We start from the raw sequence: 57,321 nt of genomic DNA, 5'->3' as shown, positions 1-57,321 counted from the left end.
AGCACGTCCGCGCCCTGGCGGTGCCGGACACCGGTGACCAGCCGCGCAAGTTCTTCGACGGCCTCGGCGACTACGCCGTCTCCCTCGGCGCCAAGGGCCTGGCCTGGGTCCGCGTCGGCGAGGGCAACGCGCTGACCGGCCCGATCGCCAAGTTCCTCACCGAGGAGAACGTCAAGGTCCTCACCGAGCGCCTCGGCCTGGAGCCCGGCCACGCCGTGTTCTTCGGCGCGGGCGAGTTCGACGAGGTCTCCAAGATCATGGGCCCGGTCCGGGTCGAGGCCGCCAAGCGCGCCGGCCGGTTCGAGGAGAACGTCTTCCGCTTCGCGTGGATCGTGGACTTCCCGATGTACGAGAAGGACGAGGAGACCGGCAAGATCGACTTCTCGCACAACCCCTTCTCGATGCCGCAGGGCGGCCTGGAGGCCCTGGAGACCCAGGACCCGCTGGACATCCTCGGCTGGCAGTACGACATCGTCTGCAACGGCATCGAGCTGTCCTCGGGCGCCATCCGGAACCACGAGCCGGACATCATGTTCAAGGCGTTCGAGATCGCCGGCTACTCCCGCGAAACCGTCGAGACCGAGTTCGCCGGCATGCTCCGCGCCTTCCAGTACGGCGCCCCGCCGCACGGCGGCATCGCCCCGGGCGTCGACCGCATCGTGATGCTCCTCGCCGACGAGCCCAACATCCGCGAGACGATCGCCTTCCCGCTCAACGGCAACGCCCAGGACCTGATGATGGGCGCGCCGACCGAGCTGGAGGAGGCCCGCCTGCGCGAGCTGAACATCCAGCTGCGCAAGCCGGTCGCGGACAAGTAGGCCCCGCTTCTCCGCAAGGGCCCGGGATCTTCGGATCCCGGGCCCTTCGGCATGTCACAGCCCGCCCGCGCACGCCCCGCAGGTGCCTGGCTCCGGGCCGCGGAAGGCGCGGTCGCAGACGTCGCAGTTCTGGAGCGGGTGCCGGACGGCCGGCGGTCCGTCCGGTGCCCGGAACGGCGGCAGGGGCGGCAGCTGGGCGGTGAGGCGGTGGGCGAGCAGGGCCGCCGGGCGGTGCAGCGGCTCCCTCGGCAGCCCGCTGGTCAGGGCGCGCTGGACCTCCTCGGGCGTCAGGTCGCGCTCCAGCCACGCGGCGACGCCCGGGACCAGGTGCTCGGCGTCCGTGGCGGAGAGCAGCAGGCGGGGATCGTCGCGGCGGAGGCCGGAGAGCACCCCGAGGGCGGTCCGGAGGAGGTCGGGAGCGGGGTACGCGGGCGACGGGACGGCGGGCAGCGCGCGGCGGCGTACGGGCTTGTCGGCGCCGCCCCGGGGCCGGGGCCTCGGCTCCTCCGGAGCCCCGCTCCGGCCGGGCTGGTTGCACGACACCGTGCGGGTGACCATGTGCCCCCCGGCGGTACGCACCCGGGTGCGGCGCAGATAACCGTGCGCCTCCAGCTCACGCAGGGCGGCCGCGATCCGGATCCTCCCCTCGGGGAAGCGGGCGGCCAGGGTGTCGATGTCGACCTTGGCGCCGCTGCGCAGCGACTGGATGTGAACGGCCAGGCCGATCGCGAGCAGCGACAGCTCGCTGTGCTGGGCGAGGTGGTTGCCGATCACCGTGAAGCGGGTGGTGTGGCGGGAGTTGTCGTGAACGACGCCCCCGCCCGCGGCGGCGCGGGTCCCCCGGGAGGGGTGGTTTTTCCCGCCGGTACGGGACTGGGCGTGCGGTCGCGCGCTAGGGTCTTGGTTATCCATCGGGAAGGGGCTTACTTCCTTTGATGGTCAGGCCCCCGCACTGGGATTCGCACTCCCGGCGGGGGCCGACGCATGTCAGCGGTGAGGTGGTCTGTCGCGCTGAGCGTAGATCAAGCAACCCGCCCCAAAGCCAGCCGAGTTGGTGTTTTTCACCCGCGAGAGTGATCGCCACGCCGAGCCGGGGGAGGAGGGGTGGGGCTTGGCCCGGTTCCTTTATCTCTCACATTCCTTATGGGGACGGTCACCCCCACCGAACCCCCGCTTCCGGTAAGCCGGTTCACGGCCCCGCGCCGGGGCTGGGCGGTGCACCGGACCTCGCGCGTGGTCACTCCCGCGCGGCGAGATAGGAACGCATCCGAAGTACGCATGCCTGTGCCGCCACGAGATCGAGGCGCGAACTCGCCGACACGACAGACACCCTGACACCCTCCGCACAACGGCTCAGAGCGATCTCCGCGTCCCGGACGGTCCAGTCCCAGCCGCTGATGCGGAGGTCTGCCACGCCGGAGAACTTCAGGAAGAACTCCACGGTGTTGTAGTCCGTTCCAGCCCATTCGGCAGGAGGGTTCGAAGGAAGAACCGACGTCTCGCACGACAGCGTCAATGAAGCATCTCTTTCATCGATCTGAGCATAGACGATCGTGCATTCGCTCAGAGGGGGCGGTGACTCGTATGCATCGACCAGAACCTCGGCCGAACTGAAGAACACCGTCCAGTCAGATGCGCCCATAGAAAGTCCTCTCCTCGGTGCTCGGGATGGACTCGTGGCGCATCCTGTCGAGCCGTCGCACAAACAAGTGGCGCCCCTCGTCACTTCCGTCGGGGCCGATCTTGAAGGCGCTGACATGCCCCACCTTGACGGCTTCGGTACTGGTGAAATCGAGGGCTACCCGTGCTCCAGTCACTCGCACGTGGATTCGGCGGTCTGCCGTATCAAGAGCCTGTGCCCGGAGAGAAGCGGAGCGGACGGGGGGCTCCCACAGCGCCAGGGAAAAGTCCTCCACCGCGAGAAACTGCAAGTGGCACTGGATCGTGTCGACATCCGCATCCTTCCATTCCGGAGGAACCGTCGACGGGAACGTCGGCAGGTCCACGCGAAGGGTGACTGTCGGGCCTTGCCAACTGAGATTGACGGAACGCAGATCAAGCGATCCCAGAGGCGGGAGCCGGCCGTACAGGTCCAGGAGGTCATGGGAATTAACCCAAGTGATGTCACCGGTCATAGTAGTAGTGTTCCTCAGCTCCGGGTACCTGGCCATTGCGGGTGTCCTCGTAAGGTCGAACATGCACATGCGAGGGCTGATATCCGGGTTCGCCGGGCTTCTGGTGTCCGAACCAGTGATCCTGGAACACGATGAGATCCTGTCCGTTGGGATGCTCGTACACCTCCTCCCGGTAATAGATCGGCTGATGGTTCTCGTCCATCAACTGCTTGGAGCCTTGCCACTCCGGCGTCGTTGCCGGCACGAAATCGTCGACCTCAAGCGGTTCGGCACCTGCGGGAATTCCCGCGTCACGCAACGCGGTTGCCTTGGCCTCGGCCAGGTTGCGACCAGCCTTTTTACCCGAAGGGCAGTCACCGGGTGCCAGTCCCAGCGGGTCGGTCCACATGTGCGGGTTGTGGACGTACGTCGCTGGATTGGGGGCAGGGCCCAGCCCCAGTGGATCCTGGCTCAGGTACCGAGCCGATGCCGGGTCGTAGTAGCGGAAGTAGTTGTAGTGGAGTCCCGATTCGGGGTCGAAGTACTGGCCCGGGAAGCGGAGCGGGGTGTACGCCGTGGCGTCGCGGTTCCAGGTCGTCGTGCCCCAGAGGGTCGTGCGGGTGCGCCAGGCCAGGTTGCCTTCTTCGTCGACGAGTTCGGTGGGGGTGCCGATCAGGTCGGTGACGATGGCGAAGAAGCGTTCGTCGTCCGTGTCCGTGCGGCGTTCTCTCTGGGCGAGAGGGCGTAGCCCCGCGTGGTCCCAGGTGACCACGACATTTGCTGCGGCCTGCTCGCAGAGGGTCGCGCCGTCCCAGGTGAAATGGACGGTCTCCAGTACGGAGCACTTGGATGTGCGACGGCCCACGGGGTCGTAGGAATAGCGCCAGAGCGTGCCGTCCGGCGTGGTCACCGACGTCAGCCGGTCTTCCGCGTCCCACTCGTACCGCCAGGTGTCCGGCTTGCGGGAGAGGCGGGTCCTCTGACGCAGGACGACACGGCCCTGGGCGTCGTGCTCGTAGCGGACGCTGCCCGCGCGGGTGATGCGGTTGCCGCTGTAGGTACGCGTGCCGAGGACGTCCTGTCCCGGGTGGGAGGCGGGCCACGTGGCCTCCGTCTGGTTGCCGGCGGCGTCGTAGGCGTACCGCTCGCTCCAGCCGTCGGCGTCAACAGCGGTGACCCGGCCTCCATCGTCCAGGTCGAAGCGTCGTGTGCCTGCGAGATCATCGGTTACGGAGATCAGCCCTCCGTCGGGGCGGTATTCGTAGGCTCGGTGCTGAAGACGGGTGCCGCGGGACATCACGTCCTGAGTCGAGAGTCGGCCCGACGTGTCGTACGACGATGTCAGCGACACGAAACCGGCGACCGTACGCCCCACCTCCCGCCCGAGGGGGTCGAAGGTGAAGGCGAGCGAGCGATCTGATGCGGCGAGCCCTGACCTGCGCCCGGCGGCGTCGTACGTCCAGGCGCTGACCGAGCCGCCTGGCGTCGTTCTCCCCACCCGGCGGCCCAGCTTGTCGTACGTGTACGACAACGTCCGGCCGTTGACCGTCTCCGACCTCAGACGCCCGTGGCGGTCGCGGATCCGCTCCAGACGCGCGTCCGGGCTCGTCGCCACCGCCAGTTCGTCGAAGATGTCGTACTCGTAGGTGCTGACCGCGCCCTCGGCGTCCTTGCGGACGATCCGGCCAAGAGCATCACGCTCGAAGTGGATGGTCTGACCCATGCCGTTGGTACGGGAGGCCAGCCGTCCCGCCGCGTCGTAGGCATAGCTCAGCGTGCGGCCGTCGAAGTCCGTTTCGGAACACGGCCGGCCGGCCGCGTCGTACGTGTAGTCCCACGTCAGGCCCTGCGGGTTGGTCACCCGCGTCAGCCGGAGGTTCGTGTCGTGGGAGAACTCGTGGCGCACCCCGTCGGGGCCCGTCCGGGACGTCAGGAGGTCGAAGTCCGTGTACGTGAAGGTGGTCGTGCCGCCCAGCGCGTCCGTGTGCGTCAGGCAGTTGCCCTCCCCGTCGTACGTCCACGACTGCTCCGTGCCGTCCGGTTCGGTGCGCCGGGACAGCCTGCCCTCGACCGTCCAGTGCAGGCGTGTCACCGAGCCGAGCGGGTCGGTGAGGGTGACCGGGCGGCCGAAGGCGTCGCGTTCCCAGCGGGTCGTCGCGCCGAGCGGGTCGGTGATCGCCACCGGGAGGCCGGCGCGGTCGCACCGCAGGGTGGTCGCGTGGCCGAGCGCGTCGGTGACCGAGACGAGGTGGCCGTCCGGGTCGTACGCGAAACGGGTCGTGGCCCCGGCGGAGTCGGTGACCGAGGTGCGGTTGCCGTGTCCGTCGTACGTCTGGCGCACCACCGTGCCGTCCGCGCCGCGGACCCGGACCGGCAGGCCCAGCGCGTCGTACTCGGCGGTCAGCCGGCGGCCGTCGGGCCTGACCACCTCGATCGGCCGGCCCGCCTCGTCGTAGGTGAAGCGGGTGACGTGGCCGAGCGGATCGGTGCGGGACAGGAGCCGGTTGTGCACGTCGTACTCGGAGCGGACGACCGCGCCGAGCGGGTCGATCTCCCCGACGACCTGGACCCGGTCGTTGACGAGGTACCGGGTGGTGTGGCCCAGGCCGTCCGTGAGGGACGTCTGCCGCAGCCCGGTCTCGGCGTCCGTGCCGTCCCAGGTGAACCGGGTCGCGAGGTGCCCGTTCGCACCCGAGTGGTAGACGCAGCGGTGCTGGTCGTCGTAGACGTAGTCGAAGTGGCTGCCGTTGGTGTCCGTCCACGAGGTGATGCGGCCGTGCTCGTCGTACCCGAAGGTCAGCGGCCGGCCGGAGGAGTGGGTGACGGTGGTCAGGTGCCCGTCGGTGTAGCCGTAGCGGAGGATCTCCCGGTCGGTGCCGTCGCCGGCCGCGCCGGCCAGGTGGAGCGCGGTGATCCGTCCCTGATCGGTGGAGACCTTCACGTGGTAGCCGCCGTGATGCACCACCGAGGCCGGGGCGCCGGCCGCGTCGTACTCGTAGCCGATCCAGCGGCCGTTGCGGTCGTCCAGCTGTGTCAGCAGGGCCAGGCCGGGGTCCTGCTCGGTGAAGTGCCGGACCGTGCCGGTGGCGGGGTCGGTGATCGTGTACGTGTCCCCGTCGCGGTCCAGCGGCCAGCGCCGCCCGTGCGTCGGCATGACCGGCACGCCCGGGGCGGGGTGCGGGTATGCCAGCAGGCTGCCGTCCTCGCAGAGGAACACGACGCCCTCCGCGTCGATCTCCAGCCGCTCGTCGAGGGTGCTCGCCCATGTCGGGCCGAACCAGCGGCCCGCCCGGTAGGACGACTCGAAGGTCCGGTTGAGCAGCAGGGGCAGCGAGCCCGGCAGGGTCAGATCCTTCTGCGGCAGGGTCATCCGGCCCGTCGCCATGTCGACGGGGTCCTTGGAGAGCGTCTTGTCGCCCTGCGACCGGCTCGTGTCGTGCGGGTCGCCGTCGTGGGCGGTCTTGCCCTTGCCTCCCCCGCCCGGGGCGTCGAGCGCGCCCTTGCGCGCCAGGGCCCGCAGGCCGCCGGCGCCCTTGGTGCCGACCACCTCCGGGAACAGCCGCCCGCCGAACTCGCTCGGGTCCTCGCGCAGGGCGTCCCACGCGCCCTTGAGCGCGCGGTCGGGGTGGGCGCCCGTCGACACGAGCCCGGCCAGGGTCATGTTGACGTTCTCGTAGTAGTCGGCCGGGTGGGTGCGGTTGTACGGGTCGAGCGGGTTGAGGGAGCGGACGAAGTTGCTGATGCCGACCGTGCCCTTGACCGCGCCGGCGGCGAAGTGCGTCGTCTCGACGCCCGTGCCCAGGGCGTAGTCCAGCAGTTCCGCCTTGGCGCGCTCCGTGCCCGACTTCTCGGCGGGGGCGTGGGCGAGGGCCTCGGTGACGACCCTGTTGGCCGTCTCGGCGGCGGCGTCGCGCTGGCGGCGGGCCGCGTCGAGCAGGTCCTGAGCCTGCTCGCGCACCACCTGCCCCGGGTCGGTGAAGGGCGCCGGTTCGGGCAGCGGGGCATCGGTGGTGCGGGCGTCGTTGTACGCCTTGACCTTCTTGTTGTGCGCGTCGACGGCCTTCTGCGAGACCTCGTTGCCCTCCTTGAACAGGGCGATCGCCTCTCGGGCCATGCCCTGCGCGGCCGTGACCGTCGCGGCGTACGCGGTGAGCGCCGAGGCCGCCGCCTCGCAGGCGTCGGCGGCGTGCAGCCAGTCCGTGGGCAGCGGCCGGAACTTCTCGCGGAAGGTGGTGGCCGCCTGCCCCTTCCAGTGCTCGGAGTCCAGGCCCCTCATCCCGGCGCCCACCATGGAGAAGGCCCGGGCGAAGTCGCGCAGATCGCCGGCGCTCGCGGTGATCGCGGAGGCCCGGCCGTGGATCAGTTCCTCGGCCTGCTCGCTCTGCCCGAGCTGCTTCTCGGCGACCTGCGCCCCCAGCGCGGAGGCCGCGCCGTCGCCCAGGTCGGTGACCGCCTCCGCCAGGCCCTCGGCCCCGACACGGTCGAGGACGCCCCCGACGGCCTCGCTGCCCTTGTCGATGCCCGTGCCGACGATCCTCTCGCCGGCCTCCCAGGCATCCCCCAGCTCATTCAGCCAGTCCGTCACTGCTCATCCCCCCACACCGGCTGCTCCGCCCGCTCGATCGCCTCCTGGGAGGGGTCGAACGTCTCGCGCATGCGCTCGTCCAGTGCGTCCCGCACCGCCGGGTCGAGCGTGCCGTTGTTCTCCATCGAGTCCAGAAGCGCGTCCTCGACGTCGTAGCCGGTGTCCTTCCACGTCTGCTTGACGTTCTCGTGGGCGGTGGCCATCGACTCCAGGCTGTAGTCCGGATTGTCGGTCGCCCGCTGGGACTTGATCTCGTCCCAGTCCTTCGCCTTCACCTCGTCCTCGGTGAGGTGCGGATTGCCGTTCAGCCCATTGACGGCGATCTTGATGGTGTCCTTGACGTACAGCTCCTGCTCGTGGAACGCCCCCGCGGACAACCCGACGGCGGAGGCGAAGGAGTTGCCCCGCTGCATCAGGTCGCGGACGCCCCACTCCCAGCGCTCGCAGAACGTCCGGAAACCGGCGGTGAGTCCCGCGTGGCCCAGCTCCAGACCGGACAGCGCCAGATCCGAGAACCCCCGGCCGGTGGTCGCCTCGCCGATCATGCCGAGGTCCTTCAGCTCCTCGTGCGCCTTGTCGATCCCCGCCGCGATCAGCCGCAGCGCCGCGTTCGACGCCGCCAGATCCGGATCCGTCCCCGTCATGCCGTCCCCCCGGGTTCCACGGCCACCGCGTCCGGGACGATGCCCCGGACCGGCGGGAAGAGCACCCCGTCGTCACCGCCCGCGTCCAGCGCGACTCCCGCGGGCACGCCGAGCATCGGCACCAGGACGTCCAGCAGCCGCGCGCCCAGGACCGTCCGGTACTCCCACTCCCGGCCGCCCTCGCCGCGCGCCCGGGCGAACCGCGCCAGCGACTCCCGGTTCGTGAACGCGCAAATCCACCGCACGCCACCCTGATCGGCCGTCCAGAGGCTGCCGTACGGATCGATCGGGACGAGCACCGCCGTACGCCGGAACTCCCCCAGCAGGATCGCGAACTCGCGCTGTTCCATGGGCGGGTGAACGTCCACCGCAGTGGCCGGTTCCCCACCTGTCTCCCCACCCCACATCACGGTGGAGATCATCACACGTACGGATTTTCGACTGCAACGCGATAGGGGAGAACGGCCGAAACGCGGTGGGCACGCGGTATGGCGTCGGGCCGGGCCGAGGCCGCGGTACGACGGAGCCGCCGCCCTCCGGGGAGGGCGGCGGCCCGGGTGTCGCGTACCGCGGGTGCGGTCAGTCCTTCTTCGGGTCCTCCAGGCGCGGGAACAGGACCGCGCCCTTGGTGACCGTCGCGCCGGCGGGGAGCCGGCCCCAGGTGGCGGCGGACTGGACCGGCTGGGCGGCCAGGGCGCCCAGGGACGGCTCCGCGCCCAGGGAGGCCCAGAGCTTGGCCGAGGTGTCCGGCATGACCGGGTTCAGCAGGACGGCGACCGCGCGCAGCGACTCGGCGGCCGTGTAGAGGATCGTCGCCAGGCGGGCGCGGCCCTCGTCGGACGTGTCCTTGGCGACCTTCCACGGCTCCTGCTCCGTGATGTAGCCGTTGACCTGCTTCACGAAGTCGAAGATCGCCAGGATGCCGCCCTGGAAGTCCAGTTCCTCGCCGATCTTCCGGTCGGCCTCGGCGACCGCCGTGGCCAGGCCGTCGTGGATCGCCTTCTCCGCGTCGCCGTCGGCCGCCGGGGCCGGCAGGGCGCCGTCGAAGTACTTGCCGACCATCGCCGCCACGCGCGAGGCGAGGTTGCCGTAGTCGTTGGCCAGCTCGGAGGTGTAGCGGGCGGTGAAGTCCTCCCACGAGAACGAGCCGTCGCTGCCGAAGGCGATCGCCCGCAGGAAGTACCAGCGGTAGGCGTCCACGCCGAAGTGCGAGGTGAGGTCCTGCGGCTTGATGCCGGTCAGGTTCGACTTCGACATCTTCTCGCCGCCGACCATCAGCCAGCCGTTGGCCGCGACCTTGCCGGGCACCGGCAGGCCCTGCGCCATCAGCATGGCCGGCCAGATCACCGCGTGGAAGCGGAGGATGTCCTTGCCGACCAGGTGCACGTTCGCCGGGAACGTCTCGTCGAACTTCTCCTGGTTCGCGCCGTAGCCGACGGCCGTCGCGTAGTTCAGCAGGGCGTCGACCCACACGTAGATCACGTGCTTGTCGTCCCACGGGATCGGGATGCCCCAGTCGAAGGTCGACCGGGAGATCGACAGGTCCTGAAGGCCCTGGCGGACGAAGTTCAGGACCTCGTTGCGCGCCGACTCCGGCTGGATGAAGTCCGGGTTCGCCTCGTAGAACTCCAGCAGCTTCGGGCCGTACTCGCTGAGCTTGAAGAAGTAGTTCTCCTCCTTGAGGATCTCCACCGGCTTCTTGTGGACCGGGCAGAGCTTCACGCCCTGCTCGTCCTCGATCAGGTCGCCGGGGAGCTTGTACTCCTCGCAGCCCACGCAGTACGGGCCCTCGTACCCGCCCTTGTAGATCTCGCCCTTGTCGTACAGGTCCTGCACGAACTCCTTCACACGGTCCGTGTGCCGCTTCTCCGTCGTACGGATGAAGTCGTCGTTCGCGATCTCCAGGTGCTCCCAGAGGGGCTTCCACGCCTCCTCGACGAGCTTGTCGCACCAGGCCTGGGGCGTGACGTCGTTCGCCTCGGCCGTGCGCATGATCTTCTGACCGTGCTCGTCCGTGCCGGTGAGGTACCACACCTTCTCACCGCGCTGGCGGTGCCAGCGGGTGAGCACGTCGCCTGCGACGGTCGTATAGGCGTGGCCCAGGTGAGGAGCGTCGTTGACGTAGTAAATGGGGGTCGTGACGTAGTACGCCTTCGCCCCCTGCTTCTCGGATCCAGTGGCCGCCATGGTCGAAATCCTATCCGTCCGGGGAAGCTGCCCTCACCCGCGTTTCACAGAGGGAGACGCGGGGGAAGGGGCGGCACCCGGCGGGGAGCGGCGGGCGGCGGCCGGTGGACGCCGGGACCGCGGGCGGAGAGGTCCGCGAAACACGGGGCCCGGCAGAGTGGGGGCATGCGTGTACTGGTTGCCGAGGACGAGACCGCCCTCGCCGAGCTCGTCGCGGCCGGGCTGCGCCGCGCCGGATTCGCCGTCGACACCGCCCACCGCGGCGACACCGCCCTCGACCGGCTCGGGCTGTACGACTACGACGTCGTCGTCCTGGACCGGGACCTGCCCGGCCTGCACGGCGACGAGGTGGCGCGGCGCCTGGTCGCCGCGGGCGCCCGCACCCGCATCCTGATGCTGACCGCCGCCGCCGCGCTGGAGGACCGGGTGGCCGGGCTCGACCTGGGCGCGGACGACTACCTGGGCAAGCCGTTCGAGTTCCCCGAGCTGGTCTCCCGGGTGCGCGCCCTGCGGCGGCGCGGCGCCCGGCCGCCCGTACCGCCGGTGCTGGAGCGGCACGGGGTGCGGCTCGACTCGGTGCGCCGCACCGCCGAGCGCGACGGGCGGGACCTGGGGCTGTCGCCGAAGGAGTTCGCCGTGCTCCAGATCCTGCTGGAGGCGGACGGCGCGCCGGTCCCGGCGGAGGAGCTGCTGGAGCGGGCCTGGGACGAGCACGCCGACCCCTTCACCGGCGCGGTGCGGGTCTGCATGAGCAAGCTGCGCGGCAAGCTCGGCGAGCCCGCGGTGATCCGGACCGTGCAGGGCGTCGGGTACGCGCTGTGATCGGCTACGGGTCGCGCATCCGGACCCGGGTGGCCCTCGTCCACGGCGGGGTCTTCCTGGTGCTCGGCGCCTGCCTGCTCACCGTGGTGAACCTGCTCGCCCGGGCCGGTACGCGCGGCGAGGCCGAGGCGATCGTCGCGGGGGTGGCCGGCGAGGATGTCGTACGGGTCGAGCAGGTCACCGGCGACGTCAGCCGCGCCGCCTCGCACCAGCTGATGGTCTGGTCCGGCGGGGCGCTGCTGGTCATGGCGGTGTGCGCGGTGGCCGTCGGCTGGTGGACCGCCGGGCGGGTGCTGCGGCCCGTGCACAAGATGACCGCCCGCGCGCGGCGGCTGTCCGAGCGGAACCTCGCGGAGCGGCTCGCGATCGGCGGGCCCGACGACGAGCTGAAGGAGCTGGGCGACACGTTCGACGCGCTGCTGGGGCGGCTGGAGGCGGCCTTCGACAGCCAGCGGCGCTTCATCGCCAACGCCTCGCACGAGCTGCGGACGCCGCTGGCGACCCAGCGGGTGGCGATCCAGGTCGGCCTGGACGAGACCGTCCCGGCGGAGGTGCGGCAGGTGCTCCTCGACACCAACCGGCGCAGCGAGCGCCTCCTCGACGGGCTGCTGGTCCTGGCCCGCAGCGAGCGCGGCCTCGCCGAGCGGGAGCCGGTACCGCTGGGGGAGGTGGTGGCGGAGGTGTGCGAGGGGTACGGCGTCGAGAGCCCCGCTTCCGGTTCCGGTTCCGGTTCCGCTGCTGGTTCCGGTTCCGGTTCCCGTTCCGGCGGGACGGTGCCGGGCAACCGCGTGCTGCTGACCCAGCTCGTACGCAACCTGGTGGCCAACGCCGTCACGCACAACGTTCCCGGCGGTGACGGCTGGGTCCGGGTGGCCCTCGACGGGGGCACCCTGACGGTGGCGAACAGCGGGCCGGTGATCGCGGCGGCCGAGGTGCCCGCGCTCTTCGAGCCGTTCCGGCGGGGCGAGGGCCGGGACCGGATGGGCCCCGGCGCCGGGCTCGGGCTCTCCATCGTGCGGTCGATCGCCACCGCGCACGGCGGAACGGCGACGGCCACCGCACGGGACGGCGGGGGCCTGGTCGTGACCGTACGGCTGCCGGTGGACGACCCGGCCCCCGCGCCGTCCTAGTCCTGGTCCGTGCCCTTGGCCCCGTCCCCGTCCCCGTCCTCGTCCTCGCCCTCGCCCGTGCCCGGGAGGTCCCAGGCGGCGAGGGCCTCGCGGTAGAACGTGGCGTGCGGGACCTCCTGCGGCGCCGGGCCCGCGTGGAAGAACCCCGCGTTGGGCGCCTCCAGCTTGCGGAGGTAGTCGAACGCCTTCGCGTCCACCTCGCCGAACGCCACGAACTGCCAGAACACGTCCCCGGCCGCCTCCGCCGCGTCCGCCAGCGCCTGCGTCGCCGCCGTCCTCGACTCGGGGGCGCCGTCCGTCTGGAACAGCACCAGCGCCGGCCGGTCCGCCGCGTCCGACTTCGCCCGGTGGGCCAGCACCTCGGCGACGGCGCGGTCGTAGTTGGTCCGCCCCATCCGGCCGAGGGACTCGTGCAGGGCCTCGATCCGGCCGTCGACGTCGTCGAGGGTGACCTCGCCGGTGCCGTCGACCTCCGTCGAGAAGAACACGACCGGGACGGTCGCCGCCTCGTCCAGGTGCGCGGCGAGCGCCAGCGCCTGCTCGGCGAGGTGCTGCGCGCTGCCGTCCTTGTAGTACGGGCGCATCGACCCGGACCGGTCGAGGACCAGGTACACGGTCGCCCGCGTACCGGTGAGCCCGCGCTTGCGCAGCGCGGCGCCCGCCGCCTTGTACGCCTCGGCGAGCTGCGGCGCCCTGCTCCGCACCCGCGCGGCGGAGACGGCCGCCTTGGGCTGCGGTGCGGGGGCCTCCTGGGCGGCGGCCCGCGGTGCCTCCTGGGCGGCGGGCCGCGGCGCCTCCGCTTCCTCTTCCGCCTGGGTTTCCTCTTCGGCCTGCGGTTCCGGGGCTTCCTCTGCCTCTGCCGGAGCGGGCTCGGGGGCGGCCTCGGCTTCGGGGGCCGCCTCCGGGGCGGGTACGGCCTCCGCCTCCGGCTCGGGCTCCGCGGCCTTCGCCTCCGGCTCGGGCTCAGCGGGCGCCTCCGCGGCCGGGGCCTCTGCCTCCGGCTCCGCCTCGGGCTCTGCCTCCGGCTCCGCCTCGCGGGCCGGGGGGACCGTGGCGCGGCGCGGGGCCGGGTTGTCGAACGACGCCGCCACCAGCTCCGCCGCCGTCTGCTCCGGCGGAGCCGACGACGCGGGGTCCCCGGCCGCGTCCGCCGGCTCGGGCGACGAGGACGCCTGCGCCGGGACCGTCGCCGTGGGCTCCTCCGGGGGCACCTCGCGTTCGGTCTGGGTCGGGACGGACGCGGTCGCCGTCTCGTCGAGCTCCGCACGGTCGCGTCCAAACACCTTGCGCAGCAAGCTCCGAATGCCCATGGGCGAGGCCTTTCGCATGTGGGGTGCCGTGTATGTCCGTACTGCCAGGAACTGCTAGGGAGTGCCATGAATCATCCCTGGCCAGGGCGGACACGTAAGGTTAGCCGCCCCGTGTGGCGCCGAAGGGCAAGGGGCATTTTCGTCAACCCGCCCCGGACGTGCCGCATTCATCGGCCGTTCATCCCGACGCCGCCGACCTGCACATCTGCTTCCCTAACGTCACCGCCGGACCGATTCCCGACACCATGTCGGCGCAGGCTGCGCCGGAGGAGGACGAAGTGCGCAAGCTGCTGCCGCTGCTGAGCACCAACCCGCACGGGGGCGGACGTTCCGCCCTCACCTGCCGTTACCGGTGCGGCGACGCCTGCTTCCACGAGGTGCCCAACACCAGCGACAACGAGTACGCCGGCGACGTCATAGCCGGTGCCCTGTCGCGCCGTTCCATGATGCGCACCGCCGCCGTCGTCACCGTCGCCGCCACCACGGGCGGGGCCGTCGTCGCCCAGGCGGCGACCGGGGGGCAGGAGGCCGCCGCCGCCACGCCCCGTACGCATGGCAAGAGCGACGGCGCCCGCGGCCTGCGCTTCACGCCCGTCGCGCCCAACCGGGACGACAAGGTCACCGTTCCCGCCGGCTACGCCCAGAGCGTCGTGATCCGCTGGGGCGAGCCCATCCTGCGCGGCGCGCCCGCCTTCGACCCGGACAAGCAGACCGCGAAGGCGCAGGCCGGGCAGTTCGGGTACAACAACGACTTCCTGTCCCTGCTGCCGCTGCACGGCGAGCGGGGCCGCCAGGTGCTCGTGGCGAACCACGAGTACACGGACGAGGTGCTGATGTTCAAGGGGTACGACCCCGAGAACCCGACCCGCGAGCAGGTGGAGATCGCCTGGGCCGCGCACGGCCTGTCCGTGGTCGTCGTCCAGGAGCAGCACCGCGACGGCAAGCTCACCCCGGTCACCCGCCACCCGCTCAACCGCCGCCTCACCGCGACCAGCGTCTTCCGGCTGACCGGCCCGGCCGCCGGCAGCCCGCTGCTGCGCACCTCCGCCGACCCGTCGGGCCGCAAGGTCCTCGGCACGCTCAACAACTGCGCCGGCGGCACCACCCCGTGGGGCACCACGCTGCACGGCGAGGAGAACTTCAACCAGTACTTCGCCAACGGCTCCTCCGCCACCGACAAGCGGTACGGCCTCGGCAGCGGCGCCACCGAGCGCAAGTGGGAGCGGTTCGACAAGCGCTTCGACGCCAAGCAGGAGCCCAACGAGTCGCACCGCTTCGGCTGGGTCGTCGAACTCGACCCGTACGACCCGGACTCCACGCCCCGCAAGCGCACCGCGCTCGGCCGCTTCAAGCACGAGGCCGCCCAGCCCCGGCTGACCGCCGACGGCCGCCCGGTCGTCTACATGGGCGACGACGAGCGCTTCGACTACTTCTACAAGTTCGTGTCGAGCAAGCGGATGATGAAGGGGAACTCGCGGCGCGCCCGTGAGCACAACCTCACCCTCCTCGACGAGGGCACGCTCTACGTCGCCAAGCTCACCGGCGACAGCCCGCAGGACGTCGACGGCACCGGGAAGCTCCCGAACGACGGCGAGTTCGACGGCAGCGGCCACTGGATCCCGCTGGCCACCGGCACGGAGTCGCACGTCCCCGGCATGACCGCCGAGGAGGTGTACGTCTTCACCCGCCTCGCCGGCGACAAGGTGGGCGCCACCAAGATGGACCGCCCCGAGGACGTCGAGCCGTCCCCGCGCACCGGCCGGGTGTACGTGGCACTGACGAACAACACCGACCGCGGCAAGCCGGGCAAGGCCGGGGCGGACGAGGCCAACCCGCGCAACCTCAACAAGCACGGCCAGGTGCTGGAGCTCGCCGAGAACTGGGACGACCCGGCCTCCGACGGCTTCGCCTGGCGGCTGTTCCTGGTGGCGGGCGACCCGGAGGACCCGGCGACGTACTTCGCGGGCTACCCCAAGGAGAAGGTCAGCCCCATCTCCTGCCCCGACAACGTGGCCTTCGACCCGTACGGCAACCTCTGGCTGTCCACCGACGGCAACCAGCTCGGCTCGCACGACGGCCTGTTCGGCGTGGCCACGCAGGGCGAGCGGCGCGGTGAGCTGAAGCAGTTCCTCACCGTGCCGACCGGCGCCGAGACGTGCGGCCCGATCATCCAGGAGCGCCGCGTCCTCGTCGCCGTACAGCACCCGGGCGAGGTGGACGGGGCGTCCGCCGAGAAGCCGGCGTCGGCCTGGCCCGACGGGCCCGGGAAGATCGTCCGCCCGTCGGTGGTCGCCGTCTACCGCAAGGACGGCCGCGACATCGGCGTCTGACGCACGGGCTCACGAGGTGGTGCGGCCGTCCCCGCGCCACCTCGTGTACTGCTCGGCGGGGTCCCCGGTGTACGCCCACGGCACCCAGGACGCCCGCCCGCCCAGCAGCGCGAACAGGTCCCGGTAGACCTCGGGCAGCCCCGCGTGACAGGCCGCGTGGACCAGGTAGTTCAGCGGCTCGACCTCCTCGGGGCGCACCGGCCCGGCCGCCCGCCCGCCGGTCCACCGGTCCCGGGTGCGCCGCACCTCCGTGGCCGCCAGCTCGTGCTTCCAGTGCTGGTCGAAGCCCCGTACCGGCCCGCGCCCCAGGGCGCCGTCGGCGACGTACCGGTACTCCTCCACCCGCGCGATCTGCACCAGCACCGGCAGGGGCGAGCCGGGCGGCGCCGCGCCCGCCGCGTCCCGCGCGAAGTCGTACATCGAGCCGTGCGTGCCGTGCCACCGCGCCGACCAGTAGCGCATCACCTGCACATGGCCCTCCAGGTTGTGCGGGTCGCGCCGGCGCAGCTCGTCCCACCAGCGCCGCAGCTCCACCCGGCCCACCCCGCCCGCGTACAGCCGCGCCACCGTCAGCAGCGACACCCACGGCATGGGGTCGGCCGGGCGGGCGTCGGCGGCGCCCAGGCACGCCATGACGGTGACGTCCAGCACCGCCCGGTCCACCTCCGTGCCGCGCCCGGCCGCGATGGCCCGGTCGAAGGCGCGGACGACCTCCGTCGCCGCGCGCAGCACCGCCGCGTCCGGGTCGTCCGGCTCGGCCGCCCGCCACGCCTCGACGGTGGTGCTGCCGGCCGCCGCGTGGGCGAGTAGCCGGACGCGGTGGGTGCGCAGGGCCCAGTCTTCCCCGGTGGCGCGCAGCAGGTCGCGTACGCCCTGCCAGCGGCCGATGACGATGTCGTGCCGGGCGTCGGTGAGGGCCCGGTCGCCCCGGTCGGGGTCGAAGTCCGGCGTGAGGCGCCCGGTGCGGTGGCGCCCGCGCCCGGGCCCGCGGTCCCGGTGCGGACGGCTGCGGCGTACGGACATGTGTCTCATCCCCCGGTCACGAGCGCGGTCGTGGTACCCGTCGTGCTGTTAGAAGTCCGTCGCGAGCGTTTCGTTCCCGTCGGCGCGGTTCCGTTCGCGCGGTGGCGCGTCGTACGGGCCCGCCGCCGCCATCGCCCGCACCGCGTCGAGCCGCGCGGGCCGGTAGTAGGGGCTGCCCTTCCGCCAGTACCAGGCCATCGGTACGACTCCGGCGGCCAGCCCGCCCAGCCCGATGGCGATGGAGGCGCGGGACAGCCCGTCCAGCGAGGCGAAGAAGACCCAGAGCATGAACGCGGCGCCCGCCAGCGGCCACGCGCCGCCGAGGACGAAGTCGCGGACGGACCGCAGCAGGGTGCCCCGGTAGGCGACCACGGCGGCGAGTCCGGCGAGCCCGTAGTAGAAGGCGATCTGGAGTCCCATGGCGTTGACGGCGCTGCCGAGGATGTCGCCCACCGAGCCGAGGGCGGTCGCCGCCGTGAACATCGCCAGCGCGACCGCGCCGACCGCCGCGATCGCCGCCCACGGGGTGTTCCAGCGGCGGTGCACGGAGCCGAGGGCGGCGGGCATGGTCCGGTCGCGGCCCATGGCGAACAGGGAGCGGGTGACCTGGATGAGCGTGGTCTCCAGGGTGGCGACGGTCGACAGCAGCACCGCCACGATCATCAGCTTCCCGCCGGGCCCGGGCCACACGGCGTCGCCGAGCAGCGCCAGGACGTTCGCCCCGCCCGCGGCGGCCTCCCCGGCGGGCAGGACGACGTTGACCGCGATGGTGAACGCCTCGAAGAGGAGGAAGACGACCCCGACGCCGGCGAGCGCCGCGAGGCCCGCCGTCCGGCGGCCGTCCCGGGTCTCCTCGCTGAGGTTGCTGGTGACGTCCCAGCCCCAGTAGGAGAACGCGGCGATCAGCGCGCCGGAGGCGAAGCCGGACGGGCCGTCGAAGTGCCCGAGGCCCAGCCACGACCAGTCGAACGCGGTGGCCGCGCCCCGGTGCAGGACGACCCCGCCGATGAACAGGACGAGGATGACGAACTCCACGCCGGTCAGCAGCAGTTGGGCCCGTACGGTGAGCCGCGCGCCGCCCAGGACCACCAGCAGCATCAGCAGGAACCAGCCGGCGCCGACGGCGGTGGCCGTGGTGGTGTCGGCGGCCCGCCCGGGGGCGAGCAGCTCCAGCGTGAGCTGCCCGGCGGGGAGCGAGCCGGCCACCATGAAGATGGTCGCCGAGACGATCAGCGCCCAGCCGGACAGGAAGCCCAGGGCGGGGTGCAGCGTCCGCCCCACCCACGAGTAGCTGGCGCCCGCGTTGACGTCGATCCGGCCGAGCCGGCTGAACGCCAGCACGATGCCGAGCATCGGTATCGCGCAGTACAGCAGGGCGGCGGGCGCGGCGAGGCCGACCGCGCCGACCAGGACGGCGGTGGTGGCGGCCAGCGAGTAGGCGGGCGCGCTGCCGGCGACGGCCATCACGACCGTGTCGAACGTCCCGAGGACGTTGGGCTGGAGCCCCCGTCCGCGCGCCGGCCCCCGCCCACCGGCCGGCCCCCTTCCGTGCGCCCGCCACCGCCCGCGCGCCCGGGGGCCGGGGACGCGGTCGGAGGCTCTGCGGGACGCCTTGCTCGGTCTGCTGCGCATGACGGATGTCCTTGTGTGGCACGGCACATGGCGGTGGTGCGGGGCGGACGCGGGTGGCGCGTCGGGGCGGGCGCGCGGGCGGCACGGGTGGGCGGGCACGGGCGAGACGTGCGCATCGTAGTCGGGCGGACGCGGTGCGGTGCCGGCGCCCGGAAGGAGGACGTCCGGAATGCGACGGCGGGTGGCGCGCGGAGGACGCCCGCGGTCGCGGTACCCGTGCCGGGCCCGCCACGGGGGAGCCGGTCGGGGGCACCCATGCCGGGCCCGCCACCCGGGGAGCCGGTCGCGGTACCCGTGCCGGGCCCGCCACGGGGGAGCCGGTCGCGGTACCTGTGCCGGGCCCGCCACCGGGGAGCCGGGGGTGGGAGATCCACTTGCCGGGCGGGGGCGGCGGGTGTGCTCTGGAGGGAGGCCAGCGGAAGGAGCGTGCCATGGCCTCTCACATCACGCTGCCCGGACGGCACCGCCGCCCCAAGGAGCGCACGACCCGGGAGCGCACGGCCCGGGGCGTCAGCAGGCCGACCGCCGGCGCCCTCGCGGTGTGCGCGGTGCTCTACGGCCTGTGGGCCGAGGTCGTCGTGCGCCACGGCGACGGCGCCTTCACCGGTGGGCAGGTGGTGCTCGCGGTGGTCAGCGCGGTGGTGTTCTTCGCCCTCTGGTACGGACTCGTCCGCTTCCGGTACGCGCTGCCGCGCGAGGCCCGGGCGGCGGCCTTCGGGCTGCTCTTCGGGGTGACCGTCGGCTTCCTGTACAGCCTGTCCGGGAACAGCGTCCTCACCGTCGCCGTGGCGTCGCTGTTCTGCGCGCTGGGGGCGGGGCTGGGGGCCTTCTACCTGTTCTACACACACGAGTAGCGCGCGATGTCCGGCCCGGCCATCGAGACGCACGGTCTGGTGAAGGTCTTCGGCGACAACCGCGCCGTGGACGGCATCGACCTGCGGGTGCCCGCCGGCACTGTGTACGGGGTCCTCGGGCCCAACGGCGCCGGGAAGACCACCGCCGTGAAGGTGCTGGCCACGCTGTTGCGGCCGGACGGCGGGGAGGCGCGGGTGTTCGGCCGGGACGTGGTGCGGGACGCCGACGCCGTACGGAGCCGGGTGAGCCTCACCGGGCAGTACGCGTCGGTCGACGAGGACCTCACCGGCACCGAGAACCTGGTCCTGCTGGGCCGCCTCCTCGGCCACGGCAAGCAGGCCGCGCGGGAGCGCTCCGCGCAGCTGCTGAACGCCTTCGGGCTGGCCGAGGCGGCGGGCCGGCAGGTCAAGAACTACTCGGGCGGCATGCGGCGCCGCATCGACATCGCGGCGTCCATCCTCAACACCCCCGACCTGCTCTTCCTCGACGAGCCGACGACCGGCCTGGACCCGCGCAGCCGCAACCAGGTGTGGGACATCGTCCGCGCGGTCGTCGCCCAGGGCACGACGGTGCTGCTGACCACGCAGTACCTGGACGAGGCCGACCAGCTGGCCTCGCGGATCGCGGTGATCGACCACGGCAGGGTGATCGCCGAGGGGACGAAGGGGGAGCTGAAGGCGTCGGTGGGCTCCGGCTCGGTGCATGTACGGCTGCGGGAGCCGGGGCAGCGGGCGGAGGCGGAACGGGTGCTGACGACCGCCCTGAACGCGACCGTGCAGCTCGACCCCGACCCGGTGGCGCTCACCGCCACGGTGGACGGTCACGGTACGGAGCTGGGCGCGGCCGAGCAGGCGGCGCGGGCGCTGGCCGAACTGGCCCGGGCGGGCGTCATGGTGGACAACTTCGCGCTGGGCCAGCCGAGTCTGGACGAGGTGTTCCTGGCGCTCACGGACCGGACGGACGCCCCGGAGCACCCGGGCACCCCGGAGCACCCGGGCGTCCCGGGCCACGCGCCCGCCCCGGGCCACGCGGGAGGTCCGGGCCACGCGCCCGCACCCGGCCGGGAGCCCGCGCCCGGCCGCGTACCCGGCACGGAGACGAACGGGGAGCGCACGCCATGAGCAGCACCCTCACCGACGACACCACCTTCACCGCGCCGCGCACCGAGGACCTGGCGGCGCTGCTGGTCACGGGTGAACGCCCGCCGCGCCCCAGCGCGCTGGCCGCGTCCCTGGCCTTCGGCCACCGGGCCATGCTGAAGATCAAGCACGTGCCGGAGCAGCTGTTCGACGTGACGGCGTTCCCGATCATGATGGTGCTGATGTACACGTACCTCTTCGGGGGCGCGCTGGCCGGTTCGGTCTCGGCGTACATCCAGTTCCTGCTGCCGGGGATCCTGACCCTCAGCGTCGTGATGATCACGATGTACACGGGTGTCTCGGTGAACACCGACATCACCAAGGGGGTCTTCGACCGGTTCCGTACGCTGCCGATCTGGCGGCCCGCCCCGATGGTGGGCTATCTGCTGGGCGACGTGGTGCGGTATCTGATCGCGTCGGCCGTGATGCTGGCCGTGGGGCTGGCGATCGGCTACCGCCCGCACGGCGGGGTGCTCGGCGTGGTGGCGGGCGTGGCGCTGCTGCTGGTCTTCTCGTTCGCGTTCTCGTGGATCTGGACGATGTTCGGTCTGCTGCTGCGCAGTGAGAAGTCCGTGATGGGCGTCAGCATGATGGTGATCTTCCCGCTGACGTTCCTGAGCAACATCTTCGTCGACCCGCGCACCATGCCGGGCTGGCTCCAGGCGTTCGTCAACAACAGCCCGGTGACGCACCTGGCGAGCGCGGTGCGGGAGCTGATGGCCGGGGAGTGGCCGGTCGCCGAGATCGCCTGGTCGCTGGGCTGGTCGGCGCTGTTCGTGGTCGTCTTCGGCGCGGTGACGATGCGGCTGTACAACCGGAAGTAGGACCGCCCGGGAAGCGGGCCCCGGGCCGGTTCGCTCAGCCGTCGCCGCGCACCACCACGACCGGGCACGGGGCGTGGTGGGTGACGTGCCGGCTCACCGAGCCGAGCAGCGCCGCCTTGATGCCGGTGTGGCCCCGGTCGCCGACGACCAGCAGCTCGGCGCCCTCGGCCCGCTCCAGGAGCGTCCGGGCCGCCGGGCCGGCCACCGTCCGGCGGTCCACCGAGGCGGCGGCGGACGCGCCCAGGGCGGCCGTCACCGCCGCGTCCAGCGTGTCCCGCGCGGCCTCCTCGGGGTCGGTCTCGGGCGGCAGGACGGGAGGCGCGGGGGAGAGGCCGGGCGCCGGGCCGGCCCAGCCGGTGGGCGGGTACTCCCAGGCCATGACCGCCTCCAGCGCGTCCCCGGTCAGCCCGGCCTGACGGGCGGCCCACCGCAGGGCCCTGAGGGACGGCTCCGAGCCGTCGACGCCCACCACGATCCTGCCCGCCGCCATCACGGCCTCCCGTCGTCCGCCGAGTCGCGCCCCCGGTCGAGGGGCACGGGGTTCTCCTTGCCCGCCCCGGCCCGGCCAATCACCGGCGTACGCCCTGGTGCATCCTCGTACACCCGGCCTCCTTCACCCGGCCAGGAGCTGCGAGCCGGGTACCCACCAGCCCTCGGCGTCCCCGTCGACCGCCCGCAGCATCAGCCGGCCGTCCACCAGGGCGCGCCGGTCGTACCGCACCGGGGTGTCCTTCGCGTACGTCACCGTCCGCTCCTCCGGCCCCCTGCGGCACACCACGCTCACCCCGGCGCGGAAGCGGGCGCGCCGCGCCGGCCGGTAGTCGGAGGCGCACCACTCGCCCGTGAGGTACACGGCGGGGTAGCGCTCCGCGACGTACCAGCCGTCGCCGGGCCCGTCGGCGAGCAGGTAGTGCACGTCCCGGCCCTTGATCCGGGTGCGGTGGGAGGCCGTCGCCCCGGCCGGGGCGCGCAGGTCGAGGGTGCGGGTCGCGGTGACGTGGCCGTCGTCGTCGTACCGCAGCAGGGTGTGCGTGCCCTCGGCGAGGTGCACCCGCCCGCCGTCCGGGCCGAGCGAGGGCGGCGGAAAGTCGTCCGCCAGCAGGTCCGACTGGGCGGCGAGCTGCTCGCTCCCGGACAGCCAGGACAGCCGGCGCAGCAGCGCGACGTGCACCGGGTGGTACGACCCGGTCGGCAGCCCGTGCGTGCGGCAGTACCGCGACAGCCAGCGCGGGTTGCGCAGGTGGGGGAACTCGGCGGTGAGGGTGGTCAGCGAGCCGTCGAACAGGTCGGCCGCGCGCCGGTCGCGGGTCAGGGCCCAGTAGTCCCACAGCCCGAGCGCGGCGAACATGAAGCCGTTGTACGTGAAGTCCGAGGTGCCGGGCGGGTCGACCGGGTACTCGTGGATCCACAGGTGCCGGTCCTCGTCCCGGGCGACCACCCACGGCGTCCCGCCGTCGTCCGCGGTCAGCGACCGGAACGCCCCGTCCGCCGCCCTCCGGTACGCCCGCCGCGCCTCCTCCGGCACCTCGCGGACCTGCGCGAGCTGCGAGAACAGGCTGAGCGCCTCGCCCTGCGCCATGCCCGAGTACCAGGGCGCCCGGTAGGCGATCCCGGAGTGCGTGCCGTGCGTGAAGTCGAAGGGGTACGGGAAGAACCACGCGCCCCGCCGCTCGTGCCGCCGCGCCACCACCCGGTCCGCCTGGGCCCGCGCCCGGTCGAGGAAGAACCCGTCGCCGGTGCGGCGGTGGGCCGCCAGGTTCTCCAGCCCCCACTGGATCTGCCCGACCGGGTGGTCGTGCTCGCGCCCCTCCCAGCGGAACATCCGCACCCCGTCGGCGTCCCGGGTGCCGGTGTCCTCCCGGGCGGCCACCCGGTCGCGCCAGGGCCGCATCGCGTCGGGCACGTCGAGCACGGGCCGGAAGCCCCGTACCGCGAACGCGAACGGCAGCCCGCCGGCCGCCACCGCCACCTCACCGGGCGCCTGTCGTCCCACGTAGAACCCACCTCCAGCCAGCCCCAGCGCGGCCGTGCCGCCACCCAGAACCCTCAAGAACCTCCTGCGGCTCCCCACCACGTTCCCCCCGCCTCGCCGGAACAGTCACTCACTGTTCCCCGAACGGCGGATCACGGTTCTCCCGCGCGCGCCCGCGAGAGGCGCCCTCGGAGGGGCCGCCGGGGGCGGATCGGGCACGTCCGTTGCCCCATCGGGCAACTCGCCCTGAACCGGGTCCCGTTGGTGGGAGCGTGGCCCTCATCACTCGGACACCGGGCGGCGCCCCCGTGGTGTGCTTCGGCGCGCCGGCGGGCGCCGGCCCCCCACGTGCATGGTGAGAGGGACGGAACATGACGAAGAACCACGGGTGGCGGTACGGCGGACGGGCGCTCGCGGCGGCGGCCCTGGCGTGCGGGGTCACCGTGACCGGGGCGCTCCCCGCGGCGGCGGCCGACGAGCCGAGCAGGCCGGAGCTGATGGCGGACTGCGCCTCGGGGCTGGGCAAGTGCACGTTCAACGAGCCGAAGCTCGGGGAGGCGTACCTCGGGGCCTTCCACCAGGTCTCCGACTCGCTGTACAACTGCTCCAGCTCCGACGCCAGCCAGGGCATGACGTGGACCGACACCGTCGGCTCCACCGACTCGGCGGGGGTCTCCGTCACCGCGGGCGGCAAGATCGCGGGCATCGTGGACCTCAGCGTGACGGCGACGTACAGCCACAGCTGGACCAGCAGCCACGCGGAGAGCAGCTCGCTCGACATGACGGTGAAGCCCGGCGAGGTGGGCTGGATCGCCCGGGCGCAGGTGATGCAGAAGGTCTCCGGGACCTGGCAGACCCACTACGACGACCCCAAGTGGGGCCACTACTACTGGTTCTTCCCGGACACCATCACCGGGCCCGCGAAGAGCGGCACCGACGGCAAGAGCAACGCGGTGGTCGTCCGGAGCCGCCCGATGACCGCGGCCGAGAAGGCGTCCTGCACGGCCGACGCCGCCCACCGGAACCGGGCGTTCGTCCAGCGCCGCTGAGGCGCCCCCACCCGGACCGCCGGCGCCGGCGCCGCTTCTTCCGGTCGCTGGAGCCGTCCGGCACCCCGCTGTTCCGGCTCGCCGTCCTGCTGGACCACCCGGCCGGCGCGTACGAGGAGACCCTGGCGTACGAGGAGAGGGCGCCGGCCCTGCTGCCGCGCCACGGCGGCCGGCTGGAGCGGCGGCTGCGCACCGCCGACGGCCTGTCGGAGGTCCACCTGCCGGCGTTCCCCTCCGAGGACGCCTGCCGCGCCTGCCTCGCCGACCCGGAGCGTACGCCGGACGGACGCCTCACCACGCGCGTGCTGGAGGTGACCGAGGTCCACGGCTGACACACTCGGGGCATGGCATCAGTGATCGCTGTGACCGGGGCGAGCGGCCGCGTCGGCGGCCGGGTCGCCCACCGCCTCGCCGGCCGGGGGGTCAAGACCAGGCTGCTGGGCCGGGACCCGGCCCGGCTGCCGGACCTGCCGGGCGCCGAGAAGGCCGGCCCCGCCCCGTACGGGGACGGCGAGGCGATGCGCCGCGCCCTGGACGGCGCCGACACGCTGCTCCTGGTCTCCGCGCACGAGAGCGCCGACCGCGTGCAGCAGCACCGCACGGCGATCGACGCGGCCCTCGCGGCCGGCGTGCAGCGGATCGTGTACGTGTCGTTCCTCGGCGCCGCGCCGCAGGCGGTCTTCACCTTCGCCCGCGACCACTGGCACACCGAGCGGTACCTGGAGGCCCAGGGCGTGCCGCACACCTTCCTGCGCGACAGCTGGTACCTCTCCGGCCTCCCCGCGATGACCGGCGCCGACGGGGTGCTGCGCGGCCCGGCGGGCACGGGCCGGGTCGCGGCGGTCGACCACGCGGACATCGCGGACGTGGCGGCGGCGGTCCTGCTGGACGACGGCGCCCACGACGGGGCGGTCTACGACGTCACCGGCGAGGAGGCGCTCACCCTCGCCGAGGTGGCGGAGGAGCTGTCGAGGGCGGCCGGCCGGGCGGTCCGCTACGTGCCGGAGACCCGGGCCGAGGCGTACGCCTCCCGCGAGGGGTACGGCGCCGAGCACTGGGAGGTCACCGGCTGGGTGACCTCCTACGAGGCCATCGCGGCGGGTGAGATGAGCACGGTCGCCGACACCGTCCGCCGCCTGGCCGGCCGCGCCCCGCTGACGCTCCGCGAGTACCTCGCCGCCCACCCCGAGTCCTGGGCGCACCTGGTGTGACGCGCCGGCCGGCCGTCCCCGCGCACGAGCCAGGCCCGGCGGACTGCATCTTTCGGTGCAGCGGAGGCTCGTCCGCGCTCATGACGCGGCCGGCCGGGGCCGCCGGGACGCTGGAGGGCATGACCGAGACCCTCCGACCGCCCGCCGGGGCGGCCCCCTCCACCCGCCGCCTCGCCCTCCTCGACGTCCTGCGGGGGGTGGCGATCCTCGGGACGCTGATGACGAACGTCTGGGTGTTCACCGGCCCGGGCGGCGAGTGGGGCGTCCTCCAGGGCACCCTGGGCGGGGCGGAGTTCGGCTCCGTCGCCGAGGCCGCCGGGAGCGTGTTCCGGCTGCTCGCGGACGGCAAGTTCCTGTCGATGCTGACGATCCTCTTCGGCGCGGGGCTGGCGATCCAGTACGGCTCCGCCGTGCGGCGCGGGCAGCCGTGGCCGGGCCGCTACCGGTGGCGGGCGCTGTTCCTGTTCGCCGAGGGCACCGTGCACTTCGTCCTGGTCTTCGCGTGGGACGTGCTGATGGGGTACGCGGTGACCGCGCTGCTGGTGGCGTGGCTGCTGACGCGCTCGGAGCGGGCGCGGCGGCGGGTGATGTGGTGGGCGGCCGGTGTCCATCTGACGCTGATGGGGCTGCTGACGGCCGCCCTGGCGGCGGGCCCGCCGGCCGGTGACGGGGGCGTGTCGCCCGAGGTCGCCGACCTGTACGCGCACGGCGGCTGGGCCGACCTGATCGCCTTCCGCCTCCAGAACGCCGTCGCCCTGCGGCTGGAGCCGGTCCTGACGTTCTTTCTGCTGCTGTTCCTCTTCCTGCTGGGCGTGCGGCTCTTCCGGGCGGGCGCCTTCGGCACGGACGGCGCGGCGCGGGCGATCCGGGCGCGGATGCTGCGCTGGGGGCTGGGCCTGGGCGTCCCGCTGAACGTGGTGGTGGCGCTGGCCGGGCCGGACTTCTTCCTGCTGGGCCGGTACGGGGCGGCGCCGCTGATGGCGGTCGGCTACATCGGGCTGATCGGCGCGGCCGTGGACCGGGTCCGGCGGCCGGGGCTGCTGACGCACGGGCTGACGTCGGTGGGGCGGATGGCGCTCACCGGGTACGTCCTGCAGAACCTGATCTGCGTGACCGTCGCGTACGGCGCCGGTCTCGGCCTCGCCGCCCGGCTGGGCGGGACGGAGAACCCCTGGTGGGTGATGGGACTGTGGGCCGGGGTGTCGGCGGTGCTGCTGGTGTTCTCCACCCTCTGGCTGCGCCGCTTCCCGGCCGGTCCGCTGGAGTCGGTGCAGAAATGGGCGCTGCGCCGGGCGTGAGGGCCGGGGACCTCAGCCGGTGAGCGGGCCGCGGGCGCCCAGGGTGCGTACCGCGTCGACGATCAGGTCCCAGAAGGCCGCGGCGTCCACGCCCGTGCCGACCCGGGCGTTGGCGGGGCGGCCGGTGACCCCGTCCAGGTCCACCACCGTGGCGCCGCGCGTGTGCGTCCCGGTCAGCTCCACGGCCACCGCGGCCGGGACGGTGCTGACCAGGCCGGGCGCGACGAGGTGCGCCACGGTCAGCGGGTCGTGCAGCGGCGGCGCGGCGAGGCCGAAGACCTCCCGGTAGGCGGCGCCGTAGAAGGTGAGCAGGTCGGCGCAGACCTCCGCCAGCGGGGTGCCGAGCGCCCGCAGCCGGGTGAGCACCTCGGCGGAGGCCGGGACCTGGTGGCTGACGTTCAGGCCGATCATGGTCACGTCCAGGCCGCTGGAGAACACGATGTCGGCGGCCTCCGGGTCGGCGGCGATGTTGAACTCGGCGGCCGGGGTGCGGTTGCCGCGCCCGGTGGAGCCGCCCATCAGAACGATCCGGTCCACCCGTTCGGCGGCCAGCTCCGGGTGGGCGAGCAGGAACGCGGCGATGTTGCTCAGCGGCCCCGTCGGCACCAGCGTGACCGGGCCCGGGTGCCCGAGGAGCGTCTCGCGGATCAGGGTGATCGCGTCCCGGGGGTCCAGCGGCACCGCCGGCTCACCGAAGCCGGGGCCGTCGAGACCGGACGCCCCGTGGATCTCCGGGGCGGTGATCCCAGCCCCGTGCAGCGGCCGGGCCAGCCCCGCGGCGACGGGCACGCCCCCGATCCCGGCGACGGTGCACACGCGGCGGGCGTTCAGGGCGGTCTTCCCTACGGGCGCGTTGCCCGCGACGGTGGTGATCGCGAGGAGGTCGACGGCCGGGTGGGCGGCGGCCAGCAGGAGGGCGAAGGCGTCGTCGTGCCCCGGGTCGCAGTCCAGGATCACGGGGATGGGTGTCATGGAGGCAGTCCTGCCCGGTGACGCCCACCCCCCAATCACCGGGTGCTGCGGCGCCGTACCCACCACAGGGCGCCCGCCGCCAGGAACGCCGACCCGACGAAGGTCGCGGGCAGCAGCAGCGACCCGTCACCGGACCCGCCGTCCCCGCCGGTCGGCAGGGTGGCCACCGACACCGCGTCCGTGGGCGGCGCGCCGGGCGCGGGGCGGCCCGGGGGCGCGGCGGCCGGGGAGCGCGGCGACCGCGCGGGCTGCGGCGCCGCGGCGGCCCGCGCCGGGAGCGCGGCGCGCGGCGGCAGCAGGGAGCCCACCGGGCGGGCGTGCGGCGCGGCGGCGAAGCCCCAGTCGAGCAGCGAGCGGGCCTCCTCGTACACGGCGTACGCCCCGCCCTGGCGGGGGTTCATCACCGACACGACCAGCGTGCGCGAGCCCTTGCGGGCGGCGGCGATCAGGGTGTGGCCCGCGTGGGTGGTGTAACCGTTCTTCACCCCGAGGAGGCCCGGGTAGCGCCGGACGCCGTCGGCACCGGTGAGCAGCCGGTTGGTGTTGCGGATGCCGAAGGACCAGCGCCCGGCGGGGAACTGGGCGTAGGGCGTGGCGGCGTAGCGGGCGAAGTCCGGGTTCCGCAGCCCGGCGCGCCCGAAGACCGCCAGGTCGTACGCGGACGACACCTGGCCCGGCGCGTCGTAGCCGTCCGGGGAGACCACCCGGGTGTCGTGGGCGCCCAGGGACCGGGCGGTGGCCTGCATCTTGCGGATCGTCGCGTCCCAGCCGCCGTTCAGGCCCGCCAGGACCCGCACGGCGTCGTTGCCGGAGCTGAGGAACACCCCCCGCCACAGGTCGGCGACCCGGTAGGTGACCTCCTCGCGGACGCCCACCAGGCTGCTGCCGTCGCCGATGCCCCGCAGCTCGTGCTCGCTCACGGTGTGCTGCCGCTCGGCGGGCAGACCGGGCAGGGTGGCCAGCGCGAACAGGGTCTTCAGCGTCGACGCGGGCGGCAGCCGCCGGTGCGCGTCGCGCGCCGCCAGCACGTCACCGGTCGCGGCGTCGGCGACCAGCCAGGACCGGGCGGACAGCCGCGGCGGGGCCGCCACCGTGCGCGGGACGCGCGCCTGGGTGCCCGCCCGGTGCAGGAGCGCCGGGTCGGCGCGCACGGCGACGGGCGGCGGGACCGGCTCGACGGGACGCGGACCGGTCGCGGACGAGGCCGGCGCGGACGGGAGCAGCAGCAGGGCCGCCGCCACGAACGAACTGACGATCATTCAGCCACCGTAGGGACGCGGCGGACGGGGCGCCGAGCGGTGTGCCGCCGACCGGAGTACCCCGGTCGCCCGGCCGCCCGCATTAGTCGGTCCTCGTGGGGCACCTGCAAGGGGGCCCCAGGGACTCCCGTCACCCGTACCTCAGGAGGAACGACATGAACACGGTCCTGCGCGACAAGGTCTTCATGCGGCTTCTCTCGCCGGAAGGCCGTGAGCTGCCCGTGCTCGCCCACCTCGGCTACGACCCGCGCGACCCCTACGCGGTCACCGTCGGCTTCACCCACGGCGGCTTCGTCTACGCCGAGTGGCGCCTGGACCGCGACATGCTGCGGGACGGCACCGCGCACCCGGTCGGCGAGGGCGACGTCCGGATGTGGCCGGTGCTCAACGGCACCCGGGAGGAGCTGCGCATAGAACTGCTCCACACCGCCGTCTTCACGGTGTGGGTGCCCTCCCTGCGGCGCTTCCTGGAGCGGACGTACGAGGAGGTCCCGGCGGGCCGGGAGCGGCTGGAGGACCTGGACGCGTTCCTGGCGGAGCTGCTCGCCGCCGGGTGAGCGCCGGGCCCCGGGGTCACCCCAGCAGCGGCGCCGCGGCCGTCGCCGCGCCCAGCGCCGCGCCCGCCACTGTCTGCGCCACCGTGTGGTACCGCAGCGCCACCCGGGACCAGCACACCGCCACCGTCATCGCGTACGCCCCCAGCCACCAGGGCGAGTGGACCGCCGACAGCAGGGCGACCACGGCGGACGCGACCGCCGAGTCGACCGAGATCTTCCACACCGTGTTGACCGCCAGCAGCCCCACCGTCATCACCCACAGCGCCAGCATCGCCCGCAGGATCCCCGCCGGGGCGTGCCCCAGGACCATGACCGCCGAGCCGGTGCCGATGGAGCCGAGGATCACGAAGAAGATCGGCGCCCGTTTGGTGCGGTCGACGACGTGCCGGTCGCCCCAGGTGCCGCGCGAGCGCTCCCACTCGATGTAGCCGGCGGGCACCAGCCCCGCGCAGAGCGCGCCGAGGAGCCCCCACAGCAGCCCCGACCAGTGCCCGGCCGCCGCCCACCCGAGGGCGAGCATGCCGACGAGCAGCACATTGCGCGGCTGGAACACGTCGGTGACCACCCGCGCCGCGGACCGCGCGCCGACCCTGCCCCCGTCACCTGCGCCCGTGTCCATGTCCGTGTCCGGGGTCGTGCCCGTGCCGGCGCTCACGCGGTGCGCTCCAGGGGGGCGAGGAGCCCGCGCGCCCGGGCCGTGTCGGCCTTCCGGTACGCGACCGCGACCCGTACCAGCCACGCCACCTCGCCGTCCTGGTCGGTCGCGTGCTTCTGCTCGACCGCCGCGGCCCTCCCGGCGGGCGCCCCGTCCGCCTTCGCGGCAAGCGCGGCCTTGATCCAGTACGCGTCGGCCAGCGGCCCCGGCCCGCCCGCCGCCGAGGTGGCGGCGCCGACCAGGCCGTCGGGGACGTAGTGGCGCAGCTTCTCCACGGCGTCGGCGATGTCGGCGGCCCACCGGTCGACCCGCAGGTCCGCCGGGGTGTCGAAGCGGGTCAGCTCGCGCAGCAGCGGCGCCGGCGGCTCGAAGGGCTGGTCGGGGAAGGCGGTCATCAGCGCGTGCCACAGCGGGTGCAGCGTCGCCTGCGCCCGCCACAGCTTCACCCGCCGCCACCCCTTGCTGAACGCCGGGATGGAGGCGCCCACCGCGAAGAGCGCGAACAGCACGATCTGCGCCAGCTCGGTCGCCTTGTCGAAGGACTGGGCGAAGGAGTGGCCGGGGCGGTGGACGACGCTGGCCCACAGGAACAGGGTGCGGCTGACGGTGTAGGCGACGCCGATGAACATGGCGGCCGTCATCATCCCGAGCCCGATCCGCAGGTGCCGCAGCCGGGCGTCGCCGGTCGCCAGCGCCCACTGGTAGGCGCAGACGGCGGACGCGGCGCCGAGGTAGAGGTAGAAGACGCTCATGTAGAGCGTGGCGCCCCACTGGCCCGCGTGGTCGGAGACGAACCGGTCGGAGGGCTCGGACCGGTCGACGACCGTGAAGAACAGCACGGTCAGCAGGATCAGCGTGGCGACGGACGCCTTGGCCGCCACCTGCTGCACGGTCCGCGCGAACCGCACGTGCCGGGGCACGCCGCCCTCCGCCGGGTAGTGCCCGTAGATGGCGACGATGTAGCTGAGGATGGCGAGGATCGCGACGGTGGACGTGTAGTGCTTGATGAGGACGGCGAGGTCCACGACCGGGCTGTCGTTGAGGCCGGTGCGCACGGCCTCGGTCTTGGTCCACAGCGCCGCGGCGAACCCGGCGTAGCAGCCCCACAGCGCCCGGCGGCGCCGGTCCTCCTCGTCGCCCCACAGGGCGGCGGGCATGCGCCACAGGGCGACGGCGGTCATCAGGCCGGCTATGAGGTAGCCGGCGACGTCGAGCGCGCTCACGGATCGGCCTCGGTCCTCGGGGTGGGATCGGTCGGGTGGGTCGGGTCGGTCGGGTGGGGCGGGTGCGTGGGGGGACGGTCCGGCTCTACTCGGCCCGGCCGACGGGCCGTTCACGCCGGAAGAGGCCGCGGCGCCGGTGAGCGACGGGTCTCGACAGGGAGTTGGCGAGCCGCCCCACCATGTCATCACTGGTCATGTCCCGTGCCATCCGGGGGATCAGCGAGGCGCCGAACTCGGCCACCCGCTCGTCGTGCGTGTCGTACTGCGCCCGCGCCTGCACGGTGGTGTCCGGGCCCAGCATCCGGGAGATCAGCGAGGCGTCGAAGACCGGCAGCAGCCGGCTCAGCCGGTCGGCGTCCAGGGACGTGCCGTGGTCGAACCACTCGTGGCACAGCTCGTGCAGGATGACGTGCTGGGTCTGGTACGCGGTGGGGCGCCGGCGGTACAGGACGAGGCTGGTCGTCCCGGTGGTGAGGCGCAGCCCGCACGCGGCGTTGACGCGCGCCAGGCTGTCGGGCAGCTCGCGCAGGACGATGGTGCGGCCCCGCGCGGCCTCCATGTTGGCGACCAGCGCCTCGATCGAGAAGGGTGCCGGGATGGGGAGGTCGGCCAGTCCGGCTTCGCACTCTCTCCGCAGCTCGCGCATGGACATGGGCGCCTCTGGGGCCTCTCGTTCGGCTCGCCCTCCTGACGTGCGCGAGTTTACCGGCCGTCCGGATTCCCCCCGCCGGGCTCGTCGCCCCGGCCCGCCCGGTGCTCGTCCCGCGCGGTCTCCTCCAGCAGGGACAGCGCGAACTGCAGCAGCTCCGCCGGGATTCCGGCGTCGTCGTTGCCGCGCGCGGCGATGCCGCTGATCTCCCCGGTGCGCCGTCTCGCCAGGAACTGGAGGCCCGCCAGGACGTCGTCCACCACCTCCGACTCGTCCTTGAAGAACCGCCAGTCGACGCCGAAGCCGAGCCCCAGCGCCTTGAGGATGTCCTCGGAGGGGTGGGTCACCTTGCCCGCGAGGATGTTGGAGAAGTAGCTGTGGGACAGGGACCCGCCGCGCTCCTTCACCAGGTCGGCGAAGACCCGGCCGGAGATCTTCCGCCCCGGGAAGGTCTTCTCGACCATGTACGCGACCTTCTGCTGCAACGTCCGCAGTTCGGGCGTCCGCTCTTCGCCGTTGTCCATCCGGGTCCCCATGTGTTCTCGCACCGGCTCGCGCCGGCGCGCATCGGCGACAAAGCGGAGCAACCTGCTCCCTGCCGCAGAACCAGACTTGCGCAACCACTCTACGTCACTGTTAACTCGAAAAAACACGGGCAGGGGGCCACGAGGGGAGTCCCTTGCCCGTGCGGCACCCCGTCATGCCCGGCAGCCCCCCGACAGGGGTGTAGCCCATCGCGACGGGGGATGCACGATGGGCTACGCCCGCATTATGGCACTCCACCGGAGCGCGCGGGCGGTCGCCCCGCCGTTTCCGCGCGCCCCCGCTCGGCGCGCACACCTCCGTACCGCTCGCTAGCGTGACAAGTGCGCACCTACCACTCAGGAGTGGAAAAAGAGGGAACGATCATGGCACTGCAACCCGAGGGCACGCCCTGCTGGGCGGACGCGATGTTCGCGGACGTCGAGGGCGCGAAGCGGTTCTACGGTGACGTCCTGGGCTGGACGTTCGGGGAGTCGAGCACCGAGTTCGGCAACTACACGCAGGCGTACGCGGACGGCAAGGCGGTGGCCGCCGTCGTCCCGCCGATGCCCGGCGCGGAGGAGCAGTCCGCCTGGTGCCTGTACCTCGCCTCGCCGGACGTGGAGGCCACCGCGCGGAAGATCCGCGACAACGGCGGCCAGATCCTGATGGAGCCGATGAAGGTCGGCGACTTCGGCTCGATGACCCTCGCCCGCGACCCCGGCGGGGTCGTCTTCGGCGTCTGGCAGGGCGGCACCCACGAGGGCTTCGACGTGCGGGGCGTCGACGGCGCCTTCTGCTGGGCGGAGGTCTTCACCCGGGAGCCGGACAAGTCCGACGCCTTCTTCCCCGCCGTCTTCCCGTACACCGCCAAGGCGATGGACATGGACGCGCACGGCGAGGAGTTCCGGACCTTCCACGTGGACGGCGACCCCGTCCTCGGCCGGATGCGGATGGGCGAGGAGTTCCCGGCGGACGTCCCGCCCTACATCAACGTGTACTTCGGCGTCCCGGACTGCGACGCCGCGTGCGCCACGGCCGTCGAGCGCGGCGGCGCGGTCGTGTGGGGCCCGATGAACACCCCCTTCGGCCGGTTCGCGAGCATCCTCGACCCGCACGGCGCGACGTTCTCCGTGATCGACGGCAGTACGACGGAGGGCGAGATGCCGGAGATGAGGGACATCTGAGGGGCCGGCGGCCCGCCGCGCGAGGGGGCGGGGATCAGCCGGGGTTGGGACCGCTCAGCGTGCTGGGCGTGACGGCGATCTCCACCCGGGGCGTCTGCTCCGCGGCGGTGTCGGGCGAGAACAGCGCCATCCCGGCCAGTACGGCGGCGAAGAAGGCCACGCTGCCGGCGATCAGGCTCGCCACCCGGGGGCGGCGGCTGACGAACCGCCGGGCCCCGGCCACCCCGGTCGTCCGCGCGGGAGCCGCCGCCCGCCGCCCGCGCCCGCCCTGCCGGGGGCCGTCGGGCAGCGCGTACGTGGTGGCGGTGCCGCCCTCCGCGGCCGGCAGCGGCCCGGGCGGCGCCTGGCGCCCCGCACGGGACGCCGGCCGGGCCGCCGCCCGGGACGAGGGCCGCGACGCGGACCGGGACGAGGGCCGTGGAGCGGCGTGCCCGGCGGCGGTGGAGGCGTACGCGGCCGGGCCGGCGGGCGCGGGGGCGTGCGCGGGACCCGGGCGCGGCGCGGACCCCGCCGGGCCGGGAGTGTGCGCCGGGGACGGGTCGGGAAGCGACTGCGCCCGCCCCTGCCAGGCGCCCGAGGCGAACCAGTCGGCGACCTGCTGGGCCGACGGCCGCTCCTCCGGCTGCTTGGCGAGCATGCCCAGCAGGTAGTTCTCGAACGCGGGCGGCACGTCCACCCCGAGCCGCAGCGGCGGCACCGGCGCGGTGTCGATGTGCTGGTACAGGATCGCCGTCGCGGTGTCGGCGTGGAACGGCGGCCGCCCGGTGAGCAGTTGGTACAGCACGCACCCCAGCGAGTACACGTCCGAACCGGGCCCCGCCGGCCGCCCCAGCGCCCGCTCCGGGGCCAGGTAGAGGCTGGTGCCCACGATCTGCCCGGCCTGGGTCAGCGCGGCGGCCGGGTCGTCGACGAACCGGGCGATGCCGAAGTCCCCGAGCTTCACCGTCCCGTCCGCGTCCGCCATCAGGTTCCCGGGCTTGATGTCCCGGTGCACGATGCCCTGCCGGTGCGCCACCGCCAGCCCCGCCGCCGTCTGCGCGGCCACGGCCGCCACCCGGGCGGCCGGGAGCGCCCCGGCCGCGGCCAGCTCCTGCGCCAGGCTGCGGCCCTCCACCAGCTCCATGACCAGGTAGAAACGGCCTTCCCAGGCCCCGAAGTCGAAGACCGCCACCACATGCGGATGGCTCAGCCGCGCCGCGGTCTGCCCCTCCAGCCGGAAGCGGGCGGCCGTCTGGGAGTCCGAGTCGTCGCCCAGGAGCAGCTTGATCGCCACCGGCCGGCCCAGCACCTCGTCCGTGGCGCGCCAGACCTCTCCCATCGCGCCGCGGCCGATGGGAGTCTCCAACCGGTACCGATCCGCCACCAGCACCCTGTGCACCTGCCTGATTCGATCGATCCACCGGCCCGGCCGCCGCCCCGGCGCAACTGCGCCGGGCGGCAGGGGTGATGGGAGAGTCCGCGACGCGCTCAGGGTACCTACCGCCGGCCGCGCGCACTGCGGCACCATCGGCGTACCGCATCCGCAGTACCGCGGTCAGGACCAGGCGCCCTGGCCGCGTGTCACGCCGTCCCACCGCCGTCCCGCACCCCCGTCCCGCACCACAGCACCGCGCCGCCGAACCGCACCGCCGTCCCACCCTCTGGAGTCCCACGTGCCCCAGCAGTCCCCCAGGCCCTTCCTGTACGTCGTCGTCTGCGCCTCCGGCATGGCGCCCGGCGTGGGGGCGCTCATCACCGCCGCGCAGGACCGGGGGTGGGACGTCGGGGTCGTCGCCACGCCCCTGGCCCTGGGCTTCATCGACGCGGCGGCCGTCGAGGCGCGGACCGGACACCCCATCCGCTCCGCCTGGCGCCGCCCCGGCGACCCGCGCCCGCTGCCCGACCCGGACGCCATCGCCGTCGCCCCCGCCACCTTCAACACCATCAACAAGTGGGCCGCCGGGATGGCGGACACCCTCGCGCTGGGCATCCTCTGCGAGGCGTACGGCTTGGGCGTCCCCACCGCCGTCCTGCCGTGCCTCAGCGCGGCCCAGGCCGCCCACCCCGCCTACCCGCGCAGCCTGGACGCCCTGCGGGAGATGGGCGTACGCATCGGCGGCCGGGAGAGGGAGTTCCGCTGGGAGGAGGCCCTCGAACTGCTCGACATCCGCCCCCCGGCGGCCGGTTGAGACCTACCCTGGGACAGGGAGGTGCCGATGCGGGCGCTCGTGGTGGGGGTCGAGTCCTACGAGGCGGGGACGGCCTGGGACCTGGACGGCCCGGTGCGCGACGCCCTCGGCCATGTGGCCTGGCTCCGTGAACTGGGCCTCGAACCCGGTGACATCACGCTGCTGCTCTCCCCGCTCACCCGCAACGCGGACCTCGCGGCCGGCGCGGGCCTGCCGTACCGGCCCGCCGACCGCGACACCGTACATCGGGTCCTCGCCCGCGAACTGGCCGCCGAGCGCAGCGACTGGCTGTTCGTGGCCTGGTCCGGGCACGGACTGGTCGACGCCGACCTCGCCCGGCGGCTGCTGTTCGCCGACGCGGTCCAGCAGGACCTGCGCTGCCTGGACGTCGAGGCGGCCCTCGCCCTCTACCGCTCGGACGGCGCCCCCGGCCACCCGCGCCAGCTGTGGCTGCTCGACGCCTGCCAGACGTACGCCGGTACGGCGGGTACGGCCGGGGCGCTGCGCCCCGACCCGCTGCCCCGGGCGACCCCGCGCCAACACGCGGACCAGTACGCCCTGTTCGCCTGCGGGCCCGGCGAGACCGCCCGCAACGGCCTGCGGTCCGGCCGGTTCAGCGCCGAGGCGCTGCGCCTGCTGCGCGCCGACCCGGAGGCCCGCACCTCGCCCATGCGGCTGGCCGACGCCCTGCGCCGGACGACCGGGACGGCCACCTCGCTCTGGTTCGACGGCGACGGCGGGGCGATCCGGACCCGCGGCGAGGCCCCGTCGTCTCCGGAGACGCCCCCGCTGCCGGAGGCCCCGGCGGGCCCGGCGGCCGGCGCCGTCCCGGCGCCCCGGCGTACGCCCCCGCGCCGCCGGAGACTGGAACTGGCCGACAAGCGGCGCCTGCACGACGCCCTCCACGCGGTGGAGGTGATGCGCGCCCCCGGCTCCCGCGACCTCGTCATCCGCTCCCTGCCCGACCCGATCGCGGGCAGCGTCCCGCGCCGGGCGGAGGCCAGGACGGAGATCCTGGGTCTGGTCGACACCTGTGTGAGCTTCGCCGACGGGCTGACGCACCTGTGGGAGGCGGTGTCCGTGGTGGACCCGGGGACGGCCGCCCTGGACGATCTGCTGGACGTGCTGCGCGACTACCCGGAGTGGTTCACCGAGCCTGCCGCGGACGGGGGTTGAGGCTCCGCGATTCGGCCACGGGCGCCCCGCCGGGCCCCAGGCTGTCCGGTAGCGCATGTTTCCCGCGGTGGCGCCTTGGGACATCATGTAAGGGCGGCGGATCGAACACCGCTCGGACACCGGGGGAGGTCTACGGCAGTGGAAAAGCCGGAAACCGCCATCACGTCGGACCTGCCCGATCTCACGGGCACCTCCTTGGAGGAGCTGCGCTCCCGGCCCGACGAGACCAGAGCGGTTGCCAAGGCGCGGCTGCTGGTGGACGCCGGACGCTCGGCCAGGAGCATGTCGCCCGGCTCGGAGAACAGCTGGACCGCCTGACCGCCCGCCCGGCACCCCGCGGAAGGTCCGGCGCCCGCCCGGCACCCCGCGGGAGGCCGGACGCCTGACCGCCCGCCCGGCACCTCGCGGGACGGCCCGACGCCCGCCCGGGCGGCGACACAGAGGGACGGTATGCGCCCTGACCCACTGCGCCGAGCGGAGTCGCGGCACTCACTGTCACCCCGTCACTTCCGGGAGCTGGCCCGCGCCGAGGGCGGCCACGAGGCGCTGACCTGCCTGTCCCGGGCCGAGTACAGCCACCGCCTGCTCCTGTTCGACCTGCTGATGGACGCCCTCACCCCGCTGGCCGGGGTGACCGGCCCGCTGCCCGCCGCCCAGCGGGCCTGGGACCTCCTCGCCGTGGCGCAGCGCCACCGCCCCGCCGCCGTGGAGGAGCTGCTCCTGCTGCCCGAGACGGGCCTGTGGCTCAACCGGCTGCTGGCCCGGCTGCGCGCCCCCGCCCGGTCGGGCACCCCGCTGTGGGCGGACACCGGGCACCTCCACGCGCTGGCCGTGGCCGCCGCCGTCCGCGCCGGGCTGCCCTTCTCCTTCCCCGTCCCGGCCCACCACGGCAGGGTGGCCCTGCCCACGCTGGGCGTGGCCCGGCTCCCCGTACCCCACCGGCCCGGCGCCGCCGCCTGGGACACCGCCGAGGTCCGGTCCTCCGGCGGCCGGGTGACCGTCGGCGGCCGCGGCGGGCGGACCCGGCTGCCCACCCGGCCGGACCGGCCCGCGCCCGGCTGGACCCCGGTGCGCCGCGTCGCCCTCGCCCCCGGCGGCCCGCGCCGGGTCGTGGTGGACGACCTCGGCGCCCACCGCACCGCCCCGCTGCCCTACGGCGCCGCCACCCGGCTGACCCCGGCCGCGTACACCGCCTGGAGCCGGCTGCTCTCCGACGCGTACGCCCTGCTGACCGAGGTGGACCCGCCGACCGCCGCGGCGGCGGCGCTGCTGCTGCGCTCGGTGCAGCCGCTCCCCGCCCACGAGCCCTTCCGGGTCCGGAGCGTCACCAGCGGGCACGGCGTCGGCGGCATGGCCTCGTCCCTGCCCGAGTCGGCCGCCCAGTGCGCGGCGACCCTGGTCCACGAGCTGCAGCACAGCAAACTGAGCGCCCTGCTCCACCTGTGCCCGCTGTACGAGGCGGAGGGGACCCCCGCCCGCCACTACGCCCCCTGGCGCGACGACCCCCGGCCGCTGGGCGGCATGCTCCAGGGCGCCTACGCCTTCACCGCCGTGGCCCGCTTCTGGACGGCGTACGCCGCCCGCCGCCCCGAGGCGCCGGACAGCGCCGTCGCCCGCTTCGACAGCGCCCTGTGGCGTACGCACCTGGCGCGCACGGTCCCGGACCTGGCCGCCGACCCGGCGCTCACCCCCGCCGGGCGCCGCGCGCTGCCGCACCTGCTGGACGCCGTGCGGGAGCTGGGCACCCCCGGCGGCGGCCCCGAGGAGCGCCTCGCGCTGCGGCTCGCCGCCGACCACCGCGCCACCTGGCGGGCCGCCCACCTCCGCCCCTACCCGGGGGACGTGGACGCCCTCGCCGCCGCCTGGACCGCCGGCGCCGCCCGCCCGCCCGGGCTCCCGGACCGGCGCCTGCCGCCGGAGGACGCCGGGCACCGGCTGCTGGACGCCCGCGCCATGCTCGTACGCGTCGGGCTCGCCGACCCGGGCGCCCTCGGCCGGCTGCGCGACACCCGCGGCGCGACCGTGCCCGGGGTCGCCGGGGCGAGCCGCGCCGACCTGCTGTGGGCGTGCGGCGACGCACCCGCCGCCCGCCGCCTCCACCTGCGCGACCTGCCCCGGCGGCCCGCCGCGTGGACCGGCCTGGGCCTCGCCCTCGCGGACACCGGCGAGGCCCCGGAGGCGGTGGCCGCCCTGATGGCGCACCCCGAGCTGGCCGCCGCCGTCCACCGCACGGTGACGGCCCGGACGGGCCGCGCCCCGGACCCGGTCGCCCTGGCCCGGTGGCTGGGCCGGGGCTGAGCCCCCCGGACGGGAGTCCCGGACGGGCGTTCCGGACGGGTGGCTCAGACGGGCGTCCCGGACGGGCGTCTCAGATGGGCATGGGGTCGATGTCGCAGTTGGCGCGGCGCCAGGCCAGCATGTCCGCGCACGCCGGGTGGCTGTCCCCCAGCGCGGCCCGGACCCCGTCGATCGCCGCTCGGTGCAGCTCCTCCGCCTCGCCCGTACGGCCGAGCGCCCGCAGGTCCGCCGCGGTGTTGCCGCGCAGCACCAGCACCGTCGGGTGCTCCTCGCCGAGCGCCTCGACCAGCAGCGGCAGCGACCGCTGGTCGAGGTCGAGCGCCCCGGCCGCGTCGCCCTGCGCGAACAGGTCGTTGGCGAGGTTGACCGCGCAGATCAGCGTGTGCGGATGGGCCTCGCCGAGCTTGTCGCGGAACCGGGCGAGCGCCGACTCGTTGAGCTTGCGCGCCTGGTCCACCCGGTCCAGCAGCCGCAGCGTGATCGCCGTGTTGGCGTCCGCCGCGGCCGTGTGCGGATGGTCCAGCCCGAAGATCTCCGCGTACAGCGCCCGGGTCCGGTCGCCCAGCTTCAGCGACTCCTCCAGCGAGCGGTTCTGCCGCAGGTCGATCGCCAGGTTCAGCGACGCCTGGAGCGCGTCCGGGCTGCGCTCCCCGTACCGCTCGACCAGCGCCCCGCGCGCGTTGCGGGTGTTGGCCTCGGCGGCGGCGTGGTGGCCGGCCTTGCGCTGGGCGACACCCAGGCGCGCGATCGCCTTCAGCGTGTTGGGGTGCAGGTCGCCGAAGGTGTCGCGGTAGATGTCGATCGCTTCCTCGTACGCCTTCTCGGTCGCGAGGTAGCCGCCCAGCTCCTGCTTGTCCAGGTGGAGGGACGCCTCCGAGCTGAGCGTGGTGGGCGCGTCGGCGCCGAACAGCTGGACCTTGGTCCGCCAGCTCGCCCGGTCCAGCTCCAGCGCCCGCGCGTACAGGCCGTTGACGCGCAGGGTCACGCCCAGGTTGTGGGCGTGCAGCAGCGTTTCCGGGTCCTCGTCGCCGTACGCCCGTACGGCCCGCTCGTAGACGGCCTCGTCGAACTCCAGCGCACCCCGGAAGTCGCCGCGCGCCCGCCGGTCGCCCGACACCTGCCCCTTGACGCGCAGGTACTCCTCCTCCAGGTCGGGCCCGGCGCCCTCCAGCGTGGCGAGCATCCGCTCGCCCAGCTCGGCGGCCTCCTGGTAGCGGCCGTCGCGCCACAGCACGAACCGCAGGTGCCGGCCGAGCACCAGGGTCTGCTGGTCGTCCTCGCCGAACAGCCGGCACCAGTCGGCGTACGTCTCACGGGCGAAGTCCAGCGCCGCCGCGTGGTCGCCCCAGTAGAAGAGGTACTCCGCCACGTTGTGCACCATCTGGCGGACGTTGCGGTGCGGCGACAGCGCCGCCTTGGACGCGATGACGTGCGGGTACAGCTCGCCGAACCGCTGCCAGTTCCCCGGCGCCTGCGGGTCGCTGGGGGCGTTCGCCGCGAGCAGCAGATGGGCGCCGTGCCGGAACCTGCGCCGCTGCTCCTCCGTCATCCGTGCCTCGAGCACCGCCTGCACCAGCCGGTGCATCTGGATCGAGTTGGTGCGGTGGTCGATCTTGGCCAGGGAGTACCGGCTGATCTCCCGGATGGCGCGGCTCAGCCGGATCGGGTCGGTGAAGATCCGGTCCAGCTCGGGCGCGATCGGCTCCGACACGGCCGTGGAGAAGAACTGGCGGTTGACCGGCTCGGGCGCGAAGTAGGTGCACAGCTCCAGCAGTTGGATCGCCCCGGCGTTCTTCCCCTCCACATGGTCGAGCGACACGTTCCACGCGGTGGCGACGGTCTTCTCGTACTGGGTGGGCGGTGACACCGCCATCAGCTCGGCGGCCTTCTCCTCGAACACCCTCCGGTACTCCGCCGGGGGCATTCCCGTCTCCGCGCGCCACGCCGACGCCTGCTCCACCGCGAGCGGCAGGTCGCCGAGGATTTCCGCGAGCATGTCCGCGTCCTCGTCGGACAGGTCGGGATTACGCCGCCTCAGCAGCTGGATGCTCTCTTCCCGTTCGAACACATCGACCTCGAGGGGATGGGCCAAGGTGTTCCATTGAGGGTTGCGCGATGTCACGATCACGGAGCCTACCGGTCCGCCTTCCGGTGCGCTCGGGAAGTATTCCTGCACGGCCGCCGGGCTTTCCGCGTTGTCGAACACCAGTAGCCAGCTGTTGTACGGATTTCCGGTGCGCAGCGCTTCCAGTACGGCGGGCACGGCGGTAATGGCCTCGGAGCTGACCGGGAGGTGGAGCCGCCGGGCCAGTTCGACGAACGCCTGCTGAATTTGGGTGGTCCGCTCGGCGGGGATCCACCATACGACCTGGTATTCGGACGCGTGCCGGTAGACGTATTCCAGGGCGAGCTGGGATTTCCCCACGCCGCCCATTCCGTGCAGGGCGTGCGGGAGGACGGCGGTGGGGCCCCGGCGCAGCCCGTTCTCCAGGGCGACGAGCAGTTCCTCGCGGCCGGTGAAGACCACGTTCCTGGGCGGCATGTTGCCCCAGACCGTGGGCATCGAGGGCCGTCCACCCCCTCCGGCCGAGGGCTGCTGGGCCGGGGTCTGTGCCGGGGCGGGGACCGTGCTCACGTGGGGGCCTCCAGACGGGGGAATGGTGCTGTCGCTGTTGTCGGGGAGTGTCTCATCGGAGGGACCCGGCGAAACGCTGGTCCGGTCGTTCGAATGAGTGGTCCCGATGCGTGCGCCGAGCCGTGCGGCGCGGCGCAGATGGGAACCGGAGATCGCTTGCAGTGCGGCGTGTTCGGCCTGCCGGAATCGGAGATTGTCGGCGGTCTCCTCGACCGCGTCGAGCGGGTCCGGGGATTGCTCCCCGGGCGCTCCGGCGAGCGGGCGCGCGGTGTTCTCCAGGTAGTCCAGCAATTCCCTGGCCGCCTCGTTGTGCGGGGCCAGGAATTCGGCGGCGGTTTTCAGCGCCCTTTCGGTGGCGGTTCTGCTTCCGGCCGCGAGCAGTTCCTCCCGTACACCGTCGGTGAAGAGGTACGAATGCCCGCCGCAGCCGGGCAGCGGTTCCACGAGAGGGCTGATGAGGAGTTCCGCCAGATGGGCCTCGGTGGCGCGCGGCATGGTGCGCCGGCGCACCTCCCGCATGGTGTCCAGGTCGAGCTGGACGGCGGCCAGCCGGGTCGCCAGGTCGAAGGCGTCCAGCGACGCCCGGTTGCGGTAGCGGGCCACCAGCTCGGCCGCCGAGAGCCGCCGAACGGGGGCCGCCCCCGGGGCCTCCAGGGCCTCTGGGGCCTCTGCGGCCTCCGGGGCCTCCGGGGAGGCGGAGCCCGGGAAGGCGGACGGGCGCGGTGGCAGGGCCCGGCCGGACGGCCGGGCGGGCGTCCGGGCGGAGGCGAGGACCGCCGGGAGGTCCGCCCAGCGGGGCGTGGTGCCGGCCACGAACCGGGCCCACGGGTCGAGCCATTCGGGGCTCAGCTCCAGCACCGGGACGGCCACCACCCGGCCGGGCGCGTCCGGCAGCAGGGACGCGGCGAGCGGTTCGGCGGGCGCCCACTGGACCTGGCCGGCCGCCGCCCCCCGGCCCTGCGCGCGCAGCCGCACCCGGACCGGGAACAGCCCGGTGCCCGGCCACAACCGCTGCGGCAGCGTCTGCACCACGGCCACCGGCTGGGAGCCGCCCCACCGGGCCGCCAGCCGCTGGGCGGCACCGGACCGCCAGGCGGGCGCGGCCCCGTCGGTCAGCACCAGCACGATCGTCCGCCCCGTGGGGTCGGTGAGGCCGCCCGGGGGCCGTTCCCGTCCCGGCCGGCCCGCCCGCCCGGGGCCGCGCAGCACGGCCCGCCCGGCGTCGGCGGTGTCCAGGGTGAGGACGTCGACGTCCCGCAGCCCGCCGTAGGTGCGCAGCGCCGCCTCGAACCGGTCGACGGCCGGCTGCCAGAGCGCCATGTGGGGGGCGCTGTCCACCACCAGGACGGCGCTCCACCGCCGCTCCGGCTCCGGCGCCGTCACGGGCGGCAGGTGCGGGGCCAGGGCGATCCGCTCGGCGGTGGCCGGCTCGTCGAGCCCTTGGGCGTACGCCGATGCGAGGTGGGTGCGCAGGGGGCGCAGGGCCCGCCCGAAGTCGCGCGCATCGGGAGGGCGCGGCACCGGTCCGGCGAGGGCGCGGGCCCGCGCGAGTGCGGGTGCGTGCAGCGGCCCGTGGCCGGGCGCGCCGGTGGTGCCCGGGCCCCCCGGGAGCGGTAAGGCGCCACCCGGCGCGGCGCCTTCAGGCGCGTCGGGCGTGAAGGTCTCCGGTGAGCCGGGTGAGCCGGGTGAGCCGGGTGTGGGGTCGCCGGGGGCGAGTGCGTCCGGGGCGGGTTCGTCCGGGGCGAGGGTGGTACTGCCGGGTGCGTCGCCGTCCGGGGGCGGGTCGTCCGGGTCGTCGCCGCGGGCGCCCCGGTGGTCGGTGGCCGATTCCCGCCGCCCGTCCTCCCGGTCCTGGGCGTGGTCGTGGTCGTGGTGAGGTGCGTCCGCGTCCGGCGCGTGCTCCCCGGCCCCCGGCCCGTCCGCGAGCCAGGGGTGGTGCGCCGCGAGCCAGACGGCGTCGGCGACCTCCCACGCGTACAGACCCGTGACGGGCGGGCCGCTCTCGGGTGCGGCGATGCGGCCCGGTGGGTCCGCCGGGCCGTCCCGTCGGTGCCGCCCTTCCGCACCACGGGCCGCCGAAGTGTCGCCGGTCACGCCGTATCCGCCCCTTCACCACCCAGAGGGTGCCAAATGGCGGAGAGGACCGCTTGCCACTCACCGGCGTCGCCGCCGCCCGGTTCGTAGAGACCGGAGGTCGCCAAATGGGCGGCATTCAGCAACTGGTCGGCGGCCAGTCCGCCCACCCGGGCGCTGCGCCGGAGGAAATCCTGGATCAGCTCGTCGCGCCCCGGTCCGAGCCGGTCGCCGAAATGCCCCGCGACCAGCTCCGCCAATGTCTCCGCGTCCGGGTCCGGAATGTCGAGCCGGAGGCACCGGCGCATAAACGCCTCGGGGAACTCCCGTTCGCCGTTGGAGGTCATGACGACGATCGGGAAGGTGTGCGCCCTGACCACCCCTTCCTCGATGACGGCGGTGCCCCCGGGATCAGCCGTATGGACGGTCGCCGTCGGCTCGTTCCGCTTCACCCGGACGAGTGGCGGCACGTCGAACCAGGCGTCCTCGAAGAGGGTCAGCAGGTCGTTGGGGAGGTCCGCGTCGCACTTGTCGATCTCGTCGATGAGGACCACGCGGGGCAGCCGGTACGGCAGCAGGCCGGTGCCCAGCGGCCCCAGCTGGACGTAGTTCCCGACCCCCGGCCGGTCGCCGCCCGCCCCGCCCTGGCCCTTGCCGTCGTGACCGCCGTCCCCCTGGACGTGCTCACCGTCACCGCCGGCGTCGCGGGCTCCTGAGTCGCGGGCTCCGGGGTCGGCGGCCCCGGCGGCGCGGACCTCGTCGTGCGTCGCCTGGGCGCGGCCGATGGCGTCGTACTCGTACAGTCCCGAGGCGAGGGTGGTACGGCTCGTCACCGGCCAGTGGAGCACCCGCCCCAGCCGCAGCTCCCGTGCGATCCGGTACGCCAGACCGGACTTGCCCACCCCGGGCCGGCCGCTGACCAGCAGCGGTCTGCGCAGCAGCAGCGCGGCGTTGACGAGGCGCACCTCCTCCGGGCGGGGGGTGCGCGGTCTGCCGGGCGGGCCGAGGCGCCGGTCGGCCTCGTCGTCGTCCGGTGGCTGGGGCATGGTCGCCGGGGCGCGGAAGTGCCGCCAGGGCGGGCCCTCGGGCCAGGTCCTCGACTCGTACGGTTCGTCCGGCGACAGCTCCCCGGTGCCCCGGTAGAGCGGCCCGCCGTTGTGCGCCGCGTTCACTCGGTCCCCCCTACAAAGGTGGCGGGAGCGCTCTGCCCGCCCTCGAGAATCAGCTCGGGGTCGTCCCAGATCATGCTCAAGGACCGGATCGCTTCGGCGTCCCGGTCGGTCACGGCGCTCGCCCCGCCCGCGGCGGTCCTGGTGGCACGCACGGCGACGTCCGACTTCCACTGTTGCGCACGCTCGGGGAGCCCTGCCAGTCCCTCATTGGCCAAGGTCTCTCGGATCATGCTGCGGAACACCTCCGACGCCGGGTCGTCGCGGTGATACACCACTATGGGTACCCCGAGGTCGAGAGCACGACCCATCTCCCTCAGCCCCAGCTCGGTGTCCCGGTGGGGCGGTCTGCTGAGCACCATCGCCACCACGTCGTCGTCCCGCCCGATCTTGGCGTCCAGCAGGGCGAGATGCTCCGCGTCGGTCAGCGTCTCCGGGTCGCACTCGTGGACCAGGCCGGGGCCGCCGGTGCGCCAGTGGGCCCAGCGGGCCCGCCAGGCGTTGTGGTAGCGGGTGCGCTGCACCCGTTCCAGGCTGTGCAGCAGGATCTCCCGGTAGCGGCTCAGCAGGGAGTTGGGGAAGCCCAGGGACGGGTCGCGGTCCCACCACTCCACCGGCTCGGTCAGCAGCTCCGCCGGGAGGAAGAGCTCCAGGGCGGCGTTCTCGGCGCGGGAGTGGCGTAACTGAGTCATGTGCGTCAGCAACTCTGCCACAGTGAGCGGGAGTTGGGTGCGGGTCACCGGTTCGCGCGGTTCGGTGTGCGGATCGCGGTGCAGGGCCTGCGAATCGGTGTACTTCACGCATGCGGAGACGTGGTACCGCTGGGCGCGGGCGACCCGCCGGCGGCCCACCCCGCCCTGCGGGGTGCGGTCCGGCTCGACCTTGACGTAGATCCTGATCAGCGGCCTGCCCGGCCGGACCGGTGCGGCGGCCCCGGTGCGGGCGGGCACGGGGGCCGTGCCGGCCGGGGGCTCGTCCACGGGGGCGGCGCTCCCGCCGGGCGGGGCGCCGCTCAGCCGGGTGCGCAGGGCCAGCAGGGGACCGGTCAGATGCCACTGGCGGGCGAAGTGGTCGTTCCAGCCGCGTAACTCCCCGACTCCTGCCGCGACTTCCGGGCAGAGCGCGGCCGTGTGCTCCAGGAAGGCCATGGCCGGCATCAGGGCGCCCGCCCGGCTGTTGCGGTCGGCGAGGTGGACGAACGCCTCCCACGGGGTGGCGCAGTGCTCCGGCAGCGGTACGAGACCGTCGGTGGCGCGGTCCACCAGGGCGCCCAACTCGGACACCGGGGTCTCCAGCACCCGCCGCAGCGGCGCCCAGTCGGGCCCCGGGAAGGCCAGGCGGGCCTTCCACTCGGCCAGCAGCAGGAACAGCGCCGGCTCCAGCGCGGGCGTGACCAGGCAGGTGGCGTCGACCAGCCCGTCCATGCCCCCGTCCAGGGCGGCGCAGTTGTGGACGACGCTGAGGAACTCCTGGCGCGGCACCGTGAAGCTCACGGCGGTCAGGCCCGGAATGTGCTGGTGCACCATCTGGCGCCACAGCTCCCTGCTGCTGTCGTTGATCAGCCGGACGGCCGGATCCTCCAGCGCGTCGACGAAGGCGCGCAGGATCCGCAGCTGTACGGCGTCGAACCCTCCCGTGGCGGCCACGCGCGTCCCCCCTCGCACCGTGCCGTGTGCTGTCGGCCGATCCTTCCCGTGATGTGTCTGCCCGTCTGGTTTCCCCGTCGGAATTCGCCAGGGGTCTCCCCGTCGGATCTCCCCGTGGGATCTCCATCGGATTCTCGTCGGACGGCCAGGTTAGGCCGTTCGCCGCTCACCCGGGGAGCGCTGTGGAAAACTCCCGGAAGAACATGTCATTGGCCCAGTACGCGCTGTGGGCCGCCGACACCGGCTGCCCGTTGTCCACCTCCACGTCGGTGACCCGGGGATCGTGCCCGAAGGCACCGGAGGCCAGGTAGGACAGCAGGTCGCGGCGGTCGTAGATGTTGAGCCAGCGGGGGAAGCGCCGGGGCAGCCCGGTGCCGTACGGCAGCGAGGGCAGCGCGTCCAGCTCGTACAGCAGCGGTGCCTGCGAGCCGACCGTCACCAGCAGGTCCACGGCCAGGCCGGGCGGCGGGTCGGCGAGCAGGTCGACGGCGATGATCCCGCCGAGGCTGTGGCCGAGGACCACCACCGGGCCCTCGCCGGGCAGGGCGCGGATCGTGGCGGCCACATGGTCGCGCACGGCCTGGCCCCGGGTGAGGTAGCTGAGGACGTCGCCGAAGAAGCCGACCGAGCGGCCGCTGATCGCACCGCGCCGCGCGACCAGCATCCGGGAGCCGAGGGAGCGTTCGAAGAGCCGGGCGGAGAAGCCCAGCGCCGAGACCAGCAGGTCGCTCAGGCCCTTGATGTCGCCGCCCAGTTCGGCGGTGAGCGTGTCGGCCAGGTCGTCGCGCGCCGCGACGGGCACCTCGCCGGGCGGGCGCCCCGAGTGGACCAGCGCCCAGGCGGTCAGCGCGCGGGCGGCCAGCCGGGGCAGGGCGTCCCCCTCGGGGGCGGCCGACGCGGCGGCGCGGCGCAGCGCGGGCGAGGCGAGCAGCGCGGCGACGGCCTCGGTGAGCGGTACGGAGGGGACGGCGGCCGCCCAGGCGGCCCGCGCCGCCGGTGCGGCGTCCAGTCGGCCGACCAGGTCCAGCAGGGCGTCGCCCGGGGCCGCGGCGCCCGGGACGAAGGCGGGCGCCGCACTGCCCGGGGGCGGGCCCGCGAGGGCGTAGGCGTCCAGCTCGGCGAAGGGGTCGGCGTACAGCATCGCCCAGCGCAGCCGGGCCTCGTCGTCCTCCCGGGTCTCGTCCCCGTCGAGGGCCTCGTCCTCGCGGGCGGGGACGAGCCCGGCCGGACCGGTACCGGCGGCCGCCCCGGCACCGGCCGTCCCGGGGCCCGCCGGGCCGGCACCGGCCGGCGCGTACCCCGGGATCGAGACGCCCCCGGCGCGCAGGTAGGAGCCGAGCGGGGTGCCCCAGTCGCACGGCTCGACCCGGGCGTCGGGCCGCACGCGCGCGAGGCCGGCCCGAACGGCCTCCAGGGCGGTGGTGTAGGACGGCTCGCGTACTCCTGTGCCGTGCACGAACAGGACCCTGACCATGTGCCCCCCAAGTCGCTTGTCCACAAGCCTGGTTCGGCGAGTTTAGGGCTCCGGGGGGTCAGAGGGAGGGCGTACGCGTGACTGTCCGTCCCAGGGCCGTCGCCGCCCTGGCGAACACGGCCGCGTCCAGGACGGCGGCGCCGCCCGGGTCGTTGTTGAAGTACACGTACACGTCGTCCCCGTCCGGCCAGGCGTCGGCGATCCGCCCCGCCCAGGACGCCAGCGCCCGGCGCCCGTACCGGGGCCAGGGGCGGGCCGCCCCGGCGTGGAACCGCACGTACCCCCAGGGCGCCGTCCGCCACAGCGGCGTCACCGGCCGAGAGCCCCGGTCGGCCCAGCACAGGGCGGCGCCGTACCGCTCCAGTACCGTCCGCAGCTCCCGCTCCTCCTCCCACCACGACGGGTGGCGCAGCTCGACGGCCACCCGGACCGAGCCGGGAAAGCAGCCCAGGCAGGTGTCCAGCGCGGCGACGTCCGCCCGGAAGTTCGGCGGCAGCTGGACCAGGAGGGGCCCCAGCCGGTCGCCGAGGCCCTCCGTGCGGTCCATCAGCCGGCGTACCGGCTCCCGCGGATCACGCAGCCGCTTGATGTGGGTGAGGTAGCGGCTGGCCTTCACCGCCATCGTGAACCCGTCGGGGGTCCGGTCGTGCCAGGCGGTGAAGACCTCCGTGGTGGGCAGCCGGTAGAAGGCGTTGTTGTTCTCCACGGTCGCGAAGTGGCGCGCGTACTCCTCCAGCCACAGCCGCTGCGGCAGCCCGGCCGGATAGAGGCCGCCGCGCCAGTCCGCGTACTGCCACCCGGAGGTCCCGACGTACAGGGGCATACCCCCATGGTGTCCGGTCAGGGGCGCTTCCACCACGCGGCGGAGGCGTCCCGCAGGGTGTTCGTCCCGCAGTGCACCTCGCCCATGCCGAGGTGGTACGTGTACCAGTCGTCGATGTACGACACCTTCAGCCCGGCGCCCGTGTAGGCGGCCGTCACGGCGGTGGTGAAGATGTCCTTGCCGCCGATGACCGGCCCCCACTGGCGCGGCGCGAGGTAGCGGTCGCCGCCCAGCAGGACGCCGTTGACGGCGCCGGGGACGTACGCGCTGGTCATCACGGTCCCGGGACCGGCGGCCCGGCCGTCCCGGCGGGTCAGGTTCTTCTGCTGGCCGTACTCGGTGACCGCCTCCGGCACCTCGCCGGCGCCCAGCCGCGACAGCCGGGGCATCCGGTCGCCGCGCTCACCCACCTGCTCCTTGCCGCGCGTGTACAGCGCCGGCACCCGCACCACCTCGGCGTCCGTGACGCCCGTCTCCCGCTGGAGCACCGCCAGGTTGGCCCTGATCCGTGCGGCGGCCATGGTGTTGTCGGCGATCAGCTCCTTGGAGGCGAGCGCCTGGTCGATGGTCTCCCTGGGGGCGTAGCGCTCCACGGAGTCCGGCACCGAGAACATCTTGGTCCTGCCGTGGCCGGCCTTCTGCGCGTCCCGCAGCAGCCGCAGGCCCGCCTCCGGGTCGGCGACGCCGATCCGCCACCCGCGCGGGGTGCCGGGCGCCGGGAGGAACTGGACGAACTCGTCCACATGGCCCACGTGCAGCCATGACGTGTCCAGCAGCAGCGGGTCCTGGAAGCCCTGCGAGGCCAGCATCGTCCGCATCGCCTGCGCGGGCTTGGACCCGTCGTCCTTGCGCTCGCCCATGATGATGCGCCCGGCCGGGAAGGACCTGCCCTTGTGCGTGTACGGAGGGACGGTCTCCAGGTTCCCCATCGAGTTGAGGGTCCACTCCTCCGAGTCCCGCACCCCGGAGACCTGGACGACACCGACGCCGTTGCCGCGCAGCTTCTCGAACAGCTCGCGGCCGGCCTCCCGGTCGGGCTGCGCCGAGCGGATCATGACCCGTATGGCCTGGCGGCGCCCGTCGGGGCCGGTCATGCTCACGTATCCCGGCTCGACGAAGTCCTGCGCCCAGACGTCCTGGTACTTGTCGAAGGTGACCAGCGGCGCGGTGACCCCGGCGGCCTTCGTCTCCTTGGCCAGGGCGCTGACGAACGCCTGCTGACGGCGCTCGTAGTCCTCCTTGCCTGCCACCTTGGTGACCAGCACCTGCTGCGTCTTCTGCAGGTGGTGGTGGGTGAGCAGCGGCGCCACGCGCAGGGTGATGTCGTCCGAGCCGGCCGGGCGGCCCGGTGCGGTCACCGTCAGGCGGATCACGCCGCGCCCGTCCCAGACCTTGGCGTCGCGGACGATGTCGGTGCTCTCGACGCCGAACTCCAGCCCGGCGCGCAGTTCGGCGGCGGTGAGGCGGGTCTTGCCGGTGACGTGCGCCCAGCCGCCGGCGCGCTTGACGAACACGCGCGTGTGCTTCCCGCCGACCGGGACGCTCACGGAGCCGGTCGCGGTGGCGGGCAGGCCGGGTATGGCCGCCGCGCGGACCCGGGCCAGGTCGGCGAGGTCGGCGTTGCCGTTGACGATCGCGTCGGCGGCGTCGTTGCAGGCCGCGAGCTTGGCGTCGGTCAGGGGCTTTCCGCCGGGTCCGGCGGTCGGGCATCTCTTGGTGTCGTCGTCGATGTTGGGCAGGAACACCGCGCCCCGGTCCGGGGTCCAGGTGTCCTCGCCCGTGGTGTCGGTGGTGCCGGTGAGGTCGATCCGTCCGTCCCGGTTCACGTCCGCCCGGAGGTCGACCGGGGGCGGGGCCGGGGCGGCGGGCGCGGAGAACGCGGGTGACGCGGGCGCCAGGACGGCGCCGATCACCGTGAGGGCCAGGGCCGTCCGCCCCGGGGTGCTCGTAACCACCATGCTTCCCTTCGTGGGAGGTTGGGTTGCCGAGCCGGAAGAGGGCAAGCGGGGGGCGGGAGTTGCCTGGCGGGCGGATTTCGGGCGGAACCCGGGGCCGGTCATGCGCGAGGGGCCGCCACCGGTGGGTCCGGTCGCGGCCCCTCAGGTCGTCGCGGGGTCGGTGTGGGTGGCGCGTGGGTTACCGCACGGCGGAGAGCGACATGACGATCCCCTGCGCGAACTGGGTGGCCCCCGACATGCCCAGCTGACCGGCCATGGCGACCGGGCCGCTCACGCCGGTGACCGGGCCGGTGACGCTGCCCAGCGGCCCGGCGGCGGCGCCCAGCGGGTCGGTCGCGGTGTCGGTGGGTGCGCCGGTGGCGCCACTGGGCTGGTCGGTGGCGCCACCCGGGAGCCCGCCGGGCAGCCCGGGGAGTCCGGGGAGTCCGGCCGGGAGCTGCGCGGGGAGTGCGGCGGGGAGCTGGGTGGGCAGCGCGGCAGGCAGCGCGGTGGGCAGTTCCGCGGGCAGGGCGACCGGGAGGCCGGCAGGGGCGCCGCCGGGGAGGCCGCCGACCGGGGCGGCGACCGCCTGGGCGGTGCCCGTGGCGCCGAGGGCCAGGGCTGCGGCGCCGGCGGTGACGGCGAGGGCGCGGACGGAGAGGCGGCGGGGCGTGGAGGCGTCGTTCGTGGCCATGGGCTTCTTCCGGTGTGGACGGTCTGCGGTACTTCCCCAACGCCCTCGTCCGACCGGAGGGCACGGTTCCGGCCTGCTGGTGGCGCCGCGCGGCGCCCACGCGGCGCTCTCGTGGCGCCTTCGGGGTGCCACGTGGTGGCGTGATGGCGCCATCTGGCGCCAGTAGGGCGCCAGAGGGGGTTGCGGTGGCGCCATGATGGTGCCACTATGGCGTTATGGACCTCACGCCCTATGTCGAACACCTCAGGCAGGAGCTGGCGGTCGCCGCCGGCGCCGGCGGTGACGACGCCCGCGCCCTGGCGGAGCGGCTCACCGCGCCCCTGGAATCGGCCACCCGGCTCGCCCTGTTGAACGCGCTGTCCGCAGCCATGGACGAGGTGACCCAAGACCTCGCCCCGGGCTCGGTCGACGTCCGGCTGCGGGGCCTGGACCCCGAGTTCGTGGTGACGCCACCACCGGTCCATGTGGCGTACGAGGACGGGGGCCACCACCCGGTGGCCCCTCCCGCCGCGCGGCCGGCCGAGGCGCCGGCGGCCCCGGACCGGGTGGCGGAAGGTGCCGAGGGCGGCACGGCCCGCATCAACTTCCGGTTGCCCGCCCACCTCAAGTCCAGGGTGGAGGACGCGGCGGGCCAGGAGGGCCTGTCGGTCAACGCCTGGCTGGTACGGGCGGTGACGGCGGCCCTCGAACCGGGCGCCGCCGACCAGGGGCCCGCCCCCAGCCGCCACCGCCGCCCGCAGGGCTTCACCGGCTGGGTCAGATAGCGGCTCCGCCGCCCGCAGGGCTTCACCGGCGGGTCGGACAGCGGCCCCGCTCCCCGGAGCGCCGACCGGTGCTCCGGACCGCTCCCCGCCGCCCGGAGCGCCCGCCGGTGCTCCGGACCGCTCCCCGCCACCCGCATGAACACCCATCACAGTCACGAGGACGGGACAGCCATGCCTACTTTCGACACCCCGGAACCGATCACCGTCACCCTCGAGTTCGACGTCGGTACCGTCCGGATCACGGCCGGGGAGCGCACGGACACGGTCGTGGACGTCCGGCCGAGCGACGGCACCGAGGAGAACGACGTCAAGGCGGCGGAACAGACCAGGGTGACCTGCGCCAACGGACGTCTGGACATCAAGGGGCCCCGGAAGCGTTCCGTCTTCGGCAGGAGCGGCTCCATCGAGGTGACGGTCGCCCTGCCGGCCGGGTCCCATCTCGAAGGCAACGCCCCCGCGGCGGACTTCCACTGCGAAGGCGTCTTCGGGAAGTGCCGCGTCAAGACGTCCGCCGGTGACATCCGGATCGAGGAGGCCGCCTCGGTGAACCTGAGGACCGGCCACGGGGACATCCGGGTGGACCGCGTCGACGGCCCCGCCGAGATCGCCGGCGCCGGCCGGGTGGACCTGGGCGAGATTACCGGCGCGGCGACCGTCAAGAACGGCAACGGCGAGACGGTCGTCGGCGAGATCACCGGAGAGCTGCGCGCCAACGCCTCCAACGGCCGCATCTCCGTCGGCGTCGCCCGTGCGGGCGTCGACGCCAAGGCCGCCAACGGTGCCATCCGGATCGGTGAGGCAGTCCGGGGCCGGGTGGTCCTGCAGTCCGCCGCCGGGGACCTGGAGATCGGCATCCGGGAGGACACGGCCGCGTGGCTCGACGTCCACACCCGGTTCGGCAACGTCCAGAACGACCTGGGCCCCGCCGGCGGCCCCGGGGACGCGGCCGAGACAGTCGAGGTCCGCGCCCGCACGGGCATCGGGGACATCGTGATCCGCCGCCCCTGACCGGGGGCGGAGGTACGCCCGGGGGCGGTGCGGGGGCGGAAGGGGGCGCGGGGCGGCTGGTGTTGGGCGCCGACTTGCGGGCGGGTGCCTGATGTTGGGCGTTGCCTGGGGCGCTCGGTCCGCCCGGGGGGTCTGGGGCGCCTGGGGTGTCTGGAGCGTCTGCGGCGCCCGGTTCGCCTGGGGCACCTGGGGCGCCTGATGCGGGGCGTCGGCGGGGCGGGGGCCTAACGCCGGCCCCGGGGGAGGGCGCCTGACGCAGGGCGCCGGCCCGGGGCGCCCGGTCCGCCCCGTCCGCCCAGGGCGCCATCCGGACCGCCCGCCCCGTGGCCCCGACGTCCGCCCTGACCGGGGCGTTCCGCACCTCGCACCGACACCGACACCGCCCACGCCCACCGAACTCGACCCCCGCGCCCGTGCCGGGTCGGCCCGCCCGAGGGCCCGGCCGGTCCCTGAGCCCGGCGCCCCGAGTACCCCGGCTGCCGACTGCTCGGGCACCTGATGCCCCGCGCCATGTCGGGTCCGGCCCGCGCGGCACCCGAGTGCGGCCGGCGACGCGGGCCACCGGCTCCGGCACCCTACGACGGGCCTGCGGCCCGGGCCTCGGCCCCGTACCGCCGCCGCGTACCTCGTACCGCCGCGCACCACACCGCGCACCCGCACCGACGGACGACCGCGCGCACCACGAGACGCACACGCACCACGCACCGCGCGCCACTCACCGACCACCGCCGTACCGCGCCGCGCGAGTTGCCCCTCATCCCGCTTCCGTCCACTCACGAGACAGGACAGCCATGACCACATCCATGCCCCCGTCCGCATCACCGGCCCGAACGGCGTCGGCCACCGCACCGGTGGCGATCGACGTCACGGGGTTGTCGAAGGCGTATGGCGACAAGGTGGTGCTCGACGGCATCGACCTGCGCATCCCGGAGGGCACGATCTTCGCGCTCCTCGGGCCCAACGGCGCCGGCAAGACCACCACCGTGCAGATCCTCTCCACGCTCATCCCCGCCGACGGGGGCGAGGTCCGGCTCGCGGGGCACGACCTGGTGCGCGAGGCGGACGCCGTACGCCGGGCGATCGGGGTGACGGGCCAGTTCTCGGCGGTCGACAACCTGCTGACCGCCGAGGAGAACCTGCTGCTGATGGCGGACCTGAACCACCTGTCACGCCGCGAAGGGCGGCGCCGCGCGGCCGAGTTGCTGCGCCGCTTCGAGCTGACGGAGGCGGGGTCGAAGCCCGTCACCACCTTCTCCGGAGGGATGCGGCGCAAGCTGGACCTCGCCATGACCCTGGTCGGCGATCCGCGCGTCATCTTCCTCGACGAGCCGACCACCGGGCTGGACCCGCGCAGCCGCCGCACCATGTGGGAGATCATCCAGAGCCTGGTCGCCGAGGGCGTCACCATCTTCCTGACGACGCAGTACCTGGAGGAAGCGGACCAGCTCGCCGACCGGATCGCGGTGCTGGACCGGGGCGCCATCGTCGCCGAGGGCACCGCGCAGGAGCTGAAGGGCCGCATCCCCGGCGGGCACATCCGCCTCCGCTTCGCGGACGCCGAGGGACTGGCCGTGGCGGCCGGACTGTTCGGCACCGGCACGCCTGACGACGAGGCGCTGACCCTCGACATCCCCGGCGACGGCCGCATCCCCACCGTCCGGGCGGTCCTCGACGTCCTGGACGTCGCCTCGGTCGAGGCCGAGTCGCTCAGCGTGCACACCCCCGATCTCGACGACGTCTTCCTCACTCTCACCGGGAGCACCCGATGACCACTCTTTCCTACGCCGCGCGCGACTCCAGGACGATGCTGCGGCGCAACCTGAAGCACGCGCTGCGCTATCCGTCCATGACCGTCATGGTCGTGGCGATGCCGGTGCTGATGCTGCTGCTGTTCACCTACGTCTTCGGTGGCGCGCTCGGCACCGGGATCGGTCCGGCGGCGGCCGGCGCGGGAAGCGCCGAGTACATCGACTACCTCGCCCCGGGCATCATCCTGATGGCCGCGACCTCCGGGGCGCTCGCCACGGCCGTGTCGGTCTCGGTCGACATGACCGAGGGCATCGTCAACCGGTTCCGGACGATGGCGATATCGCGGGCGGCCTTCCTGACCGGCCATGTCGCCGGGAGCGTCATCCAGACGATGCTGAGCATCACGCTCGTCCTCGGCGTCGCCCTGCTGGTCGGCTTCCGGCCGAACGCCACCCCGGTCGAGTGGGCCGCCACCGCCGGCGTCCTGACGCTGCTCACCCTGGCGCTGACATGGCTGTCCGCCGGCATCGGGCTGGTCGCCAAGAACGTGGAGACCGCCAGCAACATCCCGATGCCGATGACGTTCCTGCCCTTCCTCGGCAGCGCCATCGTCCCCACGGACTCGATGCCGACCGGGCTGCGCTGGTTCGCCGAGTACCAGCCCTTCACACCGGTCATCGAGACGCTCCGCGGGCTGCTCATGGGCACGGAGATCGGCACCAACGGGATCGTCGCGCTCGGCTGGTGCGTCGGCCTCAGCCTGGTCGGTTACCTCTGGGCCCGCTCGGTGTTCAACCGCGGCGCTGTCCGCTGACCCTCCACCTCACTCCGACACTCTCCGACAAGAGAAAGCGACCACCATGAGCCAGGAAGTCACCGCATTACCCGCCGAGCGCCCCGCCGGCTGCCCCTTCGACCCGCCCGCCGAACTGGGCGCCCTGCGCGAGGAACGGCCGCTGACCCGGCTGCGCTACCCGGACGGGCACCTCGGCTGGCTGGCCACCGACTACGCCACCGTGCGCGCGCTCCTGGCGGACACCCGCTTCAGCTCGCGGCAGGAGCTGATGCACTTCCCCTTCCCCGGCGGCCCCGAGGGCCCGCTGCCGCCGGCGCCGGTCGGCGACATGACCGCGATGGACGCCCCCGAGCACACCCGCTTCCGGCGCCTGCTGGCGGGCAAGTTCACCGTCCGCCGGATGCGCCGGCTCACCGCGCGGGTCGAGGAGATCACCGCCGAGCACCTCGACGCCATGGAGCGCGGCGGACCGGGGGCCGAGCTGGTGGCGGCGTACGCGCACCCGGTGCCGGCCCTGATGATCTGCGAGCTGCTGGGCGTGCCGGAGGACGAGCGGGACACCTTCAAGCAGCGGGCGGCGGCGATCAGCGACCCGGGTGCGAGCCTTGACGAGCAGGTGGCGGCGATGGCGGGGCTCGGCGAGTTCGTCCACGCGCTGGCCCTGGCCAAGCGGGCGAGGCCGACGGACGACCTGTTGAGCGACCTGACCGGCACGGACCTGTCGGACGCGGAGCTGGCCGGCATCGGCAGCTTCCTCCTGGCGGCCGGCCTGGACACCACGGCCAACATGATCGGTCTGGGCACGTTCGCCCTGCTCCGCCATCCCGAGCAGGCGGCCCTCCTGCGTACCGATCCGGAGAGCGCCGACCAGGCGGTCGAGGAGCTGCTGCGCCATCTCAGCATCGTCCACACCGGCATCCGGACCGCGCTGGAGGACGTCGACC

General features: G+C 74.0%; 47 protein-coding genes (2 of these 47 cut by a window edge). 21 read left to right on the top strand and 26 right to left on the bottom strand.

Going from position 1 to position 57,321, the window contains the following annotated elements; genetic code table 11:
* On the top strand, window positions 1–818 hold the 3' end of the coding sequence (gene aspS, locus ACF08D_RS21745) for an aspartate--tRNA ligase (RefSeq protein WP_392224389.1). 949 nt of this gene lie to the left of the window's left edge; 818 of the gene's 1,767 nt are visible here — the last part of the coding sequence; the start codon falls outside the window, past its left edge; the stop codon is at window positions 816–818.
* 54 nt (window positions 819–872) lie between these two features.
* Here aspS and ACF08D_RS21740 read toward each other — a convergent pair whose 3' ends face one another.
* The 7 genes from ACF08D_RS21740 to metG form a co-directional block, all read right to left on the bottom strand.
* Window positions 873–1,730: a helix-turn-helix domain-containing protein gene (locus ACF08D_RS21740; protein ID WP_392224388.1), complete on the bottom strand. Its 858-nt coding sequence runs from the start codon at window positions 1,728–1,730 to the stop codon at window positions 873–875.
* 325 nt (window positions 1,731–2,055) lie between these two features.
* Window positions 2,056–2,460, bottom strand: a complete 405-nt coding sequence (locus ACF08D_RS21735; RefSeq protein ID WP_392224387.1) for an Imm50 family immunity protein — start codon at window positions 2,458–2,460, stop codon at window positions 2,056–2,058.
* Entirely contained in the window at window positions 2,447–2,953 is a 507-nt protein-coding gene (locus tag ACF08D_RS21730) for an Imm50 family immunity protein (protein ID WP_392224386.1), read from the bottom strand. Before ACF08D_RS21730 ends, ACF08D_RS21735 begins: the two co-directional genes overlap by 14 nt.
* Window positions 2,943–7,517 (bottom strand): putative T7SS-secreted protein, encoded by a 4,575-nt coding sequence (locus ACF08D_RS21725; RefSeq protein ID WP_392224385.1) that lies wholly within the window; start codon window positions 7,515–7,517, stop codon window positions 2,943–2,945. Before ACF08D_RS21725 ends, ACF08D_RS21730 begins: the two co-directional genes overlap by 11 nt.
* Entirely contained in the window at window positions 7,514–8,161 is a 648-nt protein-coding gene (locus ACF08D_RS21720; protein WP_392224384.1) for a hypothetical protein, read from the bottom strand. The genes ACF08D_RS21725 and ACF08D_RS21720 overlap by 4 nt, the downstream gene beginning before the upstream one ends.
* Window positions 8,158–8,568, bottom strand: a complete 411-nt coding sequence (locus tag ACF08D_RS21715) for an SseB family protein (RefSeq protein ID WP_392224724.1) — start codon at window positions 8,566–8,568, stop codon at window positions 8,158–8,160. The genes ACF08D_RS21720 and ACF08D_RS21715 overlap by 4 nt, the downstream gene beginning before the upstream one ends.
* A gap of 172 nt (window positions 8,569–8,740) precedes the next feature.
* Complete coding sequence (gene metG, locus ACF08D_RS21710; protein ID WP_392224383.1) at window positions 8,741–10,348, bottom strand: methionine--tRNA ligase; 1,608 nt, start codon at window positions 10,346–10,348, stop codon at window positions 8,741–8,743.
* Window positions 10,349–10,513: 165 nt separating this feature from the next.
* Here metG and ACF08D_RS21705 point away from each other — a divergent pair, with 165 nt between their 5' ends.
* Window positions 10,514–11,170: a response regulator transcription factor gene (locus tag ACF08D_RS21705; RefSeq protein ID WP_392224382.1), complete on the top strand. Its 657-nt coding sequence runs from the start codon at window positions 10,514–10,516 to the stop codon at window positions 11,168–11,170.
* Complete coding sequence (locus ACF08D_RS21700; RefSeq protein WP_392224381.1) at window positions 11,167–12,300, top strand: ATP-binding protein; 1,134 nt, start codon at window positions 11,167–11,169, stop codon at window positions 12,298–12,300. The genes ACF08D_RS21705 and ACF08D_RS21700 overlap by 4 nt, the downstream gene beginning before the upstream one ends.
* Here ACF08D_RS21700 and ACF08D_RS21695 read toward each other — a convergent pair.
* A complete protein-coding gene (locus tag ACF08D_RS21695) occupies window positions 12,297–13,610 on the bottom strand; it encodes a VWA domain-containing protein (protein ID WP_392224380.1) in 1,314 nt (437 codons plus the stop codon). The two genes, ACF08D_RS21700 and ACF08D_RS21695, sit on opposite strands and share 4 nt — an antisense overlap.
* A 278-nt stretch (window positions 13,611–13,888) precedes the next feature.
* On the opposite strand from ACF08D_RS21695, the gene ACF08D_RS21690 reads away from it, so the two are divergent.
* Window positions 13,889–15,940, top strand: a complete 2,052-nt coding sequence (locus ACF08D_RS21690) for a PhoX family protein (protein WP_392224722.1) — start codon at window positions 13,889–13,891, stop codon at window positions 15,938–15,940.
* A gap of 9 nt (window positions 15,941–15,949) precedes the next feature.
* Here ACF08D_RS21690 and ACF08D_RS21685 read toward each other — a convergent pair whose 3' ends face one another.
* Window positions 15,950–16,963, bottom strand: a complete 1,014-nt coding sequence (locus tag ACF08D_RS21685) for a hypothetical protein (RefSeq protein ID WP_392224379.1) — start codon at window positions 16,961–16,963, stop codon at window positions 15,950–15,952.
* Between the two features lie 48 nt (window positions 16,964–17,011).
* Window positions 17,012–18,595, bottom strand: coding sequence for an APC family permease (locus tag ACF08D_RS21680; RefSeq protein ID WP_392224378.1), 1,584 nt, complete (start codon window positions 18,593–18,595; stop codon window positions 17,012–17,014).
* A gap of 431 nt (window positions 18,596–19,026) precedes the next feature.
* Between ACF08D_RS21680 and ACF08D_RS21675 the strand changes: the two genes are divergently transcribed.
* Genes ACF08D_RS21675 through ACF08D_RS21665 form a run of 3 tightly spaced genes read left to right on the top strand, consistent with a single transcriptional unit; the run spans window position 19,027 to window position 21,413 of the window.
* Window positions 19,027–19,449, top strand: coding sequence for a hypothetical protein (locus ACF08D_RS21675; RefSeq protein ID WP_392224377.1), 423 nt, complete (start codon window positions 19,027–19,029; stop codon window positions 19,447–19,449).
* Between the two features lie 6 nt (window positions 19,450–19,455).
* Complete coding sequence (locus ACF08D_RS21670) at window positions 19,456–20,571, top strand: ATP-binding cassette domain-containing protein (RefSeq protein WP_392224376.1); 1,116 nt, start codon at window positions 19,456–19,458, stop codon at window positions 20,569–20,571.
* Window positions 20,568–21,413 (top strand): ABC transporter permease, encoded by an 846-nt coding sequence (locus ACF08D_RS21665; RefSeq protein WP_392224375.1) that lies wholly within the window; start codon window positions 20,568–20,570, stop codon window positions 21,411–21,413. Before ACF08D_RS21670 ends, ACF08D_RS21665 begins: the two co-directional genes overlap by 4 nt.
* Window positions 21,414–21,447: 34 nt before the next feature.
* On the opposite strand, the gene ACF08D_RS21660 is transcribed toward ACF08D_RS21665, so the two are convergent.
* The gene (locus tag ACF08D_RS21660; RefSeq protein WP_392224374.1) at window positions 21,448–21,903 is read right to left on the bottom strand and encodes a universal stress protein; all 456 of its coding nucleotides are present in this window, start codon (window positions 21,901–21,903) and stop codon (window positions 21,448–21,450) included.
* Between the two features lie 123 nt (window positions 21,904–22,026).
* A complete protein-coding gene (locus ACF08D_RS21655; RefSeq protein ID WP_392224373.1) occupies window positions 22,027–23,406 on the bottom strand; it encodes a D-glucuronyl C5-epimerase family protein in 1,380 nt (459 codons plus the stop codon).
* A gap of 350 nt (window positions 23,407–23,756) precedes the next feature.
* On the opposite strand from ACF08D_RS21655, the gene ACF08D_RS21650 reads away from it, so the two are divergent.
* From ACF08D_RS21650 to ACF08D_RS21640, 3 genes are all read left to right on the top strand, one after another.
* Window positions 23,757–24,434: a hypothetical protein gene (locus ACF08D_RS21650; RefSeq protein ID WP_392224372.1), complete on the top strand. Its 678-nt coding sequence runs from the start codon at window positions 23,757–23,759 to the stop codon at window positions 24,432–24,434.
* Window positions 24,435–24,778: 344 nt separating this feature from the next.
* On the top strand, window positions 24,779–25,645 hold the full coding sequence (locus ACF08D_RS21645) for an SDR family oxidoreductase (RefSeq protein WP_392224371.1): 867 nt from the start codon (window positions 24,779–24,781) through the stop codon (window positions 25,643–25,645).
* A 119-nt stretch (window positions 25,646–25,764) separates the two neighbouring features.
* The gene (locus ACF08D_RS21640) at window positions 25,765–26,943 is read left to right on the top strand and encodes a DUF418 domain-containing protein (RefSeq protein ID WP_392224370.1); all 1,179 of its coding nucleotides are present in this window, start codon (window positions 25,765–25,767) and stop codon (window positions 26,941–26,943) included.
* Between the two features lie 12 nt (window positions 26,944–26,955).
* Here ACF08D_RS21640 and ACF08D_RS21635 read toward each other — a convergent pair whose 3' ends face one another.
* Window positions 26,956–27,915, bottom strand: coding sequence for a nucleoside hydrolase (locus tag ACF08D_RS21635; RefSeq protein WP_392224369.1), 960 nt, complete (start codon window positions 27,913–27,915; stop codon window positions 26,956–26,958).
* A 35-nt stretch (window positions 27,916–27,950) separates the two neighbouring features.
* Window positions 27,951–29,174 (bottom strand): D-alanyl-D-alanine carboxypeptidase family protein, encoded by a 1,224-nt coding sequence (locus ACF08D_RS21630; RefSeq protein ID WP_392224368.1) that lies wholly within the window; start codon window positions 29,172–29,174, stop codon window positions 27,951–27,953.
* Between the two features lie 155 nt (window positions 29,175–29,329).
* On the opposite strand from ACF08D_RS21630, the gene ACF08D_RS21625 reads away from it, so the two are divergent.
* Window positions 29,330–29,731 carry an SsgA family sporulation/cell division regulator gene (locus tag ACF08D_RS21625; RefSeq protein ID WP_392224367.1) on the top strand — a complete coding sequence of 134 codons (402 nt, stop codon included), beginning with the start codon at window positions 29,330–29,332 and terminating at the stop codon, window positions 29,729–29,731.
* 16 nt (window positions 29,732–29,747) lie between these two features.
* Here the strand turns inward: ACF08D_RS21625 and ACF08D_RS21620 are convergent, their stop codons facing one another.
* The 4 genes from ACF08D_RS21620 to ACF08D_RS21605 form a co-directional block, all read right to left on the bottom strand.
* The gene (locus tag ACF08D_RS21620; RefSeq protein WP_392224720.1) at window positions 29,748–30,350 is read right to left on the bottom strand and encodes a hypothetical protein; all 603 of its coding nucleotides are present in this window, start codon (window positions 30,348–30,350) and stop codon (window positions 29,748–29,750) included.
* A 32-nt stretch (window positions 30,351–30,382) separates the two neighbouring features.
* Entirely contained in the window at window positions 30,383–31,609 is a 1,227-nt protein-coding gene (locus tag ACF08D_RS21615) for an MAB_1171c family putative transporter (protein WP_392224366.1), read from the bottom strand.
* Window positions 31,610–31,694: 85 nt separating this feature from the next.
* Entirely contained in the window at window positions 31,695–32,261 is a 567-nt protein-coding gene (locus ACF08D_RS21610; protein WP_392224365.1) for a toxin, read from the bottom strand.
* 50 nt (window positions 32,262–32,311) lie between these two features.
* Window positions 32,312–32,782 (bottom strand): hypothetical protein, encoded by a 471-nt coding sequence (locus ACF08D_RS21605; RefSeq protein ID WP_392224364.1) that lies wholly within the window; start codon window positions 32,780–32,782, stop codon window positions 32,312–32,314.
* A 384-nt stretch (window positions 32,783–33,166) separates the two neighbouring features.
* Between ACF08D_RS21605 and ACF08D_RS21600 the strand changes: the two genes are divergently transcribed.
* Window positions 33,167–33,967, top strand: a complete 801-nt coding sequence (locus ACF08D_RS21600; RefSeq protein WP_392224363.1) for a VOC family protein — start codon at window positions 33,167–33,169, stop codon at window positions 33,965–33,967.
* Between the two features lie 34 nt (window positions 33,968–34,001).
* Here the strand turns inward: ACF08D_RS21600 and ACF08D_RS21595 are convergent, their stop codons facing one another.
* The gene (locus ACF08D_RS21595; RefSeq protein WP_392224362.1) at window positions 34,002–35,312 is read right to left on the bottom strand and encodes a serine/threonine-protein kinase; all 1,311 of its coding nucleotides are present in this window, start codon (window positions 35,310–35,312) and stop codon (window positions 34,002–34,004) included.
* A 361-nt stretch (window positions 35,313–35,673) separates the two neighbouring features.
* Between ACF08D_RS21595 and ACF08D_RS21590 the strand changes: the two genes are divergently transcribed.
* The 4 genes from ACF08D_RS21590 (at window position 35,674) to ACF08D_RS21575 (ending at window position 39,609) form a co-directional block, all read left to right on the top strand.
* Window positions 35,674–36,135, top strand: a complete 462-nt coding sequence (locus ACF08D_RS21590) for a flavoprotein (RefSeq protein ID WP_392224718.1) — start codon at window positions 35,674–35,676, stop codon at window positions 36,133–36,135.
* 27 nt (window positions 36,136–36,162) lie between these two features.
* Entirely contained in the window at window positions 36,163–37,311 is a 1,149-nt protein-coding gene (locus ACF08D_RS21585; protein ID WP_392224361.1) for a hypothetical protein, read from the top strand.
* A 138-nt stretch (window positions 37,312–37,449) separates the two neighbouring features.
* Window positions 37,450–37,629, top strand: a complete 180-nt coding sequence (locus ACF08D_RS21580) for a hypothetical protein (RefSeq protein WP_392224360.1) — start codon at window positions 37,450–37,452, stop codon at window positions 37,627–37,629.
* A gap of 132 nt (window positions 37,630–37,761) precedes the next feature.
* The gene (locus ACF08D_RS21575) at window positions 37,762–39,609 is read left to right on the top strand and encodes an HEXXH motif domain-containing protein (protein ID WP_392224359.1); all 1,848 of its coding nucleotides are present in this window, start codon (window positions 37,762–37,764) and stop codon (window positions 39,607–39,609) included.
* A gap of 70 nt (window positions 39,610–39,679) precedes the next feature.
* Here ACF08D_RS21575 and fxsT read toward each other — a convergent pair whose 3' ends face one another.
* The 7 genes from fxsT to ACF08D_RS21540 form a co-directional block, all read right to left on the bottom strand.
* Entirely contained in the window at window positions 39,680–44,338 is a 4,659-nt protein-coding gene (gene fxsT / locus ACF08D_RS21570) for an FxSxx-COOH system tetratricopeptide repeat protein (protein ID WP_392224358.1), read from the bottom strand.
* Window positions 44,335–45,489: an AAA family ATPase gene (locus ACF08D_RS21565; protein ID WP_392224357.1), complete on the bottom strand. Its 1,155-nt coding sequence runs from the start codon at window positions 45,487–45,489 to the stop codon at window positions 44,335–44,337. Before ACF08D_RS21565 ends, fxsT begins: the two co-directional genes overlap by 4 nt.
* Entirely contained in the window at window positions 45,486–47,132 is a 1,647-nt protein-coding gene (locus tag ACF08D_RS21560) for a hypothetical protein (RefSeq protein ID WP_392224356.1), read from the bottom strand. Before ACF08D_RS21560 ends, ACF08D_RS21565 begins: the two co-directional genes overlap by 4 nt.
* Before the next feature lie 166 nt (window positions 47,133–47,298).
* Entirely contained in the window at window positions 47,299–48,588 is a 1,290-nt protein-coding gene (locus ACF08D_RS21555; RefSeq protein WP_392224355.1) for an alpha/beta fold hydrolase, read from the bottom strand.
* 76 nt (window positions 48,589–48,664) lie between these two features.
* Window positions 48,665–49,429 (bottom strand): DUF72 domain-containing protein, encoded by a 765-nt coding sequence (locus tag ACF08D_RS21550; protein ID WP_392224354.1) that lies wholly within the window; start codon window positions 49,427–49,429, stop codon window positions 48,665–48,667.
* Window positions 49,430–49,446: 17 nt separating this feature from the next.
* Window positions 49,447–51,387 (bottom strand): protein-arginine deiminase domain-containing protein, encoded by a 1,941-nt coding sequence (locus ACF08D_RS21545; RefSeq protein ID WP_392224353.1) that lies wholly within the window; start codon window positions 51,385–51,387, stop codon window positions 49,447–49,449.
* A gap of 178 nt (window positions 51,388–51,565) precedes the next feature.
* Complete coding sequence (locus tag ACF08D_RS21540; protein WP_392224352.1) at window positions 51,566–52,060, bottom strand: hypothetical protein; 495 nt, start codon at window positions 52,058–52,060, stop codon at window positions 51,566–51,568.
* Window positions 52,061–52,275: 215 nt separating this feature from the next.
* Here ACF08D_RS21540 and ACF08D_RS21535 point away from each other — a divergent pair, with 215 nt between their 5' ends.
* The 5 genes from ACF08D_RS21535 to ACF08D_RS21515 form a co-directional block, all read left to right on the top strand.
* A complete protein-coding gene (locus ACF08D_RS21535) occupies window positions 52,276–52,824 on the top strand; it encodes a hypothetical protein (RefSeq protein ID WP_392224351.1) in 549 nt (182 codons plus the stop codon).
* A gap of 171 nt (window positions 52,825–52,995) precedes the next feature.
* A complete protein-coding gene (locus ACF08D_RS21530) occupies window positions 52,996–53,832 on the top strand; it encodes a DUF4097 domain-containing protein (protein ID WP_392224350.1) in 837 nt (278 codons plus the stop codon).
* Window positions 53,833–54,635: 803 nt separating this feature from the next.
* Complete coding sequence (locus ACF08D_RS21525; protein ID WP_392224716.1) at window positions 54,636–55,601, top strand: ATP-binding cassette domain-containing protein; 966 nt, start codon at window positions 54,636–54,638, stop codon at window positions 55,599–55,601.
* Window positions 55,598–56,395 (top strand): ABC transporter permease, encoded by a 798-nt coding sequence (locus ACF08D_RS21520; RefSeq protein WP_392224349.1) that lies wholly within the window; start codon window positions 55,598–55,600, stop codon window positions 56,393–56,395. The genes ACF08D_RS21525 and ACF08D_RS21520 overlap by 4 nt, the downstream gene beginning before the upstream one ends.
* Before the next feature lie 46 nt (window positions 56,396–56,441).
* A protein-coding gene (locus ACF08D_RS21515; protein ID WP_392224348.1) for a cytochrome P450 crosses the window boundary here: on the top strand, window positions 56,442–57,321 show its 5' portion. It continues 320 nt past the right edge of the window; only the first 880 of its 1,200 coding nucleotides appear in the window; the start codon lies at window positions 56,442–56,444; its stop codon lies off the right edge, out of view.

The sequence above is a fragment of the Streptomyces sp. NPDC015131 genome, from assembly GCF_043079975.1.
Classification (GTDB): Bacteria; Actinomycetota; Actinomycetes; order Streptomycetales; family Streptomycetaceae; genus Streptomyces.
Note: the sequence above shows the minus strand (reverse complement) of the source record. Positions and strands in the feature narration are given on the sequence as shown.

Bases quoted from the DNA above. Each gene is read 5' to 3' on its own strand.
- ACF08D_RS21740 (WP_392224388.1), bottom strand. From the start codon at position 1,730: ATGGATAACCAAGACCCTAGCGCGCGACCGCACGCCCAGTCCCGTACC.
- ACF08D_RS21735 (WP_392224387.1), bottom strand. From the start codon at position 2,460: ATGGGCGCATCTGACTGGACGGTGTTCTTCAGTTCGGCCGAGGTTCTG.
- ACF08D_RS21730 (WP_392224386.1), bottom strand. From the start codon at position 2,953: ATGACCGGTGACATCACTTGGGTTAATTCCCATGACCTCCTGGACCTG.
- ACF08D_RS21720 (WP_392224384.1), bottom strand. From the start codon at position 8,161: ATGACGGGGACGGATCCGGATCTGGCGGCGTCGAACGCGGCGCTGCGG.
- ACF08D_RS21715 (WP_392224724.1), bottom strand. From the start codon at position 8,568: ATGTGGGGTGGGGAGACAGGTGGGGAACCGGCCACTGCGGTGGACGTT.
- metG (WP_392224383.1), bottom strand. From the start codon at position 10,348: ATGGCGGCCACTGGATCCGAGAAGCAGGGGGCGAAGGCGTACTACGTC.
- ACF08D_RS21705 (WP_392224382.1), top strand. From the start codon at position 10,514: ATGCGTGTACTGGTTGCCGAGGACGAGACCGCCCTCGCCGAGCTCGTC.
- ACF08D_RS21695 (WP_392224380.1), bottom strand. From the start codon at position 13,610: ATGGGCATTCGGAGCTTGCTGCGCAAGGTGTTTGGACGCGACCGTGCG.
- ACF08D_RS21685 (WP_392224379.1), bottom strand. From the start codon at position 16,963: ATGTCCGTACGCCGCAGCCGTCCGCACCGGGACCGCGGGCCCGGGCGC.
- ACF08D_RS21680 (WP_392224378.1), bottom strand. From the start codon at position 18,595: ATGCGCAGCAGACCGAGCAAGGCGTCCCGCAGAGCCTCCGACCGCGTC.
- ACF08D_RS21675 (WP_392224377.1), top strand. From the start codon at position 19,027: ATGGCCTCTCACATCACGCTGCCCGGACGGCACCGCCGCCCCAAGGAG.
- ACF08D_RS21670 (WP_392224376.1), top strand. From the start codon at position 19,456: ATGTCCGGCCCGGCCATCGAGACGCACGGTCTGGTGAAGGTCTTCGGC.
- ACF08D_RS21665 (WP_392224375.1), top strand. From the start codon at position 20,568: ATGAGCAGCACCCTCACCGACGACACCACCTTCACCGCGCCGCGCACC.
- ACF08D_RS21660 (WP_392224374.1), bottom strand. From the start codon at position 21,903: ATGGCGGCGGGCAGGATCGTGGTGGGCGTCGACGGCTCGGAGCCGTCC.
- ACF08D_RS21650 (WP_392224372.1), top strand. From the start codon at position 23,757: ATGACGAAGAACCACGGGTGGCGGTACGGCGGACGGGCGCTCGCGGCG.
- ACF08D_RS21645 (WP_392224371.1), top strand. From the start codon at position 24,779: ATGGCATCAGTGATCGCTGTGACCGGGGCGAGCGGCCGCGTCGGCGGC.
- ACF08D_RS21640 (WP_392224370.1), top strand. From the start codon at position 25,765: ATGACCGAGACCCTCCGACCGCCCGCCGGGGCGGCCCCCTCCACCCGC.
- ACF08D_RS21635 (WP_392224369.1), bottom strand. From the start codon at position 27,915: ATGACACCCATCCCCGTGATCCTGGACTGCGACCCGGGGCACGACGAC.
- ACF08D_RS21630 (WP_392224368.1), bottom strand. From the start codon at position 29,174: ATGATCGTCAGTTCGTTCGTGGCGGCGGCCCTGCTGCTGCTCCCGTCC.
- ACF08D_RS21625 (WP_392224367.1), top strand. From the start codon at position 29,330: ATGAACACGGTCCTGCGCGACAAGGTCTTCATGCGGCTTCTCTCGCCG.
- ACF08D_RS21620 (WP_392224720.1), bottom strand. From the start codon at position 30,350: ATGGACACGGGCGCAGGTGACGGGGGCAGGGTCGGCGCGCGGTCCGCG.
- ACF08D_RS21610 (WP_392224365.1), bottom strand. From the start codon at position 32,261: ATGTCCATGCGCGAGCTGCGGAGAGAGTGCGAAGCCGGACTGGCCGAC.
- ACF08D_RS21605 (WP_392224364.1), bottom strand. From the start codon at position 32,782: ATGGACAACGGCGAAGAGCGGACGCCCGAACTGCGGACGTTGCAGCAG.
- ACF08D_RS21600 (WP_392224363.1), top strand. From the start codon at position 33,167: ATGGCACTGCAACCCGAGGGCACGCCCTGCTGGGCGGACGCGATGTTC.
- ACF08D_RS21590 (WP_392224718.1), top strand. From the start codon at position 35,674: ATGGCGCCCGGCGTGGGGGCGCTCATCACCGCCGCGCAGGACCGGGGG.
- ACF08D_RS21585 (WP_392224361.1), top strand. From the start codon at position 36,163: ATGCGGGCGCTCGTGGTGGGGGTCGAGTCCTACGAGGCGGGGACGGCC.
- ACF08D_RS21575 (WP_392224359.1), top strand. From the start codon at position 37,762: ATGCGCCCTGACCCACTGCGCCGAGCGGAGTCGCGGCACTCACTGTCA.
- ACF08D_RS21550 (WP_392224354.1), bottom strand. From the start codon at position 49,429: ATGCCCCTGTACGTCGGGACCTCCGGGTGGCAGTACGCGGACTGGCGC.
- ACF08D_RS21545 (WP_392224353.1), bottom strand. From the start codon at position 51,387: ATGGTGGTTACGAGCACCCCGGGGCGGACGGCCCTGGCCCTCACGGTG.
- ACF08D_RS21540 (WP_392224352.1), bottom strand. From the start codon at position 52,060: ATGGCCACGAACGACGCCTCCACGCCCCGCCGCCTCTCCGTCCGCGCC.
- ACF08D_RS21535 (WP_392224351.1), top strand. From the start codon at position 52,276: ATGGACCTCACGCCCTATGTCGAACACCTCAGGCAGGAGCTGGCGGTC.
- ACF08D_RS21530 (WP_392224350.1), top strand. From the start codon at position 52,996: ATGCCTACTTTCGACACCCCGGAACCGATCACCGTCACCCTCGAGTTC.
- ACF08D_RS21525 (WP_392224716.1), top strand. From the start codon at position 54,636: ATGCCCCCGTCCGCATCACCGGCCCGAACGGCGTCGGCCACCGCACCG.
- ACF08D_RS21520 (WP_392224349.1), top strand. From the start codon at position 55,598: ATGACCACTCTTTCCTACGCCGCGCGCGACTCCAGGACGATGCTGCGG.